Annotated in this window: 51 protein-coding genes and 2 tRNA genes; 22 read left to right on the top strand and 31 right to left on the bottom strand. The window is 43.6% G+C overall.

The window, feature by feature from the left end; genetic code table 11:
* Positions 1 to 236 precede the first annotated feature (236 nt).
* Both L4D12_RS04465 and L4D12_RS04460 read left to right on the top strand, forming a co-directional pair.
* The gene (locus L4D12_RS04465) at positions 237 to 1,814 is read left to right on the top strand and encodes an ABC-F family ATP-binding cassette domain-containing protein (protein WP_428446622.1); all 1,578 of its coding nucleotides are present in this window, start codon (positions 237 to 239) and stop codon (positions 1,812 to 1,814) included.
* Positions 1,815 to 1,868: 54 nt separating this feature from the next.
* The gene (locus L4D12_RS04460; protein ID WP_428446621.1) at positions 1,869 to 2,465 is read left to right on the top strand and encodes a GNAT family N-acetyltransferase; all 597 of its coding nucleotides are present in this window, start codon (positions 1,869 to 1,871) and stop codon (positions 2,463 to 2,465) included.
* A gap of 84 nt (positions 2,466 to 2,549) precedes the next feature.
* On the opposite strand, the gene pepE is transcribed toward L4D12_RS04460, so the two are convergent.
* The gene (gene pepE / locus L4D12_RS04455; RefSeq protein WP_428446749.1) at positions 2,550 to 3,281 is read right to left on the bottom strand and encodes a dipeptidase PepE; all 732 of its coding nucleotides are present in this window, start codon (positions 3,279 to 3,281) and stop codon (positions 2,550 to 2,552) included.
* Between the two features lie 324 nt (positions 3,282 to 3,605).
* Between pepE and L4D12_RS04450 the strand changes: the two genes are divergently transcribed.
* A complete protein-coding gene (locus L4D12_RS04450) occupies positions 3,606 to 4,430 on the top strand; it encodes a tetrahydrofolate dehydrogenase/cyclohydrolase catalytic domain-containing protein (protein ID WP_428446620.1) in 825 nt (274 codons plus the stop codon).
* 126 nt (positions 4,431 to 4,556) lie between these two features.
* On the opposite strand, the gene L4D12_RS04445 is transcribed toward L4D12_RS04450, so the two are convergent.
* From L4D12_RS04445 to L4D12_RS04425, 5 genes are all read right to left on the bottom strand, one after another.
* On the bottom strand, positions 4,557 to 5,459 hold the full coding sequence (locus L4D12_RS04445) for a LysR family transcriptional regulator (protein WP_428446619.1): 903 nt from the start codon (positions 5,457 to 5,459) through the stop codon (positions 4,557 to 4,559).
* A gap of 315 nt (positions 5,460 to 5,774) precedes the next feature.
* A complete protein-coding gene (locus L4D12_RS04440; RefSeq protein WP_428446618.1) occupies positions 5,775 to 6,530 on the bottom strand; it encodes a LutC/YkgG family protein in 756 nt (251 codons plus the stop codon).
* A gap of 11 nt (positions 6,531 to 6,541) precedes the next feature.
* Positions 6,542 to 7,957 (bottom strand): LutB/LldF family L-lactate oxidation iron-sulfur protein, encoded by a 1,416-nt coding sequence (locus L4D12_RS04435; RefSeq protein ID WP_428446617.1) that lies wholly within the window; start codon positions 7,955 to 7,957, stop codon positions 6,542 to 6,544.
* Between the two features lie 12 nt (positions 7,958 to 7,969).
* On the bottom strand, positions 7,970 to 8,689 hold the full coding sequence (locus L4D12_RS04430) for a (Fe-S)-binding protein (protein WP_428446616.1): 720 nt from the start codon (positions 8,687 to 8,689) through the stop codon (positions 7,970 to 7,972).
* A 107-nt stretch (positions 8,690 to 8,796) separates the two neighbouring features.
* Complete coding sequence (locus L4D12_RS04425) at positions 8,797 to 10,386, bottom strand: L-lactate permease (RefSeq protein ID WP_428446615.1); 1,590 nt, start codon at positions 10,384 to 10,386, stop codon at positions 8,797 to 8,799.
* Positions 10,387 to 11,042: 656 nt separating this feature from the next.
* Here L4D12_RS04425 and L4D12_RS04420 point away from each other — a divergent pair.
* The 4 genes from L4D12_RS04420 (at position 11,043) to L4D12_RS04405 (ending at position 16,536) form a co-directional block, all read left to right on the top strand.
* Positions 11,043 to 12,923 carry a DUF294 nucleotidyltransferase-like domain-containing protein gene (locus tag L4D12_RS04420; protein WP_428446614.1) on the top strand — a complete coding sequence of 627 codons (1,881 nt, stop codon included), beginning with the start codon at positions 11,043 to 11,045 and terminating at the stop codon, positions 12,921 to 12,923.
* Complete coding sequence (locus L4D12_RS04415; protein WP_428446613.1) at positions 12,920 to 13,669, top strand: 3'-5' exonuclease; 750 nt, start codon at positions 12,920 to 12,922, stop codon at positions 13,667 to 13,669. The genes L4D12_RS04420 and L4D12_RS04415 overlap by 4 nt, the downstream gene beginning before the upstream one ends.
* 172 nt (positions 13,670 to 13,841) lie before the next feature.
* The gene (locus L4D12_RS04410; protein WP_428446612.1) at positions 13,842 to 15,506 is read left to right on the top strand and encodes a BCCT family transporter; all 1,665 of its coding nucleotides are present in this window, start codon (positions 13,842 to 13,844) and stop codon (positions 15,504 to 15,506) included.
* Positions 15,507 to 15,630: 124 nt separating this feature from the next.
* A complete protein-coding gene (locus L4D12_RS04405) occupies positions 15,631 to 16,536 on the top strand; it encodes a S1/P1 nuclease (RefSeq protein ID WP_428446611.1) in 906 nt (301 codons plus the stop codon).
* Between the two features lie 73 nt (positions 16,537 to 16,609).
* On the opposite strand, the gene L4D12_RS04400 is transcribed toward L4D12_RS04405, so the two are convergent.
* The 4 genes from L4D12_RS04400 to L4D12_RS04385 all read right to left on the bottom strand — a co-directional run bounded on the left by L4D12_RS04400 (position 16,610) and on the right by L4D12_RS04385 (position 21,298).
* Positions 16,610 to 17,491 (bottom strand): alpha/beta hydrolase family protein, encoded by an 882-nt coding sequence (locus L4D12_RS04400; RefSeq protein ID WP_428446610.1) that lies wholly within the window; start codon positions 17,489 to 17,491, stop codon positions 16,610 to 16,612.
* Positions 17,492 to 17,677: 186 nt separating this feature from the next.
* Positions 17,678 to 18,571: a LysR family transcriptional regulator gene (locus L4D12_RS04395; RefSeq protein ID WP_428446609.1), complete on the bottom strand. Its 894-nt coding sequence runs from the start codon at positions 18,569 to 18,571 to the stop codon at positions 17,678 to 17,680.
* Between the two features lie 162 nt (positions 18,572 to 18,733).
* The gene (locus L4D12_RS04390) at positions 18,734 to 19,099 is read right to left on the bottom strand and encodes a hypothetical protein (RefSeq protein WP_428446608.1); all 366 of its coding nucleotides are present in this window, start codon (positions 19,097 to 19,099) and stop codon (positions 18,734 to 18,736) included.
* Positions 19,100 to 19,312: 213 nt separating this feature from the next.
* Positions 19,313 to 21,298 (bottom strand): bifunctional metallophosphatase/5'-nucleotidase, encoded by a 1,986-nt coding sequence (locus L4D12_RS04385; RefSeq protein ID WP_428446607.1) that lies wholly within the window; start codon positions 21,296 to 21,298, stop codon positions 19,313 to 19,315.
* 529 nt (positions 21,299 to 21,827) lie between these two features.
* Between L4D12_RS04385 and L4D12_RS04380 the strand changes: the two genes are divergently transcribed.
* The 3 genes from L4D12_RS04380 (at position 21,828) to pepT (ending at position 25,609) form a co-directional block, all read left to right on the top strand.
* Complete coding sequence (locus tag L4D12_RS04380; protein ID WP_428446606.1) at positions 21,828 to 22,688, top strand: MurR/RpiR family transcriptional regulator; 861 nt, start codon at positions 21,828 to 21,830, stop codon at positions 22,686 to 22,688.
* A 199-nt stretch (positions 22,689 to 22,887) separates the two neighbouring features.
* Complete coding sequence (gene dcuC / locus L4D12_RS04375) at positions 22,888 to 24,249, top strand: C4-dicarboxylate transporter DcuC (RefSeq protein ID WP_428446605.1); 1,362 nt, start codon at positions 22,888 to 22,890, stop codon at positions 24,247 to 24,249.
* 118 nt (positions 24,250 to 24,367) lie between these two features.
* Positions 24,368 to 25,609 (top strand): peptidase T, encoded by a 1,242-nt coding sequence (gene pepT / locus L4D12_RS04370; RefSeq protein WP_428446604.1) that lies wholly within the window; start codon positions 24,368 to 24,370, stop codon positions 25,607 to 25,609.
* Positions 25,610 to 25,704: 95 nt separating this feature from the next.
* Here the strand turns inward: pepT and L4D12_RS04365 are convergent, their stop codons facing one another.
* The 3 genes from L4D12_RS04365 to L4D12_RS04355 all read right to left on the bottom strand — a co-directional run bounded on the left by L4D12_RS04365 (position 25,705) and on the right by L4D12_RS04355 (position 29,993).
* The gene (locus L4D12_RS04365) at positions 25,705 to 27,186 is read right to left on the bottom strand and encodes an alanine/glycine:cation symporter family protein (protein WP_428446603.1); all 1,482 of its coding nucleotides are present in this window, start codon (positions 27,184 to 27,186) and stop codon (positions 25,705 to 25,707) included.
* Positions 27,187 to 27,791: 605 nt separating this feature from the next.
* A complete protein-coding gene (locus tag L4D12_RS04360) occupies positions 27,792 to 27,995 on the bottom strand; it encodes a hypothetical protein (protein WP_428446602.1) in 204 nt (67 codons plus the stop codon).
* A 309-nt stretch (positions 27,996 to 28,304) separates the two neighbouring features.
* On the bottom strand, positions 28,305 to 29,993 hold the full coding sequence (locus L4D12_RS04355) for an NAD-dependent malic enzyme (protein WP_428446601.1): 1,689 nt from the start codon (positions 29,991 to 29,993) through the stop codon (positions 28,305 to 28,307).
* A 508-nt stretch (positions 29,994 to 30,501) separates the two neighbouring features.
* On the opposite strand from L4D12_RS04355, the gene L4D12_RS04350 reads away from it, so the two are divergent.
* On the top strand, positions 30,502 to 30,987 hold the full coding sequence (locus tag L4D12_RS04350; protein ID WP_428446600.1) for a GNAT family N-acetyltransferase: 486 nt from the start codon (positions 30,502 to 30,504) through the stop codon (positions 30,985 to 30,987).
* A gap of 104 nt (positions 30,988 to 31,091) precedes the next feature.
* On the opposite strand, the gene L4D12_RS04345 is transcribed toward L4D12_RS04350, so the two are convergent.
* On the bottom strand, positions 31,092 to 31,988 hold the full coding sequence (locus tag L4D12_RS04345; protein ID WP_428446599.1) for a 1,4-dihydroxy-2-naphthoyl-CoA synthase: 897 nt from the start codon (positions 31,986 to 31,988) through the stop codon (positions 31,092 to 31,094).
* A gap of 347 nt (positions 31,989 to 32,335) precedes the next feature.
* Here L4D12_RS04345 and L4D12_RS04340 point away from each other — a divergent pair, with 347 nt between their 5' ends.
* Positions 32,336 to 32,818, top strand: coding sequence for a 2TM domain-containing protein (locus L4D12_RS04340; protein WP_428446748.1), 483 nt, complete (start codon positions 32,336 to 32,338; stop codon positions 32,816 to 32,818).
* A 15-nt stretch (positions 32,819 to 32,833) separates the two neighbouring features.
* On the opposite strand, the gene L4D12_RS04335 is transcribed toward L4D12_RS04340, so the two are convergent.
* The 3 genes from L4D12_RS04335 to L4D12_RS04325 form a co-directional block, all read right to left on the bottom strand.
* On the bottom strand, positions 32,834 to 33,448 hold the full coding sequence (locus L4D12_RS04335; protein WP_428446598.1) for a glutathione S-transferase: 615 nt from the start codon (positions 33,446 to 33,448) through the stop codon (positions 32,834 to 32,836).
* Positions 33,449 to 33,638: 190 nt separating this feature from the next.
* Positions 33,639 to 33,725: transfer RNA gene (locus L4D12_RS04330), tRNA-Leu, on the bottom strand.
* 34 nt (positions 33,726 to 33,759) lie between these two features.
* Positions 33,760 to 33,833: transfer RNA gene (locus L4D12_RS04325), tRNA-Gly, on the bottom strand.
* 296 nt (positions 33,834 to 34,129) lie between these two features.
* On the opposite strand from L4D12_RS04325, the gene L4D12_RS04320 reads away from it, so the two are divergent.
* Positions 34,130 to 34,477 carry a hypothetical protein gene (locus L4D12_RS04320; RefSeq protein ID WP_428446597.1) on the top strand — a complete coding sequence of 116 codons (348 nt, stop codon included), beginning with the start codon at positions 34,130 to 34,132 and terminating at the stop codon, positions 34,475 to 34,477.
* Positions 34,478 to 34,564: 87 nt separating this feature from the next.
* On the opposite strand, the gene L4D12_RS04315 is transcribed toward L4D12_RS04320, so the two are convergent.
* Together L4D12_RS04315 and pdxY are read right to left on the bottom strand one after the other, a co-directional pair.
* Positions 34,565 to 36,064 carry an oligopeptide:H+ symporter gene (locus L4D12_RS04315; RefSeq protein WP_428446596.1) on the bottom strand — a complete coding sequence of 500 codons (1,500 nt, stop codon included), beginning with the start codon at positions 36,062 to 36,064 and terminating at the stop codon, positions 34,565 to 34,567.
* Positions 36,065 to 36,272: 208 nt separating this feature from the next.
* A complete protein-coding gene (gene pdxY / locus L4D12_RS04310) occupies positions 36,273 to 37,127 on the bottom strand; it encodes a pyridoxal kinase PdxY (RefSeq protein ID WP_428446595.1) in 855 nt (284 codons plus the stop codon).
* 260 nt (positions 37,128 to 37,387) lie between these two features.
* On the opposite strand from pdxY, the gene L4D12_RS04305 reads away from it, so the two are divergent.
* The 4 genes from L4D12_RS04305 to L4D12_RS04290 are packed head-to-tail and all read left to right on the top strand — an operon-like array spanning position 37,388 to position 40,982.
* A complete protein-coding gene (locus tag L4D12_RS04305) occupies positions 37,388 to 38,341 on the top strand; it encodes an HlyD family secretion protein (RefSeq protein ID WP_428446594.1) in 954 nt (317 codons plus the stop codon).
* Positions 38,334 to 39,260 (top strand): ABC transporter ATP-binding protein, encoded by a 927-nt coding sequence (locus L4D12_RS04300; RefSeq protein ID WP_428446593.1) that lies wholly within the window; start codon positions 38,334 to 38,336, stop codon positions 39,258 to 39,260. The genes L4D12_RS04305 and L4D12_RS04300 overlap by 8 nt, the downstream gene beginning before the upstream one ends.
* A complete protein-coding gene (locus tag L4D12_RS04295) occupies positions 39,257 to 40,366 on the top strand; it encodes an ABC transporter permease (RefSeq protein ID WP_428446592.1) in 1,110 nt (369 codons plus the stop codon). The genes L4D12_RS04300 and L4D12_RS04295 overlap by 4 nt, the downstream gene beginning before the upstream one ends.
* Before the next feature lie 46 nt (positions 40,367 to 40,412).
* The gene (locus L4D12_RS04290; RefSeq protein ID WP_428446591.1) at positions 40,413 to 40,982 is read left to right on the top strand and encodes a GNAT family N-acetyltransferase; all 570 of its coding nucleotides are present in this window, start codon (positions 40,413 to 40,415) and stop codon (positions 40,980 to 40,982) included.
* A 70-nt stretch (positions 40,983 to 41,052) separates the two neighbouring features.
* Here L4D12_RS04290 and L4D12_RS04285 read toward each other — a convergent pair whose 3' ends face one another.
* Positions 41,053 to 41,601, bottom strand: coding sequence for a PEP-CTERM sorting domain-containing protein (locus L4D12_RS04285; protein ID WP_428446590.1), 549 nt, complete (start codon positions 41,599 to 41,601; stop codon positions 41,053 to 41,055).
* A 301-nt stretch (positions 41,602 to 41,902) separates the two neighbouring features.
* On the opposite strand from L4D12_RS04285, the gene L4D12_RS04280 reads away from it, so the two are divergent.
* Positions 41,903 to 43,411 (top strand): peptide MFS transporter, encoded by a 1,509-nt coding sequence (locus L4D12_RS04280; RefSeq protein WP_428446589.1) that lies wholly within the window; start codon positions 41,903 to 41,905, stop codon positions 43,409 to 43,411.
* Between the two features lie 124 nt (positions 43,412 to 43,535).
* Entirely contained in the window at positions 43,536 to 43,904 is a 369-nt protein-coding gene (locus L4D12_RS04275; protein ID WP_428446588.1) for a lipoprotein, read from the top strand.
* Here the strand turns inward: L4D12_RS04275 and L4D12_RS04270 are convergent.
* Positions 43,892 to 44,287 (bottom strand): nitrous oxide-stimulated promoter family protein, encoded by a 396-nt coding sequence (locus tag L4D12_RS04270; RefSeq protein WP_428446587.1) that lies wholly within the window; start codon positions 44,285 to 44,287, stop codon positions 43,892 to 43,894. The genes L4D12_RS04275 and L4D12_RS04270 overlap by 13 nt on opposite strands.
* A gap of 243 nt (positions 44,288 to 44,530) precedes the next feature.
* Here L4D12_RS04270 and L4D12_RS04265 point away from each other — a divergent pair, with 243 nt between their 5' ends.
* Positions 44,531 to 44,824 (top strand): hypothetical protein, encoded by a 294-nt coding sequence (locus L4D12_RS04265; RefSeq protein WP_007461536.1) that lies wholly within the window; start codon positions 44,531 to 44,533, stop codon positions 44,822 to 44,824.
* Positions 44,825 to 45,061: 237 nt separating this feature from the next.
* A complete protein-coding gene (locus tag L4D12_RS04260) occupies positions 45,062 to 45,706 on the top strand; it encodes a thiopurine S-methyltransferase (protein WP_428446586.1) in 645 nt (214 codons plus the stop codon).
* Positions 45,707 to 45,806: 100 nt separating this feature from the next.
* Here L4D12_RS04260 and purT read toward each other — a convergent pair whose 3' ends face one another.
* The 7 genes from purT to sbcB form a co-directional block, all read right to left on the bottom strand.
* A complete protein-coding gene (purT, locus tag L4D12_RS04255; RefSeq protein WP_428446585.1) occupies positions 45,807 to 46,982 on the bottom strand; it encodes a formate-dependent phosphoribosylglycinamide formyltransferase in 1,176 nt (391 codons plus the stop codon).
* A 232-nt stretch (positions 46,983 to 47,214) separates the two neighbouring features.
* Positions 47,215 to 48,108: a DMT family transporter gene (locus L4D12_RS04250; protein ID WP_428446584.1), complete on the bottom strand. Its 894-nt coding sequence runs from the start codon at positions 48,106 to 48,108 to the stop codon at positions 47,215 to 47,217.
* Between the two features lie 129 nt (positions 48,109 to 48,237).
* Entirely contained in the window at positions 48,238 to 49,125 is an 888-nt protein-coding gene (gene cdd, locus L4D12_RS04245; protein WP_428446583.1) for a cytidine deaminase, read from the bottom strand.
* A 200-nt stretch (positions 49,126 to 49,325) separates the two neighbouring features.
* On the bottom strand, positions 49,326 to 50,006 hold the full coding sequence (locus L4D12_RS04240) for a CidB/LrgB family autolysis modulator (RefSeq protein WP_428446582.1): 681 nt from the start codon (positions 50,004 to 50,006) through the stop codon (positions 49,326 to 49,328).
* Positions 50,003 to 50,344, bottom strand: a complete 342-nt coding sequence (locus L4D12_RS04235; RefSeq protein WP_428446581.1) for a CidA/LrgA family protein — start codon at positions 50,342 to 50,344, stop codon at positions 50,003 to 50,005. Before L4D12_RS04235 ends, L4D12_RS04240 begins: the two co-directional genes overlap by 4 nt.
* Before the next feature lie 118 nt (positions 50,345 to 50,462).
* Entirely contained in the window at positions 50,463 to 50,981 is a 519-nt protein-coding gene (locus L4D12_RS04230) for a winged helix-turn-helix domain-containing protein (protein ID WP_428446580.1), read from the bottom strand.
* Between the two features lie 230 nt (positions 50,982 to 51,211).
* Positions 51,212 to 52,633: an exodeoxyribonuclease I gene (sbcB, locus tag L4D12_RS04225; RefSeq protein WP_428446579.1), complete on the bottom strand. Its 1,422-nt coding sequence runs from the start codon at positions 52,631 to 52,633 to the stop codon at positions 51,212 to 51,214.
* A gap of 178 nt (positions 52,634 to 52,811) precedes the next feature.
* On the opposite strand from sbcB, the gene L4D12_RS04220 reads away from it, so the two are divergent.
* The gene (locus L4D12_RS04220) at positions 52,812 to 54,011 is read left to right on the top strand and encodes a tyrosine-type recombinase/integrase (RefSeq protein ID WP_428446578.1); all 1,200 of its coding nucleotides are present in this window, start codon (positions 52,812 to 52,814) and stop codon (positions 54,009 to 54,011) included.
* 215 nt (positions 54,012 to 54,226) lie between these two features.
* On the opposite strand, the gene L4D12_RS04215 is transcribed toward L4D12_RS04220, so the two are convergent.
* From L4D12_RS04215 to L4D12_RS04205, 3 genes are all read right to left on the bottom strand, one after another.
* A complete protein-coding gene (locus L4D12_RS04215; protein ID WP_428446577.1) occupies positions 54,227 to 55,948 on the bottom strand; it encodes a hypothetical protein in 1,722 nt (573 codons plus the stop codon).
* Positions 55,949 to 55,996: 48 nt separating this feature from the next.
* Positions 55,997 to 57,073, bottom strand: a complete 1,077-nt coding sequence (locus L4D12_RS04210; RefSeq protein ID WP_428446576.1) for a DUF4297 domain-containing protein — start codon at positions 57,071 to 57,073, stop codon at positions 55,997 to 55,999.
* Between the two features lie 215 nt (positions 57,074 to 57,288).
* The gene (locus tag L4D12_RS04205; RefSeq protein WP_428446575.1) at positions 57,289 to 57,609 is read right to left on the bottom strand and encodes a helix-turn-helix transcriptional regulator; all 321 of its coding nucleotides are present in this window, start codon (positions 57,607 to 57,609) and stop codon (positions 57,289 to 57,291) included.
* Between the last annotated feature and the right edge of the window lie 62 nt (positions 57,610 to 57,671).

Raw genomic sequence — 57,671 nt, 5'->3', positions numbered from 1 at the left:
TTTACGCCATAATGAAAAACTAACACCTGTCATCCATATTCATACATTTTATTTGGATCTACAGGGTTAGTAGGCGTAGCTTTTTCTGTGCTTTATTTCGTGCTATCTCACCGTTATCGCGGTGCTTAATCATGTCATTGTTGTCTCTAGAATCGGCAAACGTGTCGTTGCTTGGCTGCGCTTAAGAGCGATCTGATCTTTCAGATTGTCGTGCCCTGTTTCATACAGGAGGTACTATGTCATTAGTACAAGCGAGTAATATTTCTCTTCAATTTGAAAATGGCGATAAGCTGTTTTCGGGGATCTCATGCCAGCTTCACGCTAGGCGTGTTGGGTTAGTTGGTCGAAATGGCGTCGGGAAGACTTTATTTGCTGCGGTATTGGCCAAGCAGATCGAGCCGTCACTTGGGACAGTAAAATTACAAGCTCGCACCCAAGTGTATTCACAATTGCCAATATCAAACCAATTCAACAGCGTAACCATCGCTGAATTTCTTGGCGTGAATGCGGTACTTGAAGCATTGGAGAAAGTGGCCGCGGGCCATTGCGAACCTTACTGGTTCGACATAATTGGTGAACAGTGGCAACTGGAAAGCGAATTGCACGCTTTATTAACTGAGCTTGGCTTACCGCCAGACTCGACCCAGTTATATGGAGCGTTAAGTGGTGGACAGCAAGCGCGTTTGCAATTGTGGAAGCTATTTCAGTCTGATGCGGAGTTATTGATCCTTGATGAGCCGTCAAACCATTTGGACCGAGGATCAAAACACTGGCTTGTTGATCAACTCGCCCGATTTTCTGGGCATGTACTATTGATCAGCCATGATCGAACGTTACTGCGCGGGATGGAGCAAATTTGGGAGTTAAGCAGCTTGGGGCTAACGCAATACGGTGGAAACTATGACTTCTACGTTGAGCAAAAAGCTCAGGAAGTTAACGCGGTTGATCGGCAGCTTAAAACCGTGCAGCGAGAAGAGAAAATGCTGGCAGTTCAAGCTCAGCGCAATCGTGAGAAAGCGGATAAACGCGCCGCCAAAGGGAAGCAGATGCGTAAGCAGGGAGGGATGCCCAAAATAGTTCTAAACGCGATGAGGAGTAGCGCCACTGCCAGCGAGTCAGGTCGGGTGAAACAGCAGCAGAGCCAGAGAGAGAATGTGCAACATAAAATTCAGTTACTCCAGCAACGTCGCGAGCAGCTGAAGCCGTTAACCATGTCTCTGCGCGATGTAGAGGCTAAAAAGGCCGGATTGGTTTCAATCATTAATGGCGTTTTACCTTTTGGCGTATCATGTGTACTGAATCTGGATGTCTCGACCAAAGATAAAGTACATATTCAAGGTGATAATGGATCGGGTAAGTCAACTTTATTAAAAGCGATCAGAGGGTCAGTATCATTAACTCAAGGCGAGATCAAAGTTAATGCACCCGTTTATTACCTAGATCAGTATTTTGGTTTATTGTTAACCGAGCAGTCGATGCTTGAGAATATTACGTATTTTTGCTTAGGCATGTCGGAAACGGAGGCCAGAACCTTATTGGCCGGGATCGGATTTCGTCGGGATGATGTGCATCGGCGAGTCAGCGTGTTGAGTGGCGGTGAGAAGATGAAGCTCGCGATGCTGGTGGTTAGTCATCAGGCTGATCAACCGTTGCTATTGCTTGATGAGCCTGATAATCATCTTGATATAGCGTCGAAACTGGTATTAGCAGAGGCCCTCAACCGATTCAGCGGGGCTTTTTTGCTGATCAGTCATGATGATGAATTTGCTGCGGAATGTGGTGTCACTAAGACGTTATCGTTAAGTCATTATTAGAGCATCATTTATGGATTTATTTACGTAATATTTGACAAGATTGACGGGAAATATATGACAGAGAGTGTGATCAAGTTGCCTTACTGTGTGCCTGATGACATGCAGGCACAGGTCATCATTAGTATCGTAATGGGGTTTGCAACCGATCCGACGGCACGCTGGTGCTGGCCTGACAATGATGTTTATTTGCAGACCATGCCGAATTGGGTCATGGCCACGGGGGGAAAAGCCTTTGGCTTGGGGACGGCACAATACCATAACGGATGCGGTGCACTGTGGTTGCCGCCGGGAGTTCAGTCCGATGAAGATCAATTAGATGCGATAATACAATCAACGATGACAGAGCAGCAACAAAATACTGTTGCGTTGTTAGGGGAGAAATTGAGTCCTTTTGAACCTGATGTTCCCCATTGGTATTTACCGTTAATTGGTGCGGAAAGTTCAGCCCGTGGTCATGGTGCTGGCTCGACGCTTATCACGAGTGTGACTCAAGAATGTGATCGCAATGGGCGACTCGCGTATCTGGTATGTTCAAACCCTTTTAATGTCGGCTTTTATCAGCGGCAGGGATTTGAAGTCATGGGTGAAGTACATGCTGGAGACTTTCCGGTTATGACGCCGATGTTACGCTACCCACGCCAGGGAGCGTAATCGCTCGGCGATAATACAGTTTAAGCTTTGATCTGCTTTCGATTTCAAGTAAAGCACAACGCTTGCGTTGTGCTTTTTGCGTATTTAGCCATCTAAGCCCAGTAGCTCACTCACATCGCTGCCTGCTGCAATGATGCGACGCTCTTGGTTTAGAGAGAACCAATGAAGTGGTTTACCATTAGCCGCTTCATAGGTCATTGTCGTATCAGAGACCGCTAACCATGATCCTTCAGGGATCCCGATAACGGATTGGTGGGGATTGACGATCAAAAATTCTTCAATACGTTCATCACGGGTTTCCCCCATGTGACCTTCAATGCTTGCTTCAATATAGTGCGCATTAATCTGAAAAGGCACAAAGCTAAGTGACGGGGTAATGGCTGCACTAACGATGCACATATCATTGGTGGTACGGATGGTTGGTGCACTGATTACAGTACCTGCACTCCAGCCAATATAAGGTACTCCGCGCTGCATGACAGCTTGTTGGATTGGGCCAATTAAGCCTAAATCATGGAGGGTCTTATTCAATACCCAAGTGTTACCGCCACTGACAACGATGGCATCGGCATCACGTATGGCTTGTACAGGATCTACGGCCTGATGTAACCCTGTCACATTTACATCAAGATGGCTCAGGCTGTCAGCTACCATTGCAGCACGATCATCATGACTGCTACGGATCACGGCGTAGGGAATGACCACCACATTTTTCACTTTTTTCCGCGTCAGTAATTCAGTGATCGCGGGAAGGGCGAATTCCATTACTTTAGTGTTACCAGCAACTTTGCCATTGCTGAGGAGTAAGAGATCCATCATTTATTCTCTTGTTGAAGGAAAACTAAAGTAGCATGGTAGCGTAAGTAATAGGTCAGAAAGGTGAATAGCAGCACAAAACCCATTACTTTTCTGATTACACAGCTTGAGTGATTACATTTTGCCAATCAGTTATCGCTTTGTCTGTTATTTCAGCGAAACCTATTCTGGCAACAGACATGGGTTGCCCAACGCCGTTGTTAGAGTAGAATCAAGCAGATGAGGGAATATACCCAAATTACCTCAAGAGTCTGGATTCAGTGTGGCCGCTGGATAAGCATTTGAGGCAACTTAGGTATATATAATCACTAAGCAGTGGGTATCATGAAAGAAGTAATCAGTAGTCTGTACGAATCAAAAATGGCGGCGTTGAAAGCGAAAATTGACGCGGAAAAATTCGATGTAAAACTAACCATCGTGACCGTGGGTGACGATCCTGCCAGTAAAGTGTATGTGCGCAATAAGATCCGCCTGTTTGATGAGCTAGGCTTGCCATGCGAACACATCATATTGGATGAAGCGGGAACAACACAAGCGGATCTTGATGGCTTGGCTGCGCGTGCTGATCACCCTATGTTGTTCCAATTACCACTACCAAACGGTCTTGTCGCGCCGGATCTTCCCGCGGCGGTGGATGTGGATGGTTTCGGTTCAGAAACATTGGGCCAGCTAGTACTGGGTCAGAATGCGGTTCTACCTTGTACAGTACAAGCTGTGATTGACATCATTGATCAACATTATGCCGAAAACACAAGCGGAAACCATTTTTCAGGCTTGAAGGTGGCCGTTATTGGCCGCAGTAATATTGTTGGTAAACCGCTGGTGGTGGAGTTGATTAACCGCCAGAGTACGGTATCAAGCTTTAATAGCCGTTCAGATTTAGCTGCCGTTGATTGGACAACGTTTGATGTCATTGTGGTTGCAACCGGCTACCACGGGACCCTAGATAACAGCCAGTTTGTTGAAGGGCAGTTGATCATTGATGTCGGTATTAACCGCATTGATGGCAAGTTAGTCGGTGACATTAAACACCTTGATGATGTGGTTTCACCCGCAGCCATTACTCCTGTACCGGGTGGTGTCGGTCGCTTAACTTGCTTGCATGTGCTGGGTAATGCGATCAAGTTGTGTGAGATGAAACAGCGTTAATTGCTATTGCTTTGCATGCGCCTTATTGCTGAAACCTAGAAGTGCCCTACATAGTATCTATTAGGGCGCTTTTTATACCCAAGTTACCTTCGCCTTTAACACGCACTTTGAAGTTGCTTGGGTATATTAGAAACATTCCTGCATATCAAGATAACGTTGCCGAATGTGTTCGATCAATACTTGGATTCGTTTGGCTGGCTTTTTGGTATACGGGTAAACCGCATAAATGCCCACTACTTTGCAGCTGTAAGGCTGTAAAATTTCAATCAATTTGCCTTGTTGAATTTCTTCATAAATGAGGCAAGTCGGCAGGTAGGCAATGCCATATCCAGTTAGCGCACATCGTTTCAATGCCGCTGAGTTATCAGAAGAAAAGTTGCCAGATACTTTAAGCGTATAGTTATCGCTGTTGTTCTTAAATTGCCAATCAAACGTACCATTGCTTTCGTGGGTATAGCCTAAGCAGTTGTGATTACACAGCGCTTTGGGCGTGTCAGGTGTACCGTATTGATTTAAGTAATCAGGTGAAGCACAAACAACCCAATGAGAGTTGAAAATGTAGCGTGCTATGAGGCTGGAATCTTCTAAGTAACCCGTACGAATAACCAAATCATAATTATCGGCAACTAAATCGACAAAATTATTGTCCATCGACATATCGACGGTTAGCCCTGGATTTTGCTGACAAAAATCGGAGATTGCTTCTGCTAACAATAGTTCTCCCGAAATTGTTGGCACGGACATGCGAATATGTCCAGACAGATTTTCGTTATAGCCAGTAACCGCATTAAATGCCGATTTTGCAATTGAATTGATATCTTTTGAGCGGTAATACAGTACTTCTCCCGCTTCTGTCAGGGTGAGTTTTCTGGTGGTGCGATAGAGCAGTTGCGTGCCTAAATCACTTTCTAGTTTACTGACTCGTTTACTCACCATGGATTTCGTGATGTGATTCGCCTCAGCCACTTTGCTAAATGAGCCAAATTTAACAACTTGAGTAAATAGGACGAGATCATCAATTTGCGGCATATCCTGCTCTCTACATTGTTAGTTAACGATAGATTATATACCTAAGCTACCTCAAGATGCGCGTTTCAGCGTAATCACTTCGGTGTCACAAATTCTGTATTGTGAGGTAACTTGGGTATATACATTTCTTACACGGAAATGAGGTCCTTGAGGTGACCCTGAGTCGTCTTCATAAAAAAGGCACACCCCGAAGAATGTGCCTGACTCGATAAACTTGCGCCCCAATAGACCAGTTTTAAAATGCTAACTGGCTGTCGCAAAGTGATTGGATGCAGTGACGTGTTGTCTCTGTCTCAATCATATGCGCCATTGAATTTACATGTCATCAATGATGACATATGTAGCGAAGACCGGACCGTGTACACCAACGACTTTAATCAGTTCGATATCCGCAGTAGAGCTTGGACCTGAAATGAAGTTCACACAGGACGGTAATCGCTCTCCTCGGATTGCTTTTTGGTGTAAAAGGTCAGTCGCTTGCGTTAGGCGAGGTGCTAAGGTGCTTTTCGCGACAACAAAGACTGATGCTTCTGGTAACAAACTCACCGCACGGCCTTGTTTCGCCTGACTGTAAAGTACCATAGTACCTGATTCAGCTAGCGCTTGCTCAGCAAAGACAATACCCACCTTCGCGCGCTCAGCAATAGTAATATTGGCATCATAACCCGCGTCAACGTCCCAAACATGGATGCTGTGCTCATCGGTAGCTAATGCTTGAGGTGAAACCAAATCCATCAAAGGTTGAGATGCCGACAAAATGGTTTCGCCTTGTGTCGCGTTACCATTGTCATCTTTACAATAATCCAGACAGACTGTTTTCAGTGTTGCTTCTAAATCCGCTTTAGTTGTGACGACCGCTTTGGCACCCAGAGATGTCTCCGTGTAACGCACAAGTTCATCTTTAAGCTCATCTTGACTGAATGTTGCCATTACGTCTCTATGGCAAGTGTGCTTTAACGCAGGACGTTCCACCTCAGTTAGCGGCTTATTTCGGCCAAGCTGGCTGGCAATATTTGCTAGAAATGAGGTTCTATTATGCAGACGTTGCTCTCTATCGATTGTGTTTGACATAACCATCACTCCTACTTCTTCTCTCTTGTTTCAAACCAGCTACGGAATGATTGACCTTCCGGTTCTGGTAAATCACGGGTTTCGGTCCATTTACCGACAGCACCTGAACTAAAGGGCATTTTGCCATTTTTAATTAGCATGCTTGCCATCACTGCGCCGACTTTCACGCCTGCATTCCAAAGAAGAGGGGTCGCATTAATGATGTTAAAACCACGAACGACAGCTCGCTCACTCAATGGCGTAATACCTTGCTCGCCCATTTTCTCACGATGCTTCATCAGCAAATCTGAAAGTGGAATTTTTACCGGACACACATCATGGCAAGCTTTACACAGGCTGCATGCGTAAGGTAATTCTTTAAAATCTTCATATCCGCCAAGTAGGGGAGAAAGCACCGCACCAATAGGGCCTGAATAGATAGAACCGTAAGACTGTCCACCGATATGACGATAAGCCGGACACGTATTCACACACGCGGCACAACGAACACAACGCAAGATGGCCTTGAACTCAGATCCTAAAATGTCTGAACGACCATTATCAACGATGACAAGGTGGAACTCTTCCGGACCATCACACTGATCATCTTCACGAGGGCCGGTTAACGCGGTGACATAACCCGTTAGAGGAAGGCCCACAGCACTACGGCACAATAGGCTGATCACGATATCAAGTTCTTCAAAGGTTGGAACAATACGCTCCATCCCCATGACGGCGATATGGGTTTTCGGCAAGCTTGTCGCCAAACGGGCATTCCCTTCATTGGTGACAAGAGAAATGGTCCCCGATTCTGCAACCGCAAAGTTACAACCTGTAATACCGATATCGGCTTCTAAGAAATCATGACGAATATGATTACGTACAAAACGTGTCATCTCTTCAGGATCATTGCTGCCTTGGTAGTTCAGCTTGTCTTTGAAGATTTCTTTAATCTGGGTGCGGTTTTTATGCAGTGCCGGCACCACAATGTGTGACGGAGGATCGCAATCATCTACTTGTAGAATGTATTCGCCTAAATCTGTTTCGATGACTTCGCAGTGATTGCGCTCGATCATCTGATTTAGGCCAATTTCTTCGGTCACCATAGATTTCGATTTTACGACTTTCTTGGCATTTTTAGCATGGAGGATCTGCTCAATATAATCCGTTGCTTCTTGTGCTGTTTTAGCAAAAAAGACATGACCACCGTTATCGAGCACTTTTTCACTCAATTGATGTAAGTAGTAATCGAGGTTATCAAGCACATGGTTGCGGATATCCATCCCCATTTCACGCCACTCTTCCCAATTACCTAATTTGTCTGCAGCAATTTGGCGATTAGCGAACATGCGTTCCTGAGCATTAGCAACAGATTTACGCATGAATGCATCTTTCATTTGCACGTCAATTCGTTGTTTGAAGTTAACGTCACTGGTTTTCATAGACATGGTTCTTAACTCCTATCGGCTCAACAGAACATCGACAATGTGCATGACCTTAACAGGCTTGCCTTCTCGCGATACACGACCGCCGATATTGATCAAGCAGCTAATATCCGCACCGATGAGGTAGTCTGGTTCAACTTCACTGATGTGCTGTACTTTTTCTTTTACCATTTCGCCAGAAATTTCCGCCATTTTGACGGAGAAGGTGCCACCAAAACCACAACAGGTTTCTTGATTTTTGATAGGTACCATTTCTAGGCCTTCAACGTTTGCCAGCAGCGCTAACGGCTCTTCACGTACCCCAAGCTTACGAATCAAACTGCACGATGGGTGGTAAACCGCACGGCCTTTCAGGCGTGCGCCTATTTGTGTAATGCCCAGTTCATTAACGATAAACTGAGTCAGTTCAAAAAGGCGATCAGCCACTTTTTGTGCACGAGCTGACCATTCTGGCTCATCCGCTAAATACTCAGGGTATTTTTTGATTGCGGCTGCGCAAGAACCTGCCGGAGTCACAATCGGGAAATCATTACATTCAAACGCGGCAATTAAGTTCTTCATTGCTGGTTTACTTTGTTCAATATAGCCGCTATTGAGAGAAGGTTGACCGCAGCAGCCCTGTTGTTTAGGGAAAAAGATTTCACAGCCTAGCTCTTCGAGTAACAAAACTGTTTTTTTGGCGACTTCGGATTTTACCGTGTCGCAAATACAGGTAACAAAAAAGTTAACCTTCATAACATTGCTCCAATTAAGGGATATTTTTTTTCTTATAAATGTAGAACCGATCTCATCCCTGCGCCCGAATACCAAACGGAGCGAAAGGATGAGAAACCAAAAATGAGTTAGATAGCAAGACTCACCAGACCAACAATGACGCCGTACAGCATCATTGGAATGACGGTACGTTTGATGATGTAGCCTTCTTTGTTCGAGATACCTAAAATAGTCGATACCGCAATAATGTTGTTGATACAAACCATATTACCCATTGCCCCTCCCACCGATTGAAGTGACAGGATCAACAGATCCGGTAAGCCGACGTTTTGTGCGATGCTTTGCTGGATACCGCCAAATGTCAGGTTAGAAACAGTCGCCGATCCGGAGAAGAAAGCCCCTAATGCGCCAAGGTATGAGGCGAAAAACTGCCAGTTAGTGCCAGTAATATCTGAGAATGCGCGGCCTGTCGTCATGATCGGAGAGTGCTCACCGCCCATCATCATGAACTTCACCATGATTAACGCGCCAACCAGAGCGATGAATGGAATTTTGATTCGACGGCCAGTTTCAGTAAACACTTGCTTCACTTGCGCGCGAGACATGCCGAAAATCAAAATAGAGATTAATACCACAAGCAGGAATGGAATCAGTGCTGGCACATAGAGGGTTTTATATGCCCAACTGGTGTCTGTACCTAAGATATGGCTAAACTTAATGATCAATGCATGGCTGATACTCAGTTCACCCAGCGACCCTAAATGGAAATTAAACAAGGGCGAGCTGTCATTGAGTAGCGCTTTAATGCCTAGCTGTTGAATGCGGGTCACAATCAAGATAACAATCAGCAATAGAGTAGGGCTCATGGCTTTAAAAACTTGACCAACTGGCATTTTTTTAACAGCACGTTCGTCATTTACATCCGAATGTCGTTTTTCCATACCAATGTTGAAGCGAGCAAGCAGAATAGAAATGGTTAAACCAATTGCGCCACCCACTAAAGCCGGGAACTCATAATTCCATTGTGCAAACAGTAAATACGGCACGGTACATGACAAAATACTTAGCTGGATGAAAATGAAATTACGTGCAATTGAACGCAAGTTAACGATGAAGCTTAAAGCAATAACAGGAATGACAGTCGCAGCAACGGTATGAAGCAGTGCCGAGTATTGGCCAATGGTGAGTAATGATGCTTCGTCTAAATTTAAGCCGCTAAAGCCAAACCACGTTGGAGTACCTACTGCGCCAAATGAGACCGGCACGGAGTTCATAACAAGGGCTAGCATTGCGACTCGAAGTGGCGGGAAACCCAAACCAACGAGGATAGGTGCAGCAATGGCTGCTGGCGTACCAAACCCAGATGCCCCTTCGATCATGAAGGCAAAAGCCCATCCAATGATCATTAGCTGCGCAACTTGATTGCGGCTGACACTTTCTAACCAGCGACGAATAACGGTTTCTGCACCTGTTATTGCGATGGTTCGGTTAAGTAAAATGGCTCCAGCGATGATGGAGATAGGCGTAATAGCGGAAAGGCTACCGGCAATGATATTGGCTGCTATGTTGGTGATATCAGCACCAAAATAAAACAGTTGAAACAATCCGACTAATAATGCAGTAAGGGGAAGTGCAAAATGAGATGGTAAAGCATTCTTCTTCGTCATCATCCAAATTAAAAGGATGATAGGGATTGTAGAGATAATAATATTTAACATTATATTGCTCACTATATCGTTATTTTTAGCTAGTAATAAATAGCCATTAAGCATTGCTTTAATAATAATTTTTGATGGGTACATTTTAGGTGTATTTGCCATTCTAACCATCGTTAAATATTCGCTATCATTAGCGTGGGATGATTATTTGTGATGTATAACCGATGCAAAATGAAGGTTATTGTGGTTAATCTGTTTAAAAACAGTATCTTGTGTTTTGTGTTTTACGGTGGTTGCGATTTATTGCATTCAAAATGGAAACAAACCATGTCAAATTATCGAACAATCAGGTTAATTTCAAATATGTAACAATATGAACAATTACAAAATCAAAGAGATTATAATAGTGCATGTAATAAAGTGTTAACAGATTAAGTGCAGTAATGAGTTATTGCTATTTGTAGGATATTTGCAATTACATCTGCTTACAGTTGTGTTTGAGCCATCATTAATCCTTTCTGTCATTGATATGGTCAAGAGGGAAATCCATTCGGCTAAATATATCATTCAATATTTACTTTTATATTTAATCGATATTCAGATTATGTAAATTAACCTATTACACACTAAGATATGGCTATCGATAAAAATGTGTTGCTTGGCTGAGTATTCAGTGATTCAATTGCTGATATTTAGGATTTTTTGCGGAGTAAAGAATGGAAGCCGAGCAATTAGAAGTACTCAGTTTCATTAGCCAATACTCTCCTTTTGATGATTTACCAGAAGAGCACCTGAAAAATATTGCGCTTAACGCTGAAGTTGCCTACTTCCGGCAGGGCAGTGATATTTTGAAATCCGGTGATAATATTCGCGATCTCTATATCGTTCGCAGTGGGGCCGTAGAGGTTTACCGCCGCAAAGGTGAGCTATATAACCGTATTGATGCAGGCGGTCTGTTTGGTCAAATGGGCCTGCTGATGAACAACCGTGTTCGTATGCCAGTGAAAGCGATTGAAGACACGTTGGTCTACTGCATTCCTGAACGGATCTTTAATGCACTTTGTGATGAATTTGAGAACTTTGCTGATTTTATGGAGCTAGAAGACAGTGCCCGCTTACGCACGGTTGTCTCTAGTCAGTCTGATGGCAATGATTTCACGACAGCGAAAGCACGAAAAATAATAAGCCGCGAACCTGTTATGCTACCATCGACAGCGACAATTCAAGAAGCGGCGATACTGATGGCGGAGGAAAACATTACCGCCCTGTTGATCATGCGACCGGCTGAAGATATGACAGACGACGATGATGATCAGTTGCTTGGTATTCTGACTGACCGTGATTTATGTATTCGCGTGCTGGCTCAGGGTATTGACACGAACGTCATGGTGAGTGAGGTCATGACAACCGATGTGGTATCGTTAGATTACAGTGCTTATGTCTTTGAAGCGATGCTGACCATGCTTCGCTACAACACCCACCATCTTCCTATTTTAAAAGACAAGAAACCTATCGGCGTGATTGGAATGACGGACATTGTTCGTTATGAGTCACAAAATAGTTTATTGCTTGTCAGCTCGATTTTCCAGCAAACCAGTGTTGATGATCTTAAGCTGGTGGCAGAGCAGGTGAAAGACTGTTTTGTACGGATGGTGAGTGAGGATGCGAACGCGCACATGATTGGGCGTGCGATGTCTGTGATTGGCAGTAGCTTTAAGCAAAGACTGGCAGAGCTTGCAGAGCAAGAGCTGGGTCCGCCACCCGTTCCATATTGTTTGGTCGCGATGGGCTCGATGGCGCGAGATGAGCAACTGATTGTTACCGACCAAGACAATGCTTTGATCTTCGACAATAGTTATGACGAAGCATTGCACGGTGACTATTTTGCGAAGTTAGCAACATTTGTTTGCGATGGTTTGGATGCCTGTGGATACGCATATTGTACTGGCAATATTATGGCCACAAACCCTGAATGGCGTAAGACCCGTGCAGAATGGGAAGAATGTTTTGCCAACTGGATTGATAACCCAACCCCAGAGCGACTGCTCAATAGTAATATTTTCTTTGATTTGTTGGGGGTTCACGGTCGATTAAAATGGGCTGAGCACTTAAGTAGCTTTGTTGTACGTCGAGCCAAGAAGAACAACCGGTTTCTTGCTGCTATGGCGTATAACGCCATTCGTCGCACCCCGCCACTTGGTTTCTTTAAAGATTTTGTGATGGAAAAAGATGGTCGCCATCGTAATTCCATAAACCTGAAGCGTCGTGGTACAGCACCGATGGCGGATTTAATTCGTGTGCACGCATTAGCGATCGGTTCGCGTTCTCAAAATTCCTTTGATAGATTGGATGACATTAATGATGCGGGGATCTTACCGAAAGGTCGGGGAATGGACTTGAAAGATGCCATGGAGCTGATCTATATGGTACGTATTCGCCACCAAGCCTTAGACATTGAAAATGGGGAGATGCCTGACAACAATATTGAACCTGAGCATATGTCTGATTTTGAGCGTCGAAATCTTAAAGCCGCTTTCCAGATCCTGAGCAATGCACAAAACTTTATTAAATTCCGTTATCAGAGAAGTGGAAAATGATGAAGTTTTTCAGAAAGCAATCCGATAATTTACCCTTGCTTGATACATCAGCAACGCCGGATTGGCCTGTGTTATTTCAACAACTAGCGGGCGAAGCTCAAGATCCTCGGCTTAAGCAATATTACGCAACACCGATAGTTTCAGGTGATACGCCAGTGAAAGAGGTACCATTTGTTTCCGTTGACTTTGAAACAACAGGCTTAAATTCGCAGGAGGATTCGATACTGACCATTGGTTTGGTGCCCTTTACCATAGCGCGCGTTCAATGTAATGGTTCTGAGCATTGGGTGGTTAATCCTAATCGAGAGCTGAATGAAGAATCTGTAGTGATCCATGGTATTACTGACTCAGAAGTGAAAAATGCGCCACAACTCAATGAGATATTAGCACCTATATTAGATGCTCTCGCGGGTAAAATTGTGTTGGTACATTACAAAAATATAGAGAGGCAGTTTTTTTATAATGCACTGTTAAACAGTATTGGTGAGGGGATCCAATTCCCGGTCGTAGATACATTAGATATCGAGCATGCGTTGCAAAGACGCCAGTGTGCAGGTTTCTTAAACTGGTTAAAGCAGAAAAAGCCTGAGTCTGTTCGTTTGGGGCATGCAAGAGAACGTTATGGGCTACCCGCTTATCACCCTCATCATGCATTGACTGATGCGTTGGCGACAGCTGAATTATTTCAAGCTCAAGTGCAATATCATTTTAATCCTGAGACGCCTATTTCCACGCTTTGGCAATAAGCAAGATTAATCGTAACGATGAATAAATATAATGTATGATCGGCGATTTTATCGCTAATATTAGGAGTTAGCGTGAGTTTGATAAATTGATGTTTATTTGTAATAAAACCGATTAAAAAACGATCGCTAAATAAAAGAATATATACGGTCACGTATTTTAAGGAGTCAGTTCGTGAGTACCGATAATAATGGTGGGATTCAACGTCCCGATGGGAAAGTTAACGCAATCGACACCGATTATCAGATTGGTCAAGATAATGTTGCGTTAAAAGTAGGGCCGTTTGGTTTAGATATTCATAACCGTGTTTTTGCTATATCGGGATTATTTATTGTCCTGTTTGTTATAGTTACACTCAGCTTTGGGCAATACGTAGAACCTTTCTTTTCTGGGTTACGTAACTGGCTGGCCTCCAATATGGACTGGTTCTTCCTTTCAGCTGGTAATATTTTTGTTGTTGTTTGTTTGGGCCTGATTGTTACACCGTTAGGCCGAGTGAGAATCGGCGGTACTGAAGCGACTCCTGATTATTCCTATATGGGATGGCTTGCGATGTTGTTTGCTGCTGGTATGGGTATTGGTCTGGTGTTCTTCGGTGTATCAGAGCCAATGTCACATTTCAGCGCTGCACTGCACGGTGTTACCGTTGAAAATGGGGTGCGGACTGACTGGTCACCTCTGGGAGGCGCGGTAGGGAATACGGAAGCCGCATCGGCACTAGGTATGGCTGCAACAATTTACCACTGGGCACTTCACCCTTGGTCAATTTACGCATTGCTTGCGCTTGGTTTGGCCATTTTCTCGTTCAATAAAGGTCTACCATTGACCATGCGTTCAATCTTCTACCCACTGTTCGGTGAGCGTATTTGGGGTTGGACCGGTCATATTATTGATATCCTAGCGGTTGTGGCGACAGTATTTGGTTTAGCAACGTCATTGGGTTACGGTGCATCTCAGGCTGCAACCGGGTTGAACTTCTTGTTTGACATTCCAATGACCGAAACAACGCAGATTGTGCTGATTGTTATCATCACTGCGCTGGCGTTGATGTCTGTGGTTGCTGGGCTGGATAGTGGTGTTAAACGTTTATCAGAAATTAATATGGCTTTAGCGGCATTGTTGCTGCTATTCGTGATCGTTGTGGGCCCAACCATGGCTATCTTCACTGGATTTTTTGATAACATCGGCGCATACCTTTCAAATATCACCGCCTTATCAATGCCGTTTGGCCGTGAAGACGTAAACTTCACGCAAGGTTGGACTGCATTCTATTGGGCATGGTGGATTTCCTGGTCACCATTTGTTGGTATGTTTATCGCGCGTGTATCACGTGGTCGCTCAGTGCGTGAATTTATTATTTGCGTTATTCTGATCCCATCAACTGTGTGTGTGCTTTGGATGACCGCTTTTGGTGGTACGGCAATTAGCCAATATGTAAATGATGGTTATCAAGCGGTATTTAATGCTGACTTACCACTAAAACTATTCGCTATGCTAGATGTGATGCCTATGCGAGAAATTACCTCATTTGTGGGTATTGTGCTGGTTGTGGTGTTCTTTATTACTTCAGCTGACTCAGGCTCACTGGTTATTGATACCATTGCCGCGGGTGGTAAAGTTGATGCACCAACGGCTCAACGTGTGTTCTGGTGTACATTCGAAGGTTTGGTTGCCATTGCGCTAATGCTTGGCGGGGGCTTGGCTGCAGCACAGGCGATGGCGGTAACCACTGGTTTCCCATTCACTATTGTACTGTTGATTGCAACGGTCTCTTTGGTGAAAGGGCTGATGGACGAACCACGGCCAGCAGCGAAATCACGGAAAAAAGCGCAAGCGTAATTATTCCGGATTAATGTAAAAACGGCATGCCTTGGCATGCCGTTTTTGTTTATGCTGCTGCACAAGGTAAGTAGTGGTAAGTTTATAAAAGAAGATGCTGATTTCAGTGGAGACCCATAGAGTAATGGTTAAACAAGTAATAAAGTTAGTGGTGTTGGCTCCGCTGATATTTGCGTCGACAGTTGTGCAGGCGTGGAATTTTCAAGGGCATGTTATTGTGGCGGAAATCGCTTATCAGAATTTAACGCCGAAAGTACGGGAAAAAGTGGATGCACTGAGTGCGAAAGCGTACCAAGTGATGCCGAAAAAGACCCAGCGAATGATGGGCCGTTACGATGGGGTAAGCCAATTCGCGCGGTTAGCGATAGTGCCGGATATGATCCGCAAACAGCCCGCTCAGCGTGTATGGAAGGAAATAGGGGAAACGATGCCCTTATCATTGAACCAATGGGATGATAAAAAAACCAGTAAGTGGCATTACATTAATGAAGTTTATCCAGCCACGAGTCAGTGTGATTTTGTACGTAAACCCAATATAAAGTTAGCGACGTCTGCGCTTTATACTGATTTTAAACAGCAGCCACAAGCCGCGACGATGATGTTTCTGAGCCATATGGTAGGTGACGCTCATCAGCCAATGCATTCAGTGGCCACCAGTATGAGTCGATATTGGTGTAAGTCGGATCTCGGTGGTAATAAGTACATACTTGATGTGCCAGAAAAAGATCTTCATCATCTTTGGGATAATGGCCTAGGTCTATTGGAAAAAAAGCATGATGTTGATGATTTAGTTGTATCGCTGCAACACGCTTATCCTGTTACACAAATGGATATCGGTACGCCCGTTGATATCAATCAGTGGCTGGCAGAAAGTTACCAACTGGCTGATTTGGCATACAGTGTTAAAGTGGGTGCGAAACCAGCAGAAGCATATTATCAGCAGGGAAAAGAACAGGTAAAGCAACGTCTTGCATTGGCGGGGTATCGGTTGGCTGATGCTTTAAATGCGGCGTTGGGTGAAAAAGACTGAGGGCTGTGAGAGGATGAACTGGATCAGTTAAAGCCACCGTTAGAAGGTGGCTTAGTGTTGATGGGGGAGGAGGTTATTTCATTTTATTGAACCAGGCTATGGTTTCAGGCATGACTTTATTATCAATGAGTTGAGGGCCAGAGAATGCACTCCAGACATGATCAGTATCCAGATCAACCAGTTTCTCAGTTCCGTCATGATATGCCGTCCACGCTTCAGTATTGACGACAAGATCATCCTGTATCCCCCTGATGACAAGAAGGGGACCTTTATAACTTGCAATGGCACCAATTGGATTCATTGTGAGTACTTCTTTAAAGAACTTGCCTTTAAGTGTTGTGTGGTTGCCCCACGGTGTTGTCGCAGAGAATTTTTTCTCAGGATCGCTATTTGTCGCTTCAAGAACCAAGTCGGAGCCCATTAGATTAGAGTAAGTCATGTATGGATGGGTGACAGGTGCCCAAAGTACGACCGAATTGATGTCAGGGTTGAATTTTGCCACATGGCTGGCAATCAGGCCGCCTTGACTCCATCCGAGAACACCGATTCTGGCTGTATCAATCTGATGGCTATTTTTGAGCCATTTAATTGCAGCATTGGCATCTTCAATTTGGCGGCTAAATGTGGTGTCTTCCCATTTACCATCACTATCACCGGACCCACGAAAGTCAATCCGCAGACTTGCAATACCCTGTTCGGCCATTATTCTCGCCGCTCGAGAATAGATCCCTTCATCTGTGCCTTTGATTTGTAATTCGTCTCGGTTGCCCATAAAACCATGAAGCATTAACACGACTGGGGGACGAACACTATTCTCTGGGATATTCAGTGTTCCGATGACTGTCTGACCGCTAACATTAATACGTATATCACTTTCAGCAGCATAGATTGAATGTGATAATGTCAGTGAACTAATCAGCGATAAGTATGATATTGATTTTTTAAAAGAGGGCATGTATTCTACCATCTAAATTATTTAAGTTGTATATTAAATATTTTTTGTGAGTAATAGATTATTGATTACCTTGTTAGGGTAATAACTTAGCCAATATAACGTTGTTATTAATTTATGAGTAACTGCTTCTATTGTATATTACGTAAATAAAAGCAGTTGAGTTAATAAATAGGGTTGAAGTGAATATTAATATTCAAATAAGTTATCTATAAACTTTCTTGTTTTTAGAGGTGTAACTAAACTATCTGGGTAAATAATATATAGCGCTGTATCCCATGTATACTCCGATAAAAGGCTTAATAGGATGCCTTGTTGGATGGCGGGTTCAGCAATAAAATCGAGAGAAACGGTGATCCCAAGACCCTGAATTGCAAATTCAGATAATAATTTTTCACTGTGCGATTCTATGTAAGACTCAATATAAGGAGAAACTGCATCAGTGATTTTTCCACTAGCATCGACAAAGGTCCATTTTTTGTTAGTTAAACAGTGGGCGTAGTTCATGCAGCGGTGATGGACTAAGTCCTGAGGATGCATTGGCATCCCGTGCTGTTCAATATACCGAGGTGAAGCCACCACAAATGTTTTTAAATTCTTTACCTTACGGCCTTTATATGAACTGTCACTTGGCTGACCGATATAGAATGCAGCATCAAAGCCTTCACCAACTAAGTCACCAATCGTATTATCGAAGACGATGTCTAAATTTAGGTTAGGGTAGTTCACCATAAATTTTGACAGTACATCGGTAATAAATGGGTCATGTTCAAGGACTGGTGGTATTTTTAATCTTAACTTCCCTCTGACTTCTCCTTTTCTGTCATCAATATATTCGTAGCATTCATTGATGCTGGAAAATATGATCGTACATTTTTCATAAAGATAGCGACCTTCATCTGTCAGGTTTATTTTTCTTGTTGTCCTTTGTATAAGAGAACAATTTAAGTTTTTTTCTAATTGATGAATATGCTTACTGACGACAGATTTTGAAAGGTAAAGTTTATCGGCGGCAATAGAAAACGATCCATATAAAACCACATGATAAAATGTTTTTAATAAATTTAAATTTAGTGAATTCATGCCGCTCTCCTTTGGTTGATATATTATACGTTTGCAACAAGGAGTAAAGCGACAAGTGGCTGATTATTGTTTCCCTGATGGAAACATATAATTCTCACGATAAATTTTAATAGGGTATATGCCTACCTAATGTTACATCAGGTGGGCATATACGGGGATAGATTAAGACGCAGGCTTTAATAGCTGGCCAAGGTAGCGCACTACATGTGAAGCATCGTTAGCCGTAGCGGTAATTTTGCTGATAATGGCTTGTGCTCGTGGGTCATCTTCATTAAGCGCCGCTTTAACCTTCGCGATCATCGCGTGAGCATTTTCAAGTTTTTGCTTACAGTCTTCAAAAAGCAAAGTCAGGATTTGCATATCAACATCACCGCCTTTGTTGAACATGTCTGCGGCAATGTTGTACACAGTGTGGAATTTAGTGGCAGTGTCTTTCTTCTCTTCTTGAACGTCTTTGGCCCAGTCTTCCGCCCAGTTCTTAAAGATAATTGCAAGTTGAGGATTTGGTGCAATGTTAACGAGTTGCATTAAGTGTGTCCTTAGCCGTTCAAGCGAATAGTAGCGGCTGTAGTGTAATAGAGAGCACGAAGAGGATAAAGTGATAGGGTGTTATTACCTTATTGGCTGTATGAAATATCAGCACAATCGTTCAGGAAGCATGTGTATGCGCATAATAAAAAAGGGCTTGTAAACAAGCCCTTTAGCTATTTGTCGACACTGATGGTGTCAGAACATGGCAGATTAGTTAGCGCGGTTGAACGTAACCACTTCGTAGTTCAGTGGTTTTAGTACTGGCGTGTTTTCAGCGATATAGTCGATAACCGCTTGTGCGTCTGTATTACAGCGTGTGTTCTCAGCTTTACAGTTTGGAGCGGCACCTTCATAACGAACCTTGTACTTACCTTTAACGCTTTCGATGTTCTTAACAGGGAATGCCGTCAGTTTTTCGTTCACATAGGCTAGGTCTACACGGCCTGAATCTTTCTTCTGAGCATTGAACAGTGGAGTCCAGCCATCATTACCTGTTGCGTTGTAGTTGTTGATAGCAACGTTATAGGTTTTGTTATCTTGCAGTGCTGTCCATACTGGTTTCTCAGCAGTACCCGTCATTACTTCAACAAAGTCCAGCTTGCCCGCTTTACGTGGTGTGGTTTCAGTGAATTGGTAACGGATGTGGCCGCCGTATGGGAATTTACCCGCGTGTGAACCTTCAGGTAGTGTTGCGCCGACAGTGCTCTCAAGAAGATCACGAATCACTTTACCTTTTACAGGTACTACTGACATGAAGTTAGAGAACGGGATCAATTCAAGCGCAATGTTACCTTCGCGGTATTCACCAGCTTCGATATTTTTACGGATACCGCCAGCACCGATTAGCGAGAAGTCTACCTTCATGCCTGTAACAGCTTGTACTTCTGGGGAGTTAGCCCAGTAGTATTGGCCAGCGGCAAGGATTGGTGCAACATCTGAACCGTGTGCATCAGTCCCTTTGTCACCTGGGCGACGTTCATGGATGATTTCAGTTGGAACCTGAGCAATCACTTTGCCATATGCTTTATCAACGGCTGGCTTATATTTGCTGTCGATTAATTGACGCATTGCTGCTTCTTCAGCAGTAATGGCAATGTTCTCTTCACCTTCAACGAAGTTCACGACGTCAGCAGTTTCTTTTGCACTGAACTTGCTGTCTGCTTCACGCATTGGTGAGTGGAAATACTCATCATTGGTTAGCAGCGTATTTAAGCCTGCACAGTTTGTGACGGTGCCTTGAGCATCAAAGCTAACATCAACTTCACCAATTGCCTGAGCATATTGACCCGCTTGTACAACACATGTCTGGCTAAGGCCGTTAGGGTTTGTCACCATTTGAGCGTAGGTGCCTGTGTGGTCGTGGCCGATGTTAGTAAAGTCACCCAGTAGTGTGTGTGAGTGGCCGCCGACAATAAGGTCAATACCATTTACTTTTGATGCGACATCCAGATCAACCGCATTACCGATGTGAGTCAGGGCGATGACATTGTTGATGCCTTTTGCTTTAAGCATGTCAACCGTCGCTTGCGCTGACTTAACCATGTCATGGAATTCTACGTTACCCGTGTTTGGTGCTAGGTTTGGCATATCCTCAAGGGCTAGACCAAATACTGCAACTAAATCTTTATCTTTTGGCAGATTGTTCAGATCGGTAACCGGTGTTTTTTTATTGCCATCGAAAGCGAAAACAACAAAAGGTTTTAGGTTTGTCTGATTTTTTAGATCTGCATCTTTGCTTGTATCAACATTCGCAGCAAGAACCGGGAAATTGATCTCACTGATGAACGTATTAAGCTTGGCATTGTTTAGATCAAACTCGTGGTTACCCAGAGCCATGGCATCAAGACCCATGCGGCTAAGTAGATCCGCATTCATCGCGCCTTCGTTGATTTTGAAATAGGCGCTACCTTGCCACGCGTCACCACCGTGAAGGAAAAGGAAGCTTTTATTGTCTGCTTTAGCATCAGCTTTGTATTCTTCTGCCATCGTCTGAAGACGTGGATAGCCACCGAACTCGTTATATACCAGAGTATCATTGGCTTTAAAGCTTGATTTAACTGGATCGAAGTTTGAGTGAGTGTCGTTAATATGCGCGACGGTCAGAGTGAAAGAATCGTTTGATTCAGTCGGAGTTTGAGAACAACCAGCAAGAGCTAAAGTGACGGCAAGTGCAACTAGAGGCTTGGAGAATGTCATTTAAATACCTATTTATTATTATCTGTCCATGGGGAGTTTGGTGTGTTTTTACAGAGGCCAAACAGGGAAAAGCCCTACAAAATTGAGGCGGAAGCACTATATAGCAGATGAAATGAGTCATCAATTGCAAAAAAGTGAAACTGAGATCACTGTTTCAAATCTACGCTTTTATTGCGTTTTTTATGACTATTCTTTCCGTCTATGGGAAAAAAATCCCGTAATAATGAGTGGTAAACGACAAGCGCTCTTTTTTTGTGAAGTTTGGCGTTGTATGAAAAACACCCAGCTTGAGCTAAACAAGAATGATAGTTAATTGAGGAAGAAGATAAATAACGGATACAGGATTTTATTGTTAATTATGTTGTCGCACTGTGAAAGGCAATAACGTATTGGATTAATAATCTATTTAACCTTGCTTGTGATAGGGGTACGATCACAAATTAAGGATGGGAAATTATCATTCCCTTGCTTAAAAAGTGCGTCAATGGAAAAATTTCCCACGTAATGGCGAAGACGGGAAATAAAACCCATGAATAAGCAAGATTTCATCAATGCGGTAAATAAATTCGACACACACAGTGAGGCTGAAAAACGTATCGCCGAGTATTTTATGGCGCATTACGCTGTATTACCTTTTTCTAAAATTGATGAACTTTGCAAACAAATTGGGGTTGGGAAGGCGACTCTTGGCCGTTTTCTCCAGCGGCTAGGTTTCAGTGGTTTTATTCAGTTTAAAAAGCAGGTGACCGATGATTTAACTCAGATCCTGACAACACCCATTGAGCGTTATGAATATCATACAACTGACCCAACACAAGGTTCTACGAAAGGAGTGCTCGCTAATCATTATTGTGAAGTAATGGATAATATGGAGAAGACCTTTGAGGCGCTCTCTGAGCAAGATTTCGACGAAGCAATTCATATTATGCGCGAGCCAAAAGGCAAGTTGTATGTCATGGGGAGTGCGTCGTCTGAAGCGCTAGCATCATATTTTTATTTATTGGCACGCTATTTACGTAAGGATGTCGTGTTATTAAAGGCCGATATTTCCACCCTGCCTCATCAATTGGTGGATGTTTGCGAAGACGATATATTATTCGCGATTTCTTATCATCGTTTTTCTAATATCACCGTGAAACTTGTACGTTGGTTTCACGAGAGTGGGGGGCGGATCATTGTCGTCACGGATCAACCTGTCAATCCTTTTGTGGCGTACAGTAACGTACAGTTTAGTGTTGAAAGCGCCGGGAATGGATTTTTTAATAACCGCGCGGCAGGGTTTGCGTTAATTGAAGCATTAATAAAAGGCCTGTCACAACATAAAGAGAAAGATAATCGTTTTAATCGAATTGAGGGACTATTCGACGAATTCAGTATATTTAAAACGTGATTGATAACGTTTTTTAATTCCACCTATCTTTGCTAGTTATATTTTATGTTTGTCATGGAATGGCTATATTCGTTTTTAATTAAAAATATCAGTGCGATAGACATATATGTATCGCGATTGTTTTTATTGAAAATACGGCCTTCGTTGAGTGAAATACATTGCATATTTTAATAATTATTTACTGTTTAAGAGGTCACTAATGATTACCTATCTAGCGTTACCGTCCATCGTCGGTGTCGGTTATTTCATTATAAAAAAATACAATACTCAGGCTGTACTGTTTTGTGCGGGCTTAATGATGATTGCGCTTGGTGTGCTTAATGGCAATACCGAATTTTTACCAAAAGGCGGGTCACATACTGGTTCTATTGTGGTGGACTTCTTTGAAGTCATCAAGGTTATATCATCAGGTACATTGGCGAAATTAGGCTTAATCATCATGGCCGTTGGTGGTTTCTCTAAGTACATGGGCCACATTGGCGCCGCGAATGCAATGGTACAAATTGCCACCAAACCGCTCTCTCATATCAAAAACCCTTATATGGTTTTGGCAATGGCGTATGTGATTGGTCAGATGATCAATATCTTTATTCCTAGTGCAACGGGTTTGGCATTGCTACTGCTTGTTGCGATGTACCCAGTATTGGTGGGCGTGGGCTGTAACCCAGCGGCAGCAGCTGCTGTCGTTGCGACTACGGGCTGTCTTGACCTTGGTCCAGCGTCATCTGCTGCAAACAAGGCTGCAGAAGTATCAGGTATTGATGTGGCAACGTACTTCGCCAGCTACCAGTTACCTGTAGCAATGGTCGCAATGGTCGTGATTGCGGTACTACACTTTTTCTCTCAGCGCTATTTTGACCGTAAAGATGCAGAAAATGGTGTGACTCACGAATTTAACTTTGAAGCGAAAGAGCAGCGTAAAGCCCCTAAGTGGTTCGCCATGCTGCCTGTTCTACCACTTATTTTGCTACTTACGTTCAGCAAATTTGCCATTACCACCATCAAAATGGATGTAGTGACAGCGATGTTCATTGCATTGTTTGTCTCTATGGTGTGTGATTTTATTTACTCCCGTGATGGTAAAGAAGTGGCTTCATCACTGAAAGTTTACCTAGAAGGCATGGGAAATGTGTTCTCAGGTGTAGTGACACTGATTATTGCAGCACAAGTGTTTGTTGTTGGTCTTAAAGCGATTGGCTTTATTGACTTGCTGCTTAGTTCAGCGTCAAACATGGGACTAGGTTATGCCGCGATGATTGTTATGCTGGTGGGTATCATTGTTCTTATCACCATGCTATCAGGTTCAGGTAATGCCGCATTCTTCAGCTTTTCTAATCTTGCTCCGGATGTGGCGGCGCAAGTTGGTACTGCAGCCGCGCATGTTGCGCTTCCTATGCAGCTATCAGCTGGTTTGATGCGCTCAGCCTCTCCAGTAGCGGGTGTGGTGATTGCTTGTGCAGCGGTAGCGAATGTTTCTCCAATTGAATTGGCTAAACGAACGGCTATCCCGATGCTAGGTGGTTTACTCACTGTGATGATTTGCTCACAAATTTTAGTGTAATTCTTTCATAGTCAGGCAGTGGGGGATATCCTCTACTGCCTTCTTTTGTTTTTGCCTTTTATTTTTTATTTCGGTTATCTCCGATTGTTAATTTATTACCCTGATGTGGGAGCATTCTATGAATATTGTTGATCGTTTTTTGAATTATACCCGTATTAACACAACAACCAGCCGCGAAAATGGAGCGGCGGGAATCATGCCTTCTTCTCCTGGTCAGATGGAGCTAGCGCAACTGGTTGCTCGTGAACTGGAAGCTCTGGGTTTGGAAGATATTGTTCTGCGTGATACGGCGATTTTAACCGCGACGTTACCGGCTAATACCGATGAAGCTATTCCAACCGTGTCGTTTTTTGGCCACCTTGATACCAGTGCCGAGCAGCCAAGTGATACCCATGCACATATTGTAAATTATACTGGCGGTGATATTACACTTAACCCGGCCTTGAATATCGTACTGAAAGAAGCAGAGTTCCCCGAACTTGCCCGCTATCTGAACCAAGAGATCATTGTGACGGATGGTACCAGCTTGCTAGGGGCGGATGATAAAGCGGCTATCGCTGCTATCATGCATGCGATGCAGGTACTGACTAGTAACCCTGATATTAAGCATGGTCCAGTTAAGGTTGCATTTGTTCCTGATGAAGAGCAAGGCTTGCGCGGCGCAAAAGCTTTTGATGTTGAAAGCTTTGGTGCTGACTTTGGTTATACGCTTGATTGCTGTGGTATTGGTGAGTTTGTCCATGAAAACTGGAATGCAGGCGATGCAGTTATTACGTTTACTGGTCAATCTGCACACCCAATGTCGGCAAAAGGTAAATTAAAGAATTCCTTGCTGATGGCACATAAGTTTATTGCCATGCTACCTGCAGGTGAAGCCCCTGAATATACTGAAGGCTGTGAAGGCTATTACTGGGTTAAAGAACTGGCTGGTAACAGTGCGAAAACAGTGTTAAAGATGGATATTCGTGACTTCACTAAGCAGGGCTATGCGACACGCATGGCATTTTTGCAGCAATTAGCAGATAGCTGCCAAACCTTGTGGGGTGAGGGCAGTGTGCAGATTGGTTTGTCAGATCGCTATGAAAATGTTGCCAATAGCCTGGAAGGTGATGCAAGCTTCCCTATTGATATCGCCAAAGAAGCTTATGCACGGAACAACATCGAGCTGAAAGCCATTCCGATGCGTGGTGGTTACGATGGTGCGGTATTGTCGCAGAAAGGGCTTCCTTGCCCGAACATCTTCACGGGGGCGCATAACTTCCATTCTATTTATGAGTATTTGCCTGTGAAATCACTTGAAGCAGCCAGTGCTGTCGTGGTGGATGTGATCCGTATTACTGCAGAAAAAGGCGCAAAGTAACGCCTTACTCGCAATAATTATTGTTGATGAGATAAAAGAAGAGCCAGCATGATGCTGGCTCTTTTTATTGGGCGTTTACATTAAGATTATGGTGATTACTTAATTTCTACTGGCTTTGCATCTTCAGGGTGCCATGCACCTTCCAGATCATCCAGTTCAGGGAACTTAGAGCGATCAAACTCCGGCGTCTTACCTTGTTTAAGCTGAATCTCGTAGTCTTTGATCACCTTGATGGCGAGTTTAGACAGAAGGATCAGCGCCACGATGTTAGTCAGTGCCATCATACCCATTGAGGCATCAGCTAGGTTCCATACTACAGGTAGCGATGCTACCGAGCCAAACATCACCATGCCTAGTACACAAAGGCGGAAAACAAATAGGCCTTTCTTCGTGTTACCGTTCAGGAACATGATGTTGGTTTCAGCGTAGCTGTAGTTTGCAATGATCGACGTGAAACAGAACAAAATAATCGCTGCAGCCATAAAGAAGGTTGTCCAGCCACCTAGTTCGCTAGTCAGTGCTTGTTGTAGCAGACTGATTCCTGTTGCTGCATCAGGCTGGTTCATTACACCACTCAGCATGATCATCGCTGCCGATGCTGAACAGATCACAATGGTATCAACGAAAACACCGAGCATCTGAACAAAGCCCTGAGAGGCAGGGTGGTTAGGGTTAGGTGTTGCACTCGCTGCAACGTTTGCCGCAGAACCCATACCGGCTTCGTTAGAGAACAGGCCACGAGCAATACCACTCTGCATTGCTTGAGCAACAGTATACGCCACACCACCTGCTGCTGCTTCTTGCCAACCAAAAGCGCTTTTCACGATAAGAGAGAGAACGGCTGGAAGCTCAGTGATGTTCATCACAACGATAACCATAGCAATAGCAAGGTAGCCAATCGCCATAACAGGAACAATACGTGCTGATGCTGCAGCTACTTTACGCAGACCACCCATGATAAAGAATGCAGAGAAAGCAACAAGCACCACACCCATTACTGTTTCATTAAATCCAAATGAGTGACTAAGCGCATCAGTAATGGTGTTTGCCTGTACCGCATTGAACACTAAACCGAACGCAATGATTAAAAATACGGAGAAGAGTGAACCCATCCAACGTTGGCCTAGGCCTTTTTCCATGTAGTAAGCAGGGCCACCACGGTACTGACCATCGACATCTTTGGTTTTATAAATCTGAGCCAGCGTTGACTCAACAAAAGCGGTAGACATACCGAATAGGGCAATAAGCCACATCCAGAAGATAGCTCCTGGACCACCTGCTGCGAGTGCAACCGCAACCCCCGCCATGTTACCAGTACCTACACGGGCCGCCATAGACGTACAGAAGACTTCGTAAGAGCTGAGGCCGTTATCGACTTCTTTACCGCTTTTCAGTACGTCAATAGCGTGTCTGAACTGACGGATCTGAATGAAGCCCAGACGTATTGTGAAGTACACGCCTACACCAACCAGTAAGTAGACAAGCAGTTGCCCCCAAAGTACCCCATTTATAGCGTTGATTACAGCTCCTAGGCTGTTGTTCAACGTAGTCACCCACGTCTCGTTAATAACACTCATAATTATTTCCTGTATATGACACTCAGTTACTATTCGTAACCGAGTAAACTGGAACGTCCATTTAAGTGACAGTTCATGAATATGATTCTGAATTTATATTTTTATTGCTGTTGAAATACAGCTTATATATTGCTTGATGCAGTTACATTTGAGAAACATAGAATCAGATGTTTCATCTGCAGACGGGGTGGTAAGTTAGCATGAAATTCACAAAAATCAGCGTGATTTAGATCACACTTTTTGAAGAGAAGAGTGATAACAAGCTGTATTTTGATGTGAGGTTGTATATTAAGTACTTTAAATACAAACGGTTATGTTTTTTGGGTGAGCGTTGCGAGTGATGTGTTTTGAATTGTGTTCAATTGTGTTTTTATCTGGTATTTACACTGGTTTAACGTTAATTGTTGATATATTTAACGTTATTGTGTGGGCTGAATTTTGTCAATTCTTAACATATGAGAAATAACCAAGAGTGAACAAAATGATGGAATGATTAAATGAGCCGTGATTTACGGTATTTTGTGAGAGATGAAAATTACATGATGAGAATAAAAGAATGGCCGAGGATAAACTCGGCCATTTATTAGCTGATAGAATAGTCGTGTTTAATGCAGACGTGTTGAATAGCTGTCGAAAAATAGGCTCACTTTTGCGCTATCAAGCTGATTAGAATTGCTGTGTGTTCGATGAATGTCTTCTGTAGTAGATACCCTAAATTGATGGCCACAGGTACAAAGGTAGACACCGGTATCGGCGACAAGAAACTCATCGCTTTGACCACATTGGCTGCATATTGGAAAATATTGCATTGACTTCTCCGTCTAGAGTTATCGCATATGTTATGTTGAATCTGCATTCGTCATTTTTATTAATAATATACTCAATTTTTTGTTTTCATGTACAGGGTAAATGTGGAATTCGGAACTAATGTAACTTGAGCATGACGACATAGTACTGCTTGTCTTTAATGGTGAGTATAAAAGGAGTGTAATTATTAGAGAGAGAATCAATAAAAGGTAATCAATGAACACTTAAGTTTGCATTTTCTTGGATCATGATCTAGTTGAATTGAATAAAAAACCCGCTAATTAGCGGGTTTTTGCTTTTGCTGGTTGATATTAGAAGGATGTACGTTTATAGCGACGATATTCAGACTGCCAGAAGTTCTCATTAATTTTTTCTTTAATGCGCTCATCTGTATTTTTCGGTGCTTTACGCTGTTCTACTGCTTTCTTAGCAACAGCAAAAGCGATATGGCGAGATACATTCTGGATTTCTTCCAGTGGTGGAAGCAGGGCGCCATGGCCATTGATTGCAAGAGGCGAACATTCTGCTAGCGCGCGGCTACTTTCCATCAGCATCTCATTGGTAACACGACGTGCACCAATGGCGAGTACTCCTAAACCAATGCCAGGGAAAATGTAACTGTTATTACATTGTGCAATTGGGTAGGTTTTACCATTATGCATAACAGGTTCAAACGGTGAGCCTGTAGCAACTAATGCATGACCATCAGTCCAGCGGATAAGATCGGCAGGTGTCGCCTCAACTCGGCTAGTCGGGTTTGATAGAGGGAAGATAATTGGGCGTTCACAATGCGCATGCATTTCACGGATCACATCTTCACTGAATAAGCCCGGTACACCTGAAACGCCAATCAAAACGGTTGGTTTGGCATTACGCATAACATCCAGTAAAGAGATATTATTGTCTTCAGTTTTCCATTTGTTAATCTTTTTACGGGTTTGAACCAACTGCTTTTGGAAAGACAGCAGATTTGGCATGTCATCAACAAGTAGGCCCCAGCGGTCAACCATGTATACCTGACCACGTGCCTGTTGCTCGGAGATACCTTCTGATGTCATTTGCGCAATAATCGCTTCTGCAATACCACAACCCGCTGAACCCGCGCCCAAGAAAGTAATACGTTGCTCAGACAGTTTGCTTCCTGCCGCTTTACAAGCTGCTAGTAGAGAACCAACAGTTACAGCGGCAGTGCCTTGAATATCATCATTGAAGCAACATACGGAATCTTTGTAGCGCTCAAGTAGTGGCATCGCATTTTTTTGCGCGAAGTCTTCAAATTGAATAAGTGCATCAGGCCAACGGTGTTTAACGGCCTGAATAAATTCATCGACAAATTTGTCGTATTCCTGACCAGAAATACGAGGATGGCGCCAACCCATATACATTGGATCTGACAGACGTTGAGGGTTGTTTGTACCAACATCAAGGACAACTGGCAGTGTATATGCAGGGCTAATACCGCCACAAGCAGTGTAGAGCGCTAGCTTACCGATTGGAATGCCCATGCCGCCGATACCCTGATCGCCGAGGCCAAGGATACGTTCACCGTCAGTAACTACTATAACCTTAACATTGTGACGAGAAGCATTGTTGAGCATTTCTTCAATGCGATCTCGGTTTGGATAGGAGATAAACAGGCCGCGGCCACGACGGTAGATGTTAGAGAAATCTTCACAAGCCGCACCAACAGTGGGTGTATAAATGATAGGCATCATTTCGGAGATGTGATTTTCAACCAAACGGTAGAAAAGGGTTTCGTTAGTATCTTGGATGTTACGTAAGTAGATGTGCTTATCCATATCATTTTCAAATTTTGAAAACTGCTGATAGGCACGTCCTGCCTGTTCTTCAATGGTTTCAATTGCTTCTGGAAGTAGACCTTCCAGATTGAAGAACATACGCTCTTCGACAGAGAATGCACTTCCTTTGTTTAGCAGGGGCGTTTCAAGTAACGCAGGGCCTGCGTAGGGAATGTAGAGAGGGCGTTTATCGTTGTTCATGCAATAGACTCTGTTTCATTTTGGTAGAGGAGAAATGAAAATATAGCTGTTTTTCATTAAGGCGCTAATCGTAGATCTACCCGGTTGATATTACAAAGGGAATCATCGTAAAAATCGAGAATCAGATCATGTTTTGAGTCGATATTTTACAGTCATTAACATGGGAATTCCAACATGGTTAGCATTATGTGTTCAATGCGTCAGTTTGTTTGTGTTTATGTTGTTGAATTGACTTTTTTTGGTTGGCCACCTGTGGTGATTTAAGCCTAAGGAAAATGGCTACTGGGGAAGCTTACGTTATACCGTCTGTATGATGCAATTATGTTGATGGCGTTTCTTTTTGTGTGTTTTTGTGTCGCAATGATGGTAGGTATTGTTGATTTTATGATGTTGCAATCGATTGTTCGCTTGTTCAGAGCGTCATGATTACAGTGAGTTATAACCATAAAGATGGTAATGTTTTGATCATTCTAATTGGCCGTTTGCGTATAAGGAACACGTGTAATCAATGAAATTTGAAATTGAACAAATCAAACCGGAATTTGATCTTGATATAAAGCATATCATTCAGTCGGTAGGTGCTGAGTTTGGCGCGATTGGTGATGGCTTTGGTCCGTCAGATGCAGAAGTTTCCGCTATGAGTGAGCATTACACAGATGAGAATCGTAGTCGCTATTTTATCGCTCGATTGAACGGAAAAGTGGTTGGTGGTGCGGGGGTTGCACCGTTTGGGCAGTATGGCGATGTATGCGAACTTAAAAAGCTTTTTATCTTACCGGAATGCCGAGGACTAGGCGTTGGCAAGGCTTTATCTGAATATTGTTTAGAATATGCCAGAAATACGGATTTCAAACGGTGCTATTTAGATACGTTATCAACGATGCATTCTGCCATTTCGTTGTATGTACGATTAGGTTTTACACATTTATCACAACCCCTTGAAGGAACCATTCATAACGGTTGCGATGTATGGATGCTAAAAGAGTTGAAATAAGCTATTTTTAGATAATGTATGACAAGATAAAGCCGCCAATGAATGGCGGCTTTATTAATGGTTGTGACAGGCAACGGGATTAGGCACTAAATTTGCTAAGTCCCTTAATAATGCCAAGGAAACTTACTGAAGTCCTGATCACGCTTTTCGAGGAAGGCATCACGCCCTTCTTGTGCCTCTGCTGTTCCATAAGCTAAGCGAGTTGCTTCACCGGCAAACAGTTGCTGACCCACCAAACCATCATCAGGTAGGTTGAAACCGTATTTCAGCATACGCATCGCAGTTGGTGACTTGCTGTTGATCTCTTTTGCCCAACGTAGTGCTTCTTCTTCGAGCTCGACGTGATCAACCACCTTGTTTACCATGCCCATTTCATAAGCTTCCTGTGCGCTGTAATTAAAGCCACAGAAGAAGATTTCACGAGCACGTTTCTGACCAATCATCTTAGCTAGGTATGCAGAGCCATAGCCTGAGTCAAACGATGCTACATCAGGATCGGTTTGTTTGAAAATTGCATGCTCTTTAGAGGCTAAGGTCAAATCACATACAACGTGCAGGCTGTGCCCGCCGCCAACGGCCCAACCGGGTACAACCGCAATCACGACTTTAGGCATAAATCGAATCAAACGCTGTACTTCAAGGATATGTAGTCGACCCATACGAGCGACATCAGCCGTACCGGCTTCTTCGCCTTCGTATTTATAGCCATCTTTACCACGAATACGCTGGTCGCCACCGGAAGAGAAAGACCATTGCCCTTTTTGAGACGGTCCATTACCGGTTAGTAGCACACAACCTACATCAGACCACTGGCGAGCGTGATCAAGTGCCGTGTAAAGCTCATCGACAGTTTTTGGTCGGAAGGCATTTAAGCAGTCCGGACGGTCGAGGGCAATACGAACAGTGCCTTGATTTTTTGCGCGGTGATAAGTGATATCTTCAAAATCAAAGCCAGGGACTTCATCCCATAGATCGGGATTAAAAATTGCTTTGTTGGTCATGATGACGACGGCCTCATAGAATTGGAGTAACACAGGCTAGGGGGTTGACGAAAAATGTCAATGCTTTATGACGCATTGTGACAATTCTAGCAAGGAATTATAGCGAGTCGTTCAAGAATCAATCATTGCTTTTATTGCGCGTGGCTGACTGCTGGCTGTATGCAGTCAACGTTGATGTTGACCAATTAATGCCCAATCAATAAAGAAAGATTATCTCGTGATCTTGGTTTGTTTTTGATGCTAACCAACTGAAAATAAACAACTGTCATGTTAGTGTCAGGCTAGTGTCGTTCACATTTCGGCTCCGTATGGATAGTGTTTGTTCAAACAGCAGAAAGGAATCAATGATGATTGTGAGAAAACAGAGGTTAAAACGAGGTTGGTCTCAAGAGCACCTATCGCAACTTAGCGGATTAAGTGTTCGCACTATTCAGCGAATAGAGCGAGGGCAAAATGCGGGGCTTGAATCGTTAAAATCACTGGCTGCTGTTTTTGAACTTAACGTTACTGATCTTCAAATGGAGCCTGATATGAGCGTCGATACAAATAATGATGAAATTCAAGTCACGCAGGAAGAAAAAAAAGTCATAGAACAAGTCCGAGAAATAAAAGGCTTTTATTCTCACCTTATTACCTATGGTTTAGTGATCACCCTGTTATTTGGGATCAATCTGTTTACCGACCCAAGTTATATCTGGGCATGGTGGCCAGCAATGGGGTGGGGGATTGGCATTGTTTCCCACGGATTAAGCGCTTTTGAAGTGTTGAATTTTTTTGGTGCCGATTGGGAAAAGCGACAAATTGAGAAACGTCTGGGTAGAAAGTTATGATGGATGATTAACGCGTTATTCACTGTTATACGCTAATGCCTTTGAGTAAATCGGATTTTGATAGTGCGCGATGAGCCAGCGCTGAAGGTATGGATAGGGAGAAGAAAGGTACCATTGGCGATCAACACGAGAAAACTGGCGGATGAAAGGCAACAGTGCATAATCCACTAAGCTCGGTGTGTCGCCCATGATAAATGCCTGTCTTTCTAAATGCTGTTCTAGTTGTGCTATGAATACTTCACACTGTTGACGATATTCAATATCATCATTGTGATGATAACGTGCTGCGGTTTTGTATTTTTCCAATACACTGACGAAGTCATTATCGCTGCGGGCAATGAGAATTTTCATTTCTGTAAAAGCCTCTGGTTGCTCGCGGTAGAGTATGTTCTTTGGGTCGTTCTGGGTTAATGCCCACAGCATAATATCGAGGCTCTCATCAATAACCGATGAGTCAGTTAGTTGTAAGACGGGAACCGTTCCTTTCGGTGATATTGCCAGCATTTCCTCAGGTTTATTTTTTATTACAACGTCACGTAATGATACCGGCTGTTCAGCGAGAAGCAGCCCGAGCCTGGCTCGAATGCAATAAGGGCAGCGACGTAAAGAATACAGTATAGGTAATGGCATGAGCTTTCTTATCCATCTTCAATAGAAGTCAGCAATTCATGTTAATTGTGATATCTGTTTGATAGGAAATCAAAAGGCAATGCAAAAAAGGGGGATGAAAATAATAAACAAGGATGAGGTGAAATCCAGACACAAAAAAACCTGAAACAGGCTTTAATGTCGTAATCAGCTATATCTGTTTGTTAAGGTTTGGTGCGGAGAGAGGGACTTGAACCCTCACGTCCTTGCGGACACTAGCACCTGAAGCTAGCGCGTCTACCAATTCCGCCACCACCGCACATTACCTTAACGGTGTCACACCTAATTTAAATTGGAGCGGATAACGGGAATCGAACCCGTGTCATCAGCTTGGGAAGCTGAGGTAATGCCATTATACGATATCCGCGTATTTAACTAAGTGCCTGATTACGTTGGAGATAGTATTCCCGAACTGCTGTCCCTGCAATGGCATCAGTTACATTTTGTTACACGGATCACACTTTTGGCTGTATTTAATTATGATGTGATTAAACAATGATCGATATTGAGTGGGTGGTGATTTTTTTATGAATGAATTTCATACTGTTTGTGATTGTCAACGTTGTGTTAGTTCCGTGAACAGTAGAAATAAAGTGATTGAAATGCGCATCTTTAGCCAGCTTGGGTATACTTATCTGCAAAATATACAGTGAGGATTGTTTGATGATTAAAAGCTCAAAGAGGTCATTGCCTCTTATACTTAGTCTGTTGCTCAGTTCGGTCGTATTAGTGGCGTGTAACGATTCGGCATCGGTGTCGGATAAAGCGGTTAGTCCTGATTCCACACAAACCGAAACGACGTTGACTGATAATACGACTAATGAACAGAAAACCACCACTGGTGATATTGTTGGTGGTGATGTAGATCAGCATGGATGTCAATCATCGGCGGGCTATAGTTGGTGTGCAAAAACCAATCAGTGTGAACGGCCATGGGAGTTGGCTAAGAAACAGTCATTCGATAACACGGAAGAGGCATTTACAGCATTTTGTGCTGGCACTGAAAAATAGCGTTCTTGTCAGACAGGTTCGCTGAATGAAAAAAAGCCCCGCAGAATAATCTGCGGGGCTTTACTTTGTGTATAGAATTATTTGTGATTATTGAATGACGGGTTCAGCCTCAGCCTGCACTTCGCTAGGTTGATCTTCTGCTTTCATCATGCGTGTCAGTAGCGGACAGGTAACCGCCATTAGGATTGCCACGGCAAGAGTCACGAGGCCGATATTTTGGAATACATTGGTATACAGTGGCAGTGTTTGTAGCGGATCTGTCACATTTTCAGGTACGGCTGTGAATGATGCAACGTAGCCGCCAATGACGAAAGATGCGGCTTGAGTCAAGAACCATGCGCCCATGGTAAAGCCCATCAGACGCTGTGGTACTAAGCTAGCAACCATCGCGAGGCCTAAGCCACTGATTAATAACTCACCCAAGCTCTGGAATAAGTATACCAGCACCATCCAGCCCATTGATACCATACCTGTGCTATCAGCAAACATCAGGCCAGCACCTGCAACGGTCAAGAAGCCAAATGCAGACATGAACATACCAACGGTGAATTTACCTGGCATTGATAAGTCACGACCACGGCTACCGTAGTAAGTGTAAAGGTAAGCTAGGATCGGGCTACATAGCACGACCCAGAATGGGTTTAATGCTTGTAGGCTAACTGGGTTAACGGTAAAGCCCAAGAACTCAGTACGTACATTATAAATGGCAAAGAAGTTTAGTGACGTTGGCATCTGAGCGTAAAGTACATAGAAGACAATGGCTTGTATCATAAGAACAAATGCAACCATCATTTTTTGTCGAGCGGCACCCTTTTCCTTAATCATTTCTTTCACAAAGATAGTCACTACACCCACACCGATTAACCCCAATACGAGATTGGCCATCATGATGTTTTGTAGCAACCATGCGCAGATGATAGTGGAAACAATGGTCCCTGCAATAACCAAGCCAAGGGATTTCATGTTTAGTGGTTGACTGTCAGGCAGAGAACCAATGCCTTGAATGGTCTTACGGAACACGAAATAGCTAGCAAGGCTGGCAATCAGGCCAAGTCCACACACGACAAATGCCATAGTGTAACCGTATTTCTCTGCAATCACCGGGCTAAGAGAAAGGGACGTGAGTGAACCAATATTGATAGCCATGTAATACAGAGTGAAAGCACCATCAAGGCGGTTATCCCCTTTTTCATAGCATTTTGCTAGCAAGCTCGATGGGTTGGCTTTAAATAGGCCATTACCGACGGCAATCGTACCAAGTGCGTAGAAGATAAACGTTGGCTCGATGATAGAAAAACCCATCATAAAGTAGCCAATGGCTAATACAATCGCCCCGAAGATCATCGTACGCTTGGTGCCAAGGATATGGTCACCAACATATCCACCGACTGAAACTAAACCGTAAACGAGTGCAGCGAACGCACCGAAAGTGACAAAAGAGTCTTGCTGATTAAAACCAAGTTGTTGGACGAAAAAAACGGCGAGGATGCCCTGAAGGCCGTAATAACCAAAACGTTCCCAAAGTTCGAGAAAGAAAATCATTTTGAATGGTTTTGGTTGGTTGAAAATACTAATTGAATTGCTCATCCTAGTGTTTATCTCTTATTGAATTTCCATGAGTGGTGATTAAATCTGTTATTTGATCTAAATAAAGTGATATTAGCGACTATTTCAAAATGTAAATATTGATCTATATCACACTTTCATCTCATAAGTGATAGGTTGTACATAAAATTGAGCATAAAAAAAGCGAACGTAGACGTTCGCTTTATCAAAGAGGGGTATAAGCAGCAGATTATAGCGCTTGCAGGGCGAAGCGCTCGGTTGGTTCAACAATTTCTTGTTGCGCAGCGATGGTTTGTAATTCCCACTCACCACGATCTGACGTTGCTTTTAGCACAGCATAGCAGGCTTCGTTACAGTGAGCGAAAGCATCAATGGCATTGCCTCGCGCTAAAAGTTGACCAGTAAATAGGGCAGAAATAAGATCACCAACACCAACAGGCTGCTTATCAAACTCAAGATGAGGACGCTGTGCCAACCAGCAGCCGTCTTGAGTGGCTAGCATCATTGAGAACATTTCGTCAGATACGCTGTGTAAATGTTTCACTAGCACCATTTTCGGGCCTTTTGAAAGCGCCACGGTACATGCTTTAACCGCATCATCCAGCGAGTTGATTTCCATCCCCGCAAATTGGCTTAATTCAAATTGGTTAGGCACGATGATATCGGCCATTGGCATTAAAGTGTTGATCAAGTGCTCAGCAATGCCCGGTGCCACGATACAACCTTTATCTGGGGCGCCCATTACGGGATCGCACACATAAAGAGCGTTTGGATTGGCTGCTTTGACTTGGTTGACCGTATCCTGAATGGCAAGACATTGCTCTGCACTACCTTGATAGCCACTTAGAATGGCTTCGCAGTTTTCAAGCTGACCAATAGCGGCCATACCTGAAACGAGGGAGGTAATATCTTCTGCCTGGAATGCCCGGCCAGTCCATCCTTCTTTGTATTGAGTATGGTTGGAGAACTGAACCGTATGAATAGGCCACACTTCAAATCCCATACGTTGTAGCGGGAAAACAGCAGAGCTATTACCTGCATGACCATAAACGACATGAGACTGAATAGAGAGGATACCTTTCATTATTAGAATCCTGTTAGGGGGATGAATAAACGTTGGGATAATAATGATACTTGACCTTTATCACAATAAGTTCCTTTTAGATTGCATCTTCTTATACCGAATAATTTAATAATTTGTGTTCTAGGCCAACAATTCACATAAGAGTAGAATAGTATGGTTCAATTTCTAACCTTGACCGTTTAGATGCAATTAAATCAATTGCATAGCACTGCTAGGGCATGATGCTTATGAATGTGAATTTTACAAATGGTGACTCAAATATGAATAATAAAGTTCTGTTAATGAGTGCGGTGATTTTTATCCTCTCAGGGTGTGATAACTCGCTACCGAGTCAAGCACTGGGTACTCTGGAACGTGACAGGATCATATTGACCGCGACAGCCAATGAGATCATTCGTGCTCAGCCGATTGCGGAAGGAAGCGTTGTTCATCAGGGGGATGTGCTGGTTAAGCTTGATACCAAGCAACAAGAGGCGGTGCTTGCCAGAGCACGGGCGGAAGAGGCGAAGGCCCAGGCTTATCTTTTGCGGTTAACCAATGGGGAGCGCCCCGAAGATATTGCGGCATCGGCTGCAAGATTAGAACGTGCTAAAGCGACCTTGCTTGAATCTCAGCAATATTATCAGCGTATAAATCGCTTAGTGCAACAGAAGCTATTGAGTGATGCTGAACGTGATAGCGCACGGGCAGAACTCGATGCCGCAAAAGCCGATGTGGATTCTGCGTCAGAAGGTCTAGCAAAGCTAACCAGTGGTGAGCGACCAGAAGATATCAGACAAGCACAAGCAGCACTGGCAGCCGAAAATGCTGAAGTCGTATTACAGCAGCAAGTACTCAATGATCTTACTGTGGTTGCGACCCGTGATGGCATTTTAGACAGCTTACCGTATAACGTGGGTGAACGGGTGTCGATGAGCAGTATAGTTGCCGCCATTCAGGCTGATACACTGCCTTATGCAAGGGTGTATGTACCGGAGCCATACCGGGTTCACTTGCAAGTCGGAGATGTTTTTACGGTTCATGTTGATGGGATGGTGAATAGTTACCAAGGAACATTGCGATGGATTGCCACGGAGCCGGCATTTACCCCATATTATGCATTGAATGAGGAAGATCGCGCGCGGTTAGTGTATTTGGCCGAAATAGAATTGCCTGAATCTGCCATAGATTTACCCGCGGGTGTACCCGTTCAGGTGGATATGCCTAATGACTGATACCGCAATCATTGCCCGAGGGCTTACCCGAAAATTTGGTGATTTTACGGCTGTTGATGGGCTTAATTTGACTGTGCCCAAAGGCAGTATTTATGGTTTTCTTGGCCCCAATGGCTGTGGTAAATCAACCACACTACGGATGCTTACCGGATTACTGACTCCCACAGAGGGGGACGTCGAGGTTTTAGGGCTATCGATACCTAAACAGGCTGAAGCGCTCAGGTTACGAATCGGCTATATGACGCAGAAGTTTTCGCTGTATGACGATCTGACAGTGTATGAAAACTTGCAGTTTATTGGGCAGATCTACGGTATGCCAAGTAAACCGCTCCGAGCGCGTATTGCGGCTCAGTTACAGACTTACGGGTTAGACCAACGGTCGGCCCAACGGGCTGGTAGCATGAGTGGTGGACAAAAGCAGCGACTGGCACTGGCCGCCGCGACCATGCATGAGCCTGATTTATTACTGCTGGATGAACCGACATCTGCCGTTGACCCAGAAAATCGACGTGATTTCTGGGAGCAACTGTTTGATCTGTGCGATCAAGGTACCACCATTTTAGTGACCACCCATTACATGGATGAAGCCGAACGGTGCCATGGTTTAGCGATCATGGAATCAGGCGTTGTTCGTGCTAATGGTTCACCTGAAGCGTTAATGGCACAGATGGGCGTAAATGTGATTGAAGTAGAAGCGAGTCATTTACGCCAGTTGAAGGACAAATTACTGCAACGACCAGAAGTGCGCTCTGCCGCGCAGTTGGGGGTGCGACTACGGGTCTTAGTGCGACAAGAGGTACGCGATCCTATCGTCTGGTTAAGACATACTTTTCCGGAATTAGCGGCGAGTAAACTCACTTTCGCAAGACCAAGTCTTGAGGATGTGTTTGTCACATCTACGGGGGAGGGAAGGCAATGAATAGTGCCGTGACGATGAGTTTATTGCGGATTAAAGCCATTATGGTGAAAGAAATCCGTCAGCTTTCTCGCGATAAGATCACTTTTGGCATGGTGGTGATGATCCCATTAATCCAATTATTACTGTTTGGATATGCCATTAATACCGATGTCCGGAATATCCCCGTTGCTGTCGTGGATCAGAGCCATTCTGCTGCAGGGCGAATGATCACTGAATCAGTCAAAGCCACTCAGGTTATCGATGTAAAAGCCCAATTTGCGACACCCGCTGAGGCTGAGCAGGCGATTGTAAAAGGAGAAGTACGCGGTGCGCTGATTTTGCCTCGGGATCTGACACAACGTATTGTTCAACAAAGAACCGTGGGGCAATGGCTGGTGGACGGTTCAGACACCATGGTCAGTGCGGCACTGATGCAGTTGAAATCCATGCAGCTCGAAGGCCTTGTGACTTATCAGCCCAGCGGTCCACCAACATTTGAGGTGGCCTTGTTTTTTAATCCGGAGCGGCGCTCTGCGGTCAATATAGTCCCTGGATTATTGGGAGTAATCTTAACCATGACCATGATTTTGTTCACCTCAGCCGCCATTGTGCGTGAGCGTGAACGTGGTAACTTGGAATTGTTAATTACCACCCCTGTACACTCATTGGAGTTAATGATCGCGAAAATTATTCCCTATATCTTTGTGGGCTTAATTCAAGTCACGATCATATTGGGGCTGGGGAATACTATTTTTGATGTACCCATTAATGGGTCGTTGACTCAGATATTTTTGGGAACCCTGCTATTCATCTCAGCCAGTTTGACCTTAGGGTTAATGATATCAACTGTGGCACAAACCCAACTACAAGCGATGCAGATGACGGTGTTTATATTACTACCGTCGATTTTACTGTCGGGATTTATGTTTCCGTATGAAGCTATGCCTGTCGCCGCTCAGTGGGTGTCTGAAATTCTGCCAGCGACCCACTTTATGCGGATGATCCGCGGCATCGTGCTACGCGGTGCTGATTTGGTTGATCTCTGGCGTGAAGCCCTATGGTTATTGGGATTTACGATATTAGGATTAGTGGTGGCATCTATGCGGTTTAAAAAGTCACTCGATTAATTTATGGTTTATAGCGAACTGGGCAAGGGAATGGAGGGAGCCAGCAATGATGGATCAAACGGTAGCAATAGAAACCGAACGACTTTTGCTACGAAGCTGGAAGGCGTCGGATTTTCCCGAGTTTGCCAAGATGACGGCAGATCCTCAGGTGATGCGTTATTTTCCGAAAACTCTGAGCCGAGAAGAAAGTGATGCAATAGCCAGTAAAATACAGGGACTGATACTAGAGAAAGGTTGGGGATTCTGGGCCGTTGAATTGAAGGAAACAGGGGCGTTCATAGGTTTTGTCGGCTTACATCAGCAAGACGAGCATGTACCTATACCGAATACGCCTTTTGTAGAAATAGGCTGGCGACTGGCTTCCAAGCATTGGCGCAAAGGCTATGCCAGTGAAGCGGCAAAATCCACATTGGAATATGCGTTTAATCAGCTTGGTGTGAGCTATGTTTACGCTTTTACTACTAAGGAGAATATACCGTCACAAAAAGTGATGGAAACGTTGGGTATGGCAGATCTACAGCAAGATTTTGATCATCCCAATTTATCGGCTTACCCTGATTATGTGAAAAGGCACTGTTTGTATCGAATTAGTGTGGATTGCTGGCAACAAAACTAAGTTGATACAAAGGCTATCTCACTACTTAGTAAAATCACTCTATTGAGATTCAATTATAAGAGGATATCGCTTAACGTGAAGCTAAGGTTTTATTCGTTTTTCGGCGATAAAGCCAAAATAGTAAGCCTGAGCCAAATATAGACCAGCTTGCAGGCTCAGGTATCTCAATAGTCTGATTAGGCTCATTGATTAGTAGTGCTGTTATAAATGGATCGGGGCTTTGTATGTTTTCATCCCCGTCGCAGGCTCCAGAAATGTCGCCATGTCCTAAGTGACCAGATAGAGCACTCTGATTAACGGATATTGTATTCTCTGCTGGTGTCCCTGGCAGGTGACATATTATAACATTGTTACCACCGCTGTTGTTATTAGCAGCATTGGTATTTCCACCATTGTTATCCACACTGTTGTCATCGTCGTCGCTAACACAGGCACCGAGAGTGTCACCATGTCCTAAGTGTCCCGGTAGGGCATTTTGATTGACAGAAAGTGTATTTTCAGCGGGTGTACCGGGTTTATGGCAGATTATCGAATCATTCGCTGCCAATAGTGGTAGTGATATTACGCTAAATAATGTAAGGATAAATAGTGTAAATACTTGGTTATATATGCTTTTCATTGCGACTCAACACATTTCTACTGATTATTTAAATTTGCATATTTCATGCCGATGCATAGAAATGTTAACACTGTGAATTCATTCTAGATTCTTAACTGGATAGTCATGCGCTTTCTTGCAATATGAGACGCAGTTGCAAATTAGGATGCATTATAAGAAGCCATAAAAAAGAATTTGGCTGTGATATTTGACCAGTAACATCAATTTTGAACGTGTTTTTCTCTAAAATCCGTATTCGATCAAAAAATTACATCTCGGTAAATGCTAGTTTGCGTAGTGCATAATATTAAAGGAGTATAATATGCAAGATGCAAATGCTAGATTCCCGTTTATGGCTAGAGTGTTAATCTTTAGGCAATTTCTGTGGGGGGCCGCATTTTATGGTACCTACGTTTTACTGACTAAGTTTTTCCTCGACGAATTGAATTACAGTGAAGCTGATACCATCATGATGATGGGTGCATTTGGTGCGGTTGGGCCCGTATTTTCTGCTGTTGGTGGCTACGTAGCGGACCGTTATTTAGGTTCATTCCGAGCGGTCTATATTGGTTATACGATATATACGATTGGTTTTTTCTTACTGGGTATAGGGGCAAGCGACTTAAATGTACCTCTCAGTATCTTCTCTATCGCATTGATTGGCTATGCCCGCGGGCTTTCAGCCACCTGTCCGACAGTGTTGCTGGGTAATTCATACTCTGCAACAAATCGTGATGCCTTCCAGCAGGGATTAACGGTTAACTACTCAATTAATAACCTTGGGTCGTTTTCTTCTAAATACCTTTTCCCGTTCATGGTGGCCTACCTTTCTTACCAAGGTAATTTCTTCATCGCCTCCGGTCTGATGTCGATTACCCTTGTATTATTCGTGCGTTATAAAGATCAGTTTATTGCGGTGGGTAATGATCTCGATCGTCGTCCTGTGAGCATGAAAATGTGGGCTTGTTTCATTGCGGGTTCTGCTGTGATGCTTGGCTTAGTCTTCTGGGTGTTCTCAAATCTTGATGAAGGTAAGTACTTGCTATACTCTCTGGGTATATGTGCCATTGGTTACTTTATTTATGAAATCACCAAGGCAACCGCGGCATATAAATACAAAATGTGTGGAGTGTTGATCACCATTTTTATCATGATTGTGTTCTATTTTTATTATGGTCAGATGCTGACGTCAATGAACATTTATGCAATCAACTTAATGGATGATCATTTGTTTGGGCTTATTCCTATTCGCCCAGAATCGAACGCTGCTTTTAATCCATTATGGTGTTTTGTATTGGGTGGACCAGTTATTTATATTTATAGCTGGCTGGAGAAGAAAGGTTTTTCACCCTCTATCCCGACTAAATTTTCAGCGGCGTTTGTGTTTAGTGCCATTGCGTTTTCTCTGCTTGGTTTATCGACCCATTTTGTCGGTGATAATGGCAAAATTTCGGCTGACTGGATTTTATGGGTTCATTTCTTTCAGTCACTAGCGGAATTAATTGTTGGTGCGTTAGGGGCGGGCTTTATTTTTGAAATGGTCCCTCGTTACTTATCAGCTTTCTCGATTGGTTTGCGATCTGTTGCGTTATCGTTAAGTGGTATTCTTGCTGCCGTGATATCAACGCGTATCGCATTACCTAAAGATCAAGTGTTAACACCAGAAATTATTGAAAATGTATACGCAAGTTATTTCTTTAATCTAGCAATGCTTGCGGTTGTGATGGCCTTTGTCACATTGGCATTATCAAAAGTGATTGCGACGTTAATCCGTAAAGGTGAAGCATTGGAAAAAGAAGCTGAAGCGAATGTGTTAACCGCTGAGTCATAACCTTCATTTTTCGATATGAATAAAGCGCCAGCCATTGCTGGCGCTTTTGCGTTTCAGCAATCTGCATATTGTGCTAATTGGGGTATAATGTCGTGTTTTTATTGTCGAGTCAGAGGATTAGGACATGAAGCGAGTATTAATTGTTGCGAGCTTAGGCTTCTCATTGTTTTTACTGTCTGGTTGTGGTGAAAAAGCACAACTTGTGACGACACCTGTGAAGAATGTTGATGCGATTGAACATCAACAAGATCAGTTGGATGTATATTGCCCGACAGGCATTTGTCAGTTTGATCTTAGTGCTAATCAGGATACCGATCTGACCATTAATATGCATTACAGTCAGTCGCGACCGTTTGAAAAAATTGAAGGTGTGAGCGTGACGGGGCGAACAGGATCATCGGCAAAAGTTATTGATGGCAACACATTTGAGATAACTCTCGATGGTAACGTGAAGCCAGCCCGTATCCAGATAGTAGATTATTACCGTAACTGAGTCATTTTTCGCTTATGGCGATTTGATGCGTTAGCCTCTGGTTTAAGAGGAACCGCTTTTTTAGCCGAGAGCAGATGGCGAATAGCGAGAAGAGGGTGTCGAAATAGCATTTTGGGGCCAGCATAACGCATGATCTGCAATGAACGTTGTTTATAGTCGGCTTTATAACAGTGTATAGGACACTCTTTGCATGTGGGCTTGTTTTCGCCGTACGGACAGCGGTCGAGCCTAGTATGTGTGTATTCAAGAAAGTCTTGGCATTTTGTACAGAGTGCGTGCGTTTGGTGATGGTCTTGACAATAGATAGCGACCATCGCCTGAATGGTTTTGAATTCGGTGGCTAGGCAGCCAAGCAAAATAGGTTGTTGTTTATTTTTTGTCATAGGTTGCCGTCCTGATGTCAAAATCGGTCAAGTTACAGATTGGATATAGCAAAGATGCATTAATAATATATCTTTAGTGTAACTCAAAATCTATGAGATAAATCGTGATTTTTAGCGTAAATGTGCTATCTGATGTTACGAGAAAGAAAAAAACGCATAAATCTGCCAAGAATCCACGTGCATGGGTTGATTTCATTGGTGTTGAGCAGTAGTATCCGCTCCTCTTTTTTTATGGTGGTGTATATGAGCAGATTTGAGTGCCTAGAAAGAATCGTCGATGAATATCGCAAGAAAGTTCGCGACGCGGAGTTTAATAAACAGAATGACAGTGAAGTCGCTAAAGTGTTGGTTCTGCTTGTTGGAAACTCTATGTTCAGCTTGGCAGATGAATTTGCAGATTGGGTAAATCGTGGTGGTGATCGTAGCTACGGCGGTAAGTTTTTCGTATCTAAGCAGCTTATGACGTTGCTTGAGCCAGTGACTTTCCGCGGCGTAACTGTTCGCCGTGATTCGATTAAGCTATTTCGAATTTCTTAATTCCATAGCTAATGTCGTTTATTCAATGACTCTCATAAAGAAAAATTGAAAAACAAATTTTAACTGATCTTTGCTCTGCAATACTCAGTTTGCGAAAGAGGGTGCTTCGGCATCCTTTTTTGTCTCTGTATCCCTCTCGTTGTTTGTTTCCCCCGCGCGGAATACGCCGTTAGCCAATCCTGTTGAAGGCTGGGTATAATATCCCTCAGTCAGTCACAACAAGAAGAGATAACATAAATGGATGCAGAATTTTGGCATACCCGATGGGCGCAAAATCGCATTGGTTTTCATCTGGACGAAACCAACCCGATGTTGATCAAGTATTGGCCTGAACTTCATGCGTCACGTGATGATGTGATGTTAGTACCCATGTGTGGTAAATCGGTTGATTTAACATGGTTGGCACGAAAGCATGAAAAGGTTATTGGTATTGAGCTAAGCGATATCGCTGTCCGTGCTTTTTTTGCTGAACACTTCTATACCCCGATGGTAACTGTGCTGGGCAATGGCCAGACGCTGTATGAATTTGATGAAATCAGTCTCTACTGTGGTGACTACTTTACCACTCAGATCGAGCCTGTCGATGTGGTGTACGACCGCGCGGCGTTGATTGCAATGCCACAAGAGTTACGGCAAATGTATGCTGACAAGTTGTTGTCGATGCTGAAACCGGGTGGGCGCATTTTATTGGTGACATTAGACTATCCACAGCATGAATTGGATGGCCCTCCATTCTCGGTCGTGAAAGAGGAGGTGGAAGCCTTGTTTAATGGTTGTACGATCCGCCATTTGGCCCGTGATGATGCCGACGAAAGCCACCCTAGACGCCAGCGTGGGCTAACCCGCTTTGCTGAAGAAGCTTGGTTGATCACCGTTAAGTAGTCGCGATAATCGCAGCTACTAAATTTAGATAGTTACCAGAATGAGAAAAGGAGCCAAAGGCTCCTTTTTATTTTCGGTGATAGGTTAGTGTGGTATGAATCTAACACACAACCTTAATATCTGCGGCAGTAGCAACAGCATCTTCTACTGCAGACTCAATTGTATCACGGCGGGTAAGAGCAACACCTAGGCGGCGGGTGCCGTTGATTTCAGGTTTACCAAATAACCGAACTTGAGTATTGGGTCTCGCCAATGCCGCGGTAAGATTGTCAAAACGAATATCATTAGACACCCCTTGTGCAAGCACAACCGCTGATGCAGATGGGCCGAATTGGTTAATGCTATGGATTGGCAGGCCAAGGAATGCACGTACATGCAGCGCAAACTCAGAGAGCTCCTGAGAGATCAGAGTGACCATGCCAGTATCATGCGGGCGAGGGGAGACTTCACTGAACAGTACCTCATCACCTTTTACAAATAACTCAACGCCAAACAGGCCATAACCACCCAGAGCATTCACGACCTTTTCAGCCACGTCTTGAGCGGCTTTTAATGCGCGGTCAGACATCTGCTGCGGTTGCCATGACTCGCGGTAGTCTCCGTCTTCCTGACGATGGCCAATCGGCGCGCAGAAATGTACGCCATCCACGGCACGTACGGTAAGTAGCGTAATTTCGTAGTCAAAGTCCACGAAGCCTTCGACAATCACACGGCCAGCCCCTGCGCGTCCGCCTTCTTGTGCGTACTGCCATGCGCTTTCGATATCAGCTTGCGATTTGATCACGCTCTGTCCTTTACCGGATGAACTCATAATCGGCTTGACAACACACGGTGTGCCAATACGTTCGACAGAGGCAGCAAAGTCATCAAATTGGTCAGAAAATTCATAAGGAGATGTGCTGATTGCTAACGTTTCAGCCGCTAAGCGACGGATCCCTTCACGGTTCATCGTTAGCTTGGTTGCGTTTGCTGTTGGTACAACATGCAAGCCACTGGCTTCAAGTTCAACCAGCATATCGGTAGCAATCGCTTCAATTTCAGGTACGACGTAATTGGGTTTTTCTAATGTAATCACATCTTTTAACGCCGCGCCATCCAGCATGTCGATCACATGGCTACGGTGAGCAACATGCATTGCAGGGGCATCAGCGTAACGGTCAACCGCAATCACTTCTAAACCTAGTCGTTGGCATTCAATGGCCACTTCTTTGCCTAGCTCTCCAGCGCCAAGAAGTAGTACACGGGTTGCATTGGGACGAGTCGCAGATCCTAACATCGAAATTCCTTACTGGATGGGGAATGAAACTGCCGCAGATCATACAGTAATTCATTGAATGCGCAAACGTTTGCGTCGGTGTTTTTGGCTATTCAATTCAGTAATAACGACAAGACTAGGTACGTTGCGATGCTTGCACGATGATCGCGATCAGGCGGAGGGGGCAATTAAAAAAATCCCCGCAAATGCGGGGATTGAAGGATGTGCTCATAATGCAGGTGAGAGTACCGTGTTAAACGGTCTTCGCTTTTGATGCTTTGTTGTTTTCCCACTGAGTAATAAAGGCTACTGAGCCAATAATGATCGCGGCACCCAGCCATAATCGACCCGGTGGCACCCAACCAAAAATGCACCAACCGGCTAAGACATTTAATGGCAGCTTGGCGTGATCAAAGGGTTGCACGAAAGAAGCATCTGCCACGGCGTACGCCTTCGCAATAGCCCACTGCGCTAACGCCGTCAGTAAACCCGCCCCTGCGAGTAATAGCCAGGTAAATCCAGTATTTGGCATCGTGAAGTCAGGTAAAGCCAAGAATATGTTAAATGGTGTGATTAAAATTAGCAGGTAGACCACAATGGTGGTTGGCGAATCGTGTGCTGACATTTTTTTCACCATGAGCGAATAGCCAGCCCAGAAAAATGCAGCACCAACGGGTAGCAGTGTTGCCCAGCTAAAGTCTTCTCCCCATGGTTCAAGGATGATCATCGCACCCACAAACCCCGTTAGAGTAGCGACCCAGCGCGCGATACCGACCTTTTCCTTCAGGAAGAGGCCAGAGCCAATGGTTGCGAATAGCGGTGAGGTCATCAGCAATGCGATGCCTTGCCAAATAGGTACCGGATAAGCCAGTGCCCATAGCCAGAGTTGGATACCAATCACGGATAGAAATACACGAAAGCAGTGCATACCAAAATGATTGGTTTTAAGGGCAGCGCGCAAGCCTAACGTTCGTAACCATGGAAAAATGGCGATCAGAGCGATGAAATATTGGATCAGGGCGACGGTAGTCGAAGGCAGATGCATGAACATACTGACGTATTGCGCAATGCTGTTGACGATAGCAAAGGCAAGCCCCGCCGTGAGCATCCAGCTAGCCCCTTGGAGCGGGTGATGTTGGTGTGACATGAATATGTGATTTCTTAGGGTGAAAAACTCGAAAAATCATACTCCTGCTATGGCTGAGAGGATACTGATTTATAGCTGTTGCTGATCACAACTGTAAAAAAAACCGCCATTTTGGCGGTTTTTCAAGGATTATGCGGCAACATACGTCAATGGAATATCGGGATTTAATGCTTCCAATGTGGTTTGTGTATCGGCCAAATGGCTGATTGTACTGTTGGCTTGTTCAACCAATGCGGCTTCAACAATCTCACTCAGCGGGTAATCCGCCATGTTCATGTTAATCAATGCAACCTGCAGTGGCAGTAAGCTTGGATTAAATGCCGCGTTTTCAGCATACATACCAACAAAGGTACGACCGTCTTTTGCTTTCAGTGCAACACCGCTAAAATTTTTGGTGTATGGCGCATGGGCACGGTTAGCTGCTTCACAAGCTTGCTGTACCAGTTGCTCAGTCGCTTCTGTTGTAATGTTGTGGTTAACTGCAGTGAGTAATCCTTCATCGATATTCAGATCGGCCGGGCCAAAAGATTCTGGCAGGTATTCCTGGAGACTTTTCGCATCTCGGTTAGGCAGCTGTACAACCAATTCTTTAGCTGACGTCAGTTCGTTCATAAACTGGCGGCAGTGGCCGCATGGGCTGTAGTTGATTGTGATGTCAATAATACCGGTTTCACCTTTAACCCAAGCATGGCTGATGGCCGACTGCTCTGCATGAATGGTTTGGGAAAGGCAGGCTCCGACAAATTCCATATTGGCACCAAAATACAATGTGCCGGATTGGCCGCGAGCAATCGCACCCACGAAGAAATTAGAAATAGGAGCGACAGAATAAGCAGCAGCTAATGGAAGTAATGCAACACGACATTCGCTGTCTGTCATGTGAGTTTTTGATAGTAATTCAGCAAACACGTCAGGGCTTAGGGTGGCATCAAAGTTGTCGGCTTCTAGAACCGGTTTGATTGCTGATGCTAAATCAGCAGGTAAAGCGCCTAAAGCATCCATTACTCTAGTGTGCATGAGTTGTTACTCCGTCTTGTGTATGGAGAAACATTGTAGGCTGAGTAATGTGATTTATGTGTGACATAAATCACATTAATCGACCGCTTGTTTCATCCATTGCATTATTGGGAGTCGGGTCACACGCTTTTATAATAAATTCATGTATCGAATCAATATATTAGCTTTGTATTCGATTACCTCCACAAGGATGATAATTTCTATGAAAATACCGTCATGATGATTGGAAATAATAGTGGCGCTAAAATTGACGTGATTACACCGCAGATCACTAGCGCCAATGAGCTAAATGCCCCTTCCTGGAAATCTTCTTCAGCCGCTTTTGCTGTACCCAAAGCATGAGATACCGTACCCATGGTCAAGCCTTTCGCAATAGGGGCATGAATGCCCAGCATCCTAAATAAAGGATAGCCCACGACAGCGCCGAACAGGCCAGCAATGATCACCATAATTGCGGCGACAGATGGCACGCCACCGATTTGATCCGCAACGGCCATCGCAATTGGTGTTGTTACCGATTTGGGTAGGATTGAAGCGGTAAGCTGAGCATCAGCGCCCATGAGGACCGCGATACCTGCTCCTGTGATCATTGATAACACGCTACCGATCAGGCAGGCAGAAAAAATAACCTTCCATTTTTGACGGATTTGATGCAGCTGCTCATAAAGCGGGAAGGCGAGAGCAACAACAGCGGGTTCAAGTAGAGCATTAATGACTTTATTCTGTTCGAAATAGGTCTCGTATGGCACTTTGAGCCATATAAGAAGTGGAATGATCACCAGTAAACTGATCAGCAGAGGGTTGATGATCGGATGTTGAAATCGCTTTGAAAGATAGCGGGCAGAATAAAATACTACCAGCGTTGTAACCAGCCAGATCATTGCTTTTCCTTATAATGGGTAGCGACGCCAAGAACAGTAAATACGACCAAGCTGCTACCGATAGTGCTAAGAAGAATGATCAATGCATTGGATTGCAACAGGTGAAGATAATTCATTAAGCCAACGCCGACTGGAACGAATAGCAGTGCCATATGGCGGATTAATAAGTGGCAACCTGGCATCGCCCATTGGGCGGGGACCAAGCCCATCGACAGCGCCGCGAAAAGAATAAGCATGCCAATGATACTACCGGGAATGGCAACCCCCGACAGGTGCTGAATGCCTTTTCCAAGCATCAAACAAATAAAAATGATGATGAACGAACGTAGATATGCCATGAGTCCTTCGGAATAAAGAAATTACTCATTCATCATACAAAAGAAGTGTGATCTAAGCCACAGTAAATTTGGTGGTATAACCACACATTTTTTAACCGTGATGGATTGTATATAAGTATTAATAATTTGATGCAAAAATGAGCATTAGGCCCGCCAGAGCGAGAATGAATACCGACACTTTATGCACCAAGCTGTGCTTAACAATATGTTCAGTCGCCGTGTCAATGTGCTCTTCCTGTGGTGGTGGGAGTTGTGTGGTCTTTTCTTTGTCTTCGTGGATTAGACGACAGGTTTTATCGGGTAACGGTGTCCGGAAGCCATAATGCTGGACGACTTCGATAGGAATGGCCATCTTACCGTTGTGTTCTAGCTTACGAGTTAACGATTTAAATACGGTATTAAGATCGTAATGGTTATGAGAGCCGTCTTCGTAAGGGTCGAGCAGGATGAAGGTTTTTTCATACAGCGATTCAGCACTGATGACTTGCCCAGCGCAATAGCACAATAGCTCAAGCAGACGGGACTCATGTATCGTCAGTGGGGTCTCGCTTTTGTCTTTCCATACCAAGACACGGTGATCCGGTTCGAAGTCTACAGCAGCAAAGCGATAACAGCGTGTAAGATTTTTTGTTGTCATATCGGTCACTTATATTCATTGTTCGCATCCATGAATAATGAATAGATTGTGTCCATACAGATTAAAGTGTTGGCATAGATACCAGGATCTGCAATTGCAACTTTAAGGATAATGCCTCATAAAAAAACCTCTTGGCTTCAGCTGCGCAAGAGGTTTTTGAAAATATTAGTAATTTCTATCGCTTAGCAGCATAAACGAGAATATTCATTCAAGCCTGCATCGCCGTTAAATTAGACAAGTGATTCCACATAATCATACACCGCTTTTAGAATCTTCATATTTCGCTCACTCGACTGATGCTCATAACCTAACGCTTCAAGATTTTGCATATAAGCCGGCAAGTTTTCTTCATAGAAATCCTGACAATAATGCTTCCACTGTTGCTGCTCTTGATAAGCTAGCGTCATTGGGAAATTTCGTGCACGGTAACGGAACAGCAGTGGTTTAATGCGTTTATCAGCCACATTCAGATCAAATGTCGCTAAATCTTCCGGTGACGTGTTACGGATGATATCCATGGTAGAACGGTCTGCCGTCGAGAAAAAGCCATCATAAAGTTGAGCATCGACATTGGTATTCTCGCCATAGTCACGTTCCTGACTGTAAATCGCCAACAGTTTCTCACGTACCTCAGGGTGTGATTTCAAAATCTGTAAGTTCTTCAGGCATGCCTCACGGTCGATTCCGATCCGCGCCGCGTCTTCAGCACGCAAGGTTTTTGCTGGTGCCAATACCGGACACTTATTCAGGTGGATCAGCTTCAATGGTACTGGAAGCTCATCTGGGCCTAAATCGATACGCTTGGTGTAAAGGCGCTCAAGCAGTTCATCGGCAGTCAGCTCAAGCAGCGGGGTTGGGTCCATCGCTAGATTCACCGCGATCACCGCATTCTTGTTATCAGGGTGCCACGCCATAGGCACGATCCAGCTGGTATTGCCGCATTCAGAGCCAAACATACCAGAGACATGCATCAAGGGTGTGAGTTCTGCGATATCAATCAGTTCTTGTAACTTGCGTTTATTACGCAGGTTGAAAAAATAGCTGAATAGTTTTGGTTGATTTTGCTTGATGATTTTCGCCAATTCAATGGTCGCGTAAACATCGGCCATCGCATCGTGTGCATTTGTGTGTTCAATTCCATTGGCAACCGACAAATGTTCCAGCTTAAAGCTTGGAAAGCCTTCATCATTAGTCGGCCAATTGATCCCTTCAGGGCGAAGGGCGTAGCAGGTGCGCATGATATCGAGTAGATCCCAACGCGAGTTGCCGTTTTGCCAACTCCACGCATAAGGGTCAAAGAAATTGCGGTACAAGGTGTAGCGAGTTACTTCATCATCAAAACGCACATTGTTGTAGCCAATCACACAGGTATTAGGCTTAGACAGTTCATCATGAATACGGGCAATAAACTCAGGTTCAGGCAGCCCTTTCTCAAACGCCTCCTGTGGCGTGATCCCTGTGATCAAACTGGCTTCAGGTGACGGTAAGTAGTCAATTGGCGGCTTACAGTAAATCACCAACGGCTCACCAATAATGTTCATGTCCATATCCGTTCGCACACCAGCGAACTGACAAGGGCGATCAATAGACGGCTTCGCACCGAACGTTTCGTAATCTAGCCAAAATAATGTTGGCTCATTTGTGTTATTCATAATAATTTCCAGAAGCCACTGGGTCAGTAATAAGTGCTTGTTCTAACAATGGCTTTTCAATGCTATACTGTTCTTATATACAGTAGTTAATTCGTACACAGTTAAGCTTGGGATTTGCATTTGTGTCCTAATCTGTGTCCTAAAATTTTGAGCGTGTGTCCTAATTTAAGGGAATAGTATGAGTCTTACCGATCGGCAACTTAAAGTCATCACAAAGCGAGATACGTATGATGGCCCATCAGAACTTAGCGATGGTGATGGGTTAGTCGTACGCATAACACCTAAAGCCAAAATCTTTTTTCATTATCGTTGTCGTTTTCAAGGTAAAAGTCACAGAATTCATCTTGGTAAGTATCCCGCAACTTCCCTGAAAGAGGCAAGGCGGAAACATAAAATCATGATGGAATTGAGAGAATCAGGCCGAAATCCTGAGATTGCTATCACTGGTGAGCAAGAATTCGTCACATTAGATGATTGTGTTCACTACTGGCTGAAACATTATGTCCCCACTTTAAAGAAGGGGACGCAGGCCTTATACCAGTCCTTTGCTAAAAACTACTACCTAGGCGCTTTCCCTAATTGTGATGTTGAAACGATTCCGGCCAGAGAGTGGATGCGGTGGCTTGATAGTATCAGCGATGAAAAACCCAAAACGGCCAACTCGATTTTTACTACTCTTCGTGCCTGTATTAATTTCTGCAAAAGCAAATTCATCATTGAACGTACCGACATTGAGCGGATAAAGAAGCAGAATGTTGGGGAGAGGCCAGAAACCGGCACTCGTGTACCTACATGGGCTGAATTGGCTCAAATCTGGTTGGCCATTGAACGTAGCCGCGCCAGCACTTCAAACAAAACCCTTCACCAACTCACCATGCTATGGGGCAACCGGCTTTCAGAGCTGCGCCTTGCTCGTCGTTCTCACTTTGATATGAAAGCGGGTATCTGGACCGTCCCCAAAGAACTCAGCAAAACCAACAAACCTATCCGTCGTCCAATCCCAACCAAAGTACGAGCCATACTCGAGCGCGTGATGGCAACCTACGACGACGTTCTCTTCCCAGGTAGTGACCTTAATACTCCAATAACCATATCTGCAGCTAATCGTTATATCAGACGTATTAGAGCAAGCTTGCCGTTGGAAGAGTGGCGAGCTCATGATTTCAGGCGTTCATTGTCCACTGGTGTATCAGAACTTGGCGTAATGCCACATGTTGTCGAGAAGATGCTAGGCCATGAACTGGCAGGTGTACTGACTGTTTACAACAAGCATGATTGGCTGGATGACCAGCGAGAGGCGTATGAGCTGTATGCGGATAAGCTGACTGAATATTTAGGTGTAAATGTTGATTTACCCGAAAATTTTAAAGGTAGGTAGGGGATACCCCGTTAAGTATTTGGTTCGTTGTCGAGATATGCTTGTTACAAGTATAGAATTTAATAAATATCTTGTTTTAGGTAATAATAAAAAAGATTTTTAGTGGTGTTATTATACTGGTTTAGTAAATATACATTGTCATAATGTGACTGATTCAATAGAAACTATACAATGAGTGAATAAAAAGAAAGGCTACCCGAGAGTAGCCATAAGGATTATCTGCTAGATAAGATAACGTCTTCATATTCACGACGTAGAGTTTTGTAATGTTTACTTTGCAGTAAGCGATTATCATCTAGCTCAATAATATGAGCATCTTGCTTGTACGTTGCTAGAACATCGTTATCCATAGCACATAGAATTACTTGATATCCAGATGGAATATTCTCTTTAATTACATCAAGTACTTTTTTATATCTATGCTCGGCTTGCTCTTGTTGGTTTGGTGTGTCGATAACAAACGGTGCAAGTTCACAATGAGCTGCATGTTCAATTTGACGTAGAATTGCTAATTGGTATGCCAAATTTCCACGAGTTCCTTCGGCTGCACCTCCTCCTAGAATCTTTTTATAATCCATAGGAGACTTAACGCCGTTAAGGTTTACACCTTTGGCAGACAATGTTTCGATATTTTCTATGAGATTTCCCATAAATAGTTCATTAAGGTCATCTCTATCTTTCTTTTTAAGAAGCTTTCGTTGGTCTGCTTTAAACTCTTTTTGTTTATCTTGAGCTTTTTTAGATTGCAGTTGATAGTTTTCTTTTTTTTGAGTGACGCTTTGGTTTACTTTTTTTTGAGATATAGCGTAAAGAGCCTGATTAAAATCGGTTTGTTCATTGGTCTCTTCATCATCATCTCGATATAGATATTTGTTATTTATTCTATCAATCTCTGATGAGACAAAATTGAGTTCTTCAGTGAGTTCTGCTTGTTGTCTATACTTATCTTCCAGATCAGCAATAATATTATTTGCTTGCAGTTCAAGAGCTTCTCTATCTGCTAGAAGTCCAGCACGGCTAAGAAGCGAGTTGTCATGTTCAACACCACATAATGGACACTCTAAGGAGTCAGAAGGAATGTTTTCTACAGCAAACGTATAATCTTCATTCAATTCTCTTGCTGACGTGCTGGCAATTAGATGCTGCTGTTCTAAATCATGAATCTCATTAGCTAATATAGATTGTTGTTCATACAGACTAGACTGTTGAAATGAAAACGCTTTAAGCTCTTGCTCAATCTCTATCTGAATTGATTCAAATTCAGGCTGTGTGATCGCAATAGTTTGTAATGGAGCAACCTCTTCTAGGACTTCAATTGCAGCACAGATACGGCCAACTTGTTGATTAGCTTCGTTCTCTTTATCTTTATATTCGAAAATATCTTCTTCGAGTTCAAAATGCTTAGCAGAGAGATAACCACAAAAGTATTTGATGAGGTTTTTTCGAAAATTACTGAATTGAGTAAGATTTTCAAAACCATTCCACGGTTCATTCCAGCTCTTCTTTTGATCAATATAGAAAGGCAAAAAATAAAAAGCAGGAGGAGGACAGTCGAGACCGTTTTGTTTATTCGCTAAAAGTAGGTCAAAGCTCGTGATCTCCGCAAAAATTCGGGAAAATTCACCAGTTATCTTAGTGAAATTCTGTAACTGAGCGTCTAGCTTACCAAATGAAATGGTGTTTTGATAGCGACTAACAATATATTCAGTACTGTTAATTTTAAAGTAAAGAATAGATTTTACATCATTTGACTTCCAATCTTGGTCAAAGTGAGGGTCACAGCCAAGAGCCCAGAATAAGTTTTTAACAAGTGTAGATTTCCCAATACTATTGTCGTTTCCTGTAACGAGATTGAGTCTCTTCGGAAACACAAACTGATTCGCCAGTCTTTTCGAATCGGACAGTAGAACTAGACGTTGAAATTGCAAGCCTTTCATTTTTATGTTTCCTAAGATTTCTAACCAATAGTTTGTAATTATTTTTCATTATTCAGCCTTCAATAAGCAATAGATGACTTCCATTAGAAGCGCATCCTGATCTTTGACTTTTCCTAGTAGACCATCATTAATCGCCTGCTTTTCTAGAGCGTTCAAATAAACAATATCATCGGGAAAACTATCTTCATTGATTTTGTTATGAGATGCCCTAAATGAATTAGTGATATCAATGTCTAAAGCGCTCATAAAACCGGCTCTTCGAAGAGCTAGTAATGATAACTCTCGCTTAAAAGAGCGTTTTTTCTTAGATTTCCAACCTAAATCATTTGCTAGGTCATCGAAATCATTTTTAATATCATCCACAGATGGGTGACTAGAGTGCTGAGTAAGGACTTGGTGTACACTTGCCGAAGTCAAAGATTTATTATCGATGAGCCTATCCCAATCTTTATAGTCATATTCTAAACGACCAATTCGCCCCATTTCATCAATTATTGCTCGATAGATAGCGACTGCGTTGCACTGCGCTCCAGGAAAGAGTTTATCTACAAGTCTTGCAAAGTTTGAAAGAACATAGTCTTCTTGATTTTTGAGTTGTATTTCTGGAACAATGAATTGGAGGTGTTCAGGTAATACAATGATGCCTAACTCATTATGAATATTTTGAGTTAAAGTCGATAAGTCATCCTCTGCAATGTCACCAACCTTAATGACATCTAGCCTTAGCCCCTTATCTAGAGCTAAGCTAAAACCACTAGAGGAAACTAAGCCAATCTTGGTAATACGATCCTCATATTGGTTGTTAAGGCAAGAGGTAAGTAATTTACCTAGCACGGAGTCTTTCAGGGATCCTTTCGCTCCTTTTTTACGCTTGGTTAATGAATCGGCTGTAAATTTGGTTCCCTGATTCTTAACCTGATAAAACTCAAATCTTGCAGTACCAGCATCTAAAGTATCTGCGATAACCACATCCTCATGGTACTCAATGAGGATCGCATATTCTTTTTTCTGTTTGTGTTTCTCGATTATCTCGCATAAAGCCCAATGGAATTGAAAATTATATTTTCCAAAAGTGCTAGCGCCTGCGGACTCCCGCTGAGCTTCTGCAAGTGGATTATCTGCCATGTGACTTATACCAACTATAAATGAGTTGTACCTATTAGGTGCATATTAGCATATGTCATATATTGGTATGATCCTATCTATTTGATCTTGAGCACATTTTATTTAAAATTAGAGGTTACCCAAAAGGTAAAAACTAGCACTCTCGGCTAATTTTGGAATATCCAAATTCATACTGAGTTAAGGTCTAACATAAGCGGCCAACTGGCCGCTTCTTATCACCTCCCATATCCCCCAATACTATCCTTCCATTCTTCAACCGCTGTTCTCAGCCACCTCAACGGCATCAGTGTAACCGGATCCGGAAAACCGCGAGTCTGCCGCCATTTGTAGATGGTGGCCTTGCTAGATACTTGGAACATTTCCAGCACTTCATTATGGCTGATCAGCTGCGTTGATGATTGGTCATTCAAGCTTGATAAAGATTGAGATGATTGCTCTGGTTCTTTCTCAGATTTAAACTGTGACGGCGTAACGTAACTGTATGATTTAACGCTATAAGAGACGTCTACAGTAGGGTAGTCAGTATAATTGTGCATTTTTTGCTCCTTATTTACGCCGTTACTGATAGACATTGAGGATGAGGAAGTGCAAATAAATC

This window comes from Photobacterium nomapromontoriensis (assembly GCF_050336815.1).
In the GTDB taxonomy this organism is placed as follows: domain Bacteria; phylum Pseudomonadota; class Gammaproteobacteria; order Enterobacterales; family Vibrionaceae; genus Photobacterium; species Photobacterium nomapromontoriensis.
This window is presented reverse-complemented; position numbering and strand designations above follow the sequence as displayed.

Bases quoted from the DNA above. Each gene is read 5' to 3' on its own strand.
- L4D12_RS04465 (WP_428446622.1), top strand. From the start codon at position 237: ATGTCATTAGTACAAGCGAGTAATATTTCTCTTCAATTTGAAAATGGC.
- L4D12_RS04460 (WP_428446621.1), top strand. From the start codon at position 1,869: ATGACAGAGAGTGTGATCAAGTTGCCTTACTGTGTGCCTGATGACATG.
- pepE (WP_428446749.1), bottom strand. From the start codon at position 3,281: ATGGATCTCTTACTCCTCAGCAATGGCAAAGTTGCTGGTAACACTAAA.
- L4D12_RS04450 (WP_428446620.1), top strand. From the start codon at position 3,606: ATGAAAGAAGTAATCAGTAGTCTGTACGAATCAAAAATGGCGGCGTTG.
- L4D12_RS04445 (WP_428446619.1), bottom strand. From the start codon at position 5,459: ATGCCGCAAATTGATGATCTCGTCCTATTTACTCAAGTTGTTAAATTT.
- L4D12_RS04440 (WP_428446618.1), bottom strand. From the start codon at position 6,530: ATGTCAAACACAATCGATAGAGAGCAACGTCTGCATAATAGAACCTCA.
- L4D12_RS04435 (WP_428446617.1), bottom strand. From the start codon at position 7,957: ATGTCTATGAAAACCAGTGACGTTAACTTCAAACAACGAATTGACGTG.
- L4D12_RS04430 (WP_428446616.1), bottom strand. From the start codon at position 8,689: ATGAAGGTTAACTTTTTTGTTACCTGTATTTGCGACACGGTAAAATCC.
- L4D12_RS04425 (WP_428446615.1), bottom strand. From the start codon at position 10,386: ATGTTAAATATTATTATCTCTACAATCCCTATCATCCTTTTAATTTGG.
- L4D12_RS04420 (WP_428446614.1), top strand. From the start codon at position 11,043: ATGGAAGCCGAGCAATTAGAAGTACTCAGTTTCATTAGCCAATACTCT.
- L4D12_RS04415 (WP_428446613.1), top strand. From the start codon at position 12,920: ATGATGAAGTTTTTCAGAAAGCAATCCGATAATTTACCCTTGCTTGAT.
- L4D12_RS04405 (WP_428446611.1), top strand. From the start codon at position 15,631: ATGGTTAAACAAGTAATAAAGTTAGTGGTGTTGGCTCCGCTGATATTT.
- L4D12_RS04400 (WP_428446610.1), bottom strand. From the start codon at position 17,491: ATGCCCTCTTTTAAAAAATCAATATCATACTTATCGCTGATTAGTTCA.
- L4D12_RS04395 (WP_428446609.1), bottom strand. From the start codon at position 18,571: ATGAATTCACTAAATTTAAATTTATTAAAAACATTTTATCATGTGGTT.
- L4D12_RS04390 (WP_428446608.1), bottom strand. From the start codon at position 19,099: ATGCAACTCGTTAACATTGCACCAAATCCTCAACTTGCAATTATCTTT.
- L4D12_RS04385 (WP_428446607.1), bottom strand. From the start codon at position 21,298: ATGACATTCTCCAAGCCTCTAGTTGCACTTGCCGTCACTTTAGCTCTT.
- L4D12_RS04380 (WP_428446606.1), top strand. From the start codon at position 21,828: ATGAATAAGCAAGATTTCATCAATGCGGTAAATAAATTCGACACACAC.
- dcuC (WP_428446605.1), top strand. From the start codon at position 22,888: ATGATTACCTATCTAGCGTTACCGTCCATCGTCGGTGTCGGTTATTTC.
- pepT (WP_428446604.1), top strand. From the start codon at position 24,368: ATGAATATTGTTGATCGTTTTTTGAATTATACCCGTATTAACACAACA.
- L4D12_RS04365 (WP_428446603.1), bottom strand. From the start codon at position 27,186: ATGAGTGTTATTAACGAGACGTGGGTGACTACGTTGAACAACAGCCTA.
- L4D12_RS04360 (WP_428446602.1), bottom strand. From the start codon at position 27,995: ATGCAATATTTTCCAATATGCAGCCAATGTGGTCAAAGCGATGAGTTT.
- L4D12_RS04355 (WP_428446601.1), bottom strand. From the start codon at position 29,993: ATGAACAACGATAAACGCCCTCTCTACATTCCCTACGCAGGCCCTGCG.
- L4D12_RS04350 (WP_428446600.1), top strand. From the start codon at position 30,502: ATGAAATTTGAAATTGAACAAATCAAACCGGAATTTGATCTTGATATA.
- L4D12_RS04345 (WP_428446599.1), bottom strand. From the start codon at position 31,988: ATGACCAACAAAGCAATTTTTAATCCCGATCTATGGGATGAAGTCCCT.
- L4D12_RS04340 (WP_428446748.1), top strand. From the start codon at position 32,336: ATGATTGTGAGAAAACAGAGGTTAAAACGAGGTTGGTCTCAAGAGCAC.
- L4D12_RS04335 (WP_428446598.1), bottom strand. From the start codon at position 33,448: ATGCCATTACCTATACTGTATTCTTTACGTCGCTGCCCTTATTGCATT.
- L4D12_RS04320 (WP_428446597.1), top strand. From the start codon at position 34,130: ATGATTAAAAGCTCAAAGAGGTCATTGCCTCTTATACTTAGTCTGTTG.
- L4D12_RS04315 (WP_428446596.1), bottom strand. From the start codon at position 36,064: ATGAGCAATTCAATTAGTATTTTCAACCAACCAAAACCATTCAAAATG.
- pdxY (WP_428446595.1), bottom strand. From the start codon at position 37,127: ATGAAAGGTATCCTCTCTATTCAGTCTCATGTCGTTTATGGTCATGCA.
- L4D12_RS04305 (WP_428446594.1), top strand. From the start codon at position 37,388: ATGAATAATAAAGTTCTGTTAATGAGTGCGGTGATTTTTATCCTCTCA.
- L4D12_RS04300 (WP_428446593.1), top strand. From the start codon at position 38,334: ATGACTGATACCGCAATCATTGCCCGAGGGCTTACCCGAAAATTTGGT.
- L4D12_RS04295 (WP_428446592.1), top strand. From the start codon at position 39,257: ATGAATAGTGCCGTGACGATGAGTTTATTGCGGATTAAAGCCATTATG.
- L4D12_RS04290 (WP_428446591.1), top strand. From the start codon at position 40,413: ATGATGGATCAAACGGTAGCAATAGAAACCGAACGACTTTTGCTACGA.
- L4D12_RS04285 (WP_428446590.1), bottom strand. From the start codon at position 41,601: ATGAAAAGCATATATAACCAAGTATTTACACTATTTATCCTTACATTA.
- L4D12_RS04280 (WP_428446589.1), top strand. From the start codon at position 41,903: ATGCAAGATGCAAATGCTAGATTCCCGTTTATGGCTAGAGTGTTAATC.
- L4D12_RS04275 (WP_428446588.1), top strand. From the start codon at position 43,536: ATGAAGCGAGTATTAATTGTTGCGAGCTTAGGCTTCTCATTGTTTTTA.
- L4D12_RS04270 (WP_428446587.1), bottom strand. From the start codon at position 44,287: ATGACAAAAAATAAACAACAACCTATTTTGCTTGGCTGCCTAGCCACC.
- L4D12_RS04265 (WP_007461536.1), top strand. From the start codon at position 44,531: ATGAGCAGATTTGAGTGCCTAGAAAGAATCGTCGATGAATATCGCAAG.
- L4D12_RS04260 (WP_428446586.1), top strand. From the start codon at position 45,062: ATGGATGCAGAATTTTGGCATACCCGATGGGCGCAAAATCGCATTGGT.
- purT (WP_428446585.1), bottom strand. From the start codon at position 46,982: ATGTTAGGATCTGCGACTCGTCCCAATGCAACCCGTGTACTACTTCTT.
- L4D12_RS04250 (WP_428446584.1), bottom strand. From the start codon at position 48,108: ATGTCACACCAACATCACCCGCTCCAAGGGGCTAGCTGGATGCTCACG.
- cdd (WP_428446583.1), bottom strand. From the start codon at position 49,125: ATGCACACTAGAGTAATGGATGCTTTAGGCGCTTTACCTGCTGATTTA.
- L4D12_RS04240 (WP_428446582.1), bottom strand. From the start codon at position 50,006: ATGATCTGGCTGGTTACAACGCTGGTAGTATTTTATTCTGCCCGCTAT.
- L4D12_RS04235 (WP_428446581.1), bottom strand. From the start codon at position 50,344: ATGGCATATCTACGTTCGTTCATCATCATTTTTATTTGTTTGATGCTT.
- L4D12_RS04230 (WP_428446580.1), bottom strand. From the start codon at position 50,981: ATGACAACAAAAAATCTTACACGCTGTTATCGCTTTGCTGCTGTAGAC.
- sbcB (WP_428446579.1), bottom strand. From the start codon at position 52,633: ATGAATAACACAAATGAGCCAACATTATTTTGGCTAGATTACGAAACG.
- L4D12_RS04220 (WP_428446578.1), top strand. From the start codon at position 52,812: ATGAGTCTTACCGATCGGCAACTTAAAGTCATCACAAAGCGAGATACG.
- L4D12_RS04215 (WP_428446577.1), bottom strand. From the start codon at position 55,948: ATGAAAGGCTTGCAATTTCAACGTCTAGTTCTACTGTCCGATTCGAAA.
- L4D12_RS04210 (WP_428446576.1), bottom strand. From the start codon at position 57,073: ATGGCAGATAATCCACTTGCAGAAGCTCAGCGGGAGTCCGCAGGCGCT.
- L4D12_RS04205 (WP_428446575.1), bottom strand. From the start codon at position 57,609: ATGCACAATTATACTGACTACCCTACTGTAGACGTCTCTTATAGCGTT.